This window comes from Sphingopyxis sp. LC81, assembly GCF_000756375.1.
Lineage (GTDB): Bacteria > Pseudomonadota > Alphaproteobacteria > Sphingomonadales > Sphingomonadaceae > Sphingopyxis.
This window is the reverse complement of the sequence record NZ_JNFD01000042.1, coordinates 1-57131: the sequence shown is the minus strand read 5'-3', so window position 1 is coordinate 57131 and position 57131 is coordinate 1. Positions and strand designations below refer to the sequence as shown.

50 protein-coding genes, 1 tRNA gene and 1 other RNA gene (1 of these 52 running past the window's edge) are annotated in these 57131 nt (G+C 66.0%); 18 read left to right on the top strand and 34 right to left on the bottom strand.

Annotated elements, in window-relative coordinates:
• The 6 genes from FG91_RS18635 to FG91_RS18610 all read right to left on the bottom strand — a co-directional run.
• Positions 1-371: the beginning of a hypothetical protein gene (locus FG91_RS18635; protein ID WP_152568179.1), read on the bottom strand. It extends 376 nt beyond the left edge of the window; 371 of the gene's 747 nt are visible here — the first part of the coding sequence; it begins with the start codon at positions 369-371; its stop codon lies beyond the left edge, outside the window.
• 76 nt (positions 372-447) lie between these two features.
• Positions 448-1767 (bottom strand): replication-associated recombination protein A, encoded by a 1320-nt coding sequence (locus tag FG91_RS18630; protein ID WP_037518037.1) that lies wholly within the window; start codon positions 1765-1767, stop codon positions 448-450.
• Between the two features lie 7 nt (positions 1768-1774).
• Positions 1775-2932, bottom strand: a complete 1158-nt coding sequence (locus FG91_RS18625; protein WP_037518036.1) for a glycosyltransferase family 4 protein — start codon at positions 2930-2932, stop codon at positions 1775-1777.
• 41 nt (positions 2933-2973) lie between these two features.
• The gene (locus tag FG91_RS18620; protein WP_037518034.1) at positions 2974-3918 is read right to left on the bottom strand and encodes a hemolysin family protein; all 945 of its coding nucleotides are present in this window, start codon (positions 3916-3918) and stop codon (positions 2974-2976) included.
• 18 nt (positions 3919-3936) lie between these two features.
• Complete coding sequence (ybeY, locus tag FG91_RS18615) at positions 3937-4443, bottom strand: rRNA maturation RNase YbeY (RefSeq protein WP_037518032.1); 507 nt, start codon at positions 4441-4443, stop codon at positions 3937-3939.
• Positions 4444-4608: 165 nt separating this feature from the next.
• Entirely contained in the window at positions 4609-5547 is a 939-nt protein-coding gene (locus tag FG91_RS18610; RefSeq protein WP_037518029.1) for a LysR substrate-binding domain-containing protein, read from the bottom strand.
• Between the two features lie 88 nt (positions 5548-5635).
• On the opposite strand from FG91_RS18610, the gene FG91_RS18605 reads away from it, so the two are divergent.
• From FG91_RS18605 to FG91_RS18595, 3 genes are read left to right on the top strand one after another with little or no spacing between them, the layout of a single operon-like run.
• Positions 5636-6730: a hypothetical protein gene (locus FG91_RS18605; protein WP_037518028.1), complete on the top strand. Its 1095-nt coding sequence runs from the start codon at positions 5636-5638 to the stop codon at positions 6728-6730.
• Position 6731: 1 nt separating this feature from the next.
• Positions 6732-7619 carry a TolB family protein gene (locus FG91_RS18600; protein ID WP_037518025.1) on the top strand — a complete coding sequence of 296 codons (888 nt, stop codon included), beginning with the start codon at positions 6732-6734 and terminating at the stop codon, positions 7617-7619.
• Positions 7609-8100: an anthrone oxygenase family protein gene (locus FG91_RS18595; RefSeq protein WP_037518023.1), complete on the top strand. Its 492-nt coding sequence runs from the start codon at positions 7609-7611 to the stop codon at positions 8098-8100. The genes FG91_RS18600 and FG91_RS18595 overlap by 11 nt, the downstream gene beginning before the upstream one ends.
• A gap of 3 nt (positions 8101-8103) precedes the next feature.
• Here FG91_RS18595 and FG91_RS18590 read toward each other — a convergent pair whose 3' ends face one another.
• Together FG91_RS18590 and FG91_RS18585 are read right to left on the bottom strand one after the other, a co-directional pair.
• Positions 8104-8982: a sigma-70 family RNA polymerase sigma factor gene (locus FG91_RS18590; RefSeq protein WP_052187887.1), complete on the bottom strand. Its 879-nt coding sequence runs from the start codon at positions 8980-8982 to the stop codon at positions 8104-8106.
• On the bottom strand, positions 8982-9440 hold the full coding sequence (locus tag FG91_RS18585; protein WP_037518021.1) for a carboxymuconolactone decarboxylase family protein: 459 nt from the start codon (positions 9438-9440) through the stop codon (positions 8982-8984). The genes FG91_RS18590 and FG91_RS18585 overlap by 1 nt, the downstream gene beginning before the upstream one ends.
• Positions 9441-9579: 139 nt before the next feature.
• Here FG91_RS18585 and FG91_RS18580 point away from each other — a divergent pair, with 139 nt between their 5' ends.
• Positions 9580-9960: a DoxX family protein gene (locus tag FG91_RS18580; RefSeq protein ID WP_037518019.1), complete on the top strand. Its 381-nt coding sequence runs from the start codon at positions 9580-9582 to the stop codon at positions 9958-9960.
• A gap of 18 nt (positions 9961-9978) precedes the next feature.
• Positions 9979-10272 carry a hypothetical protein gene (locus FG91_RS18575; protein WP_037518017.1) on the top strand — a complete coding sequence of 98 codons (294 nt, stop codon included), beginning with the start codon at positions 9979-9981 and terminating at the stop codon, positions 10270-10272.
• A gap of 71 nt (positions 10273-10343) precedes the next feature.
• Here the strand turns inward: FG91_RS18575 and FG91_RS18570 are convergent, their stop codons facing one another.
• The 11 genes from FG91_RS18570 to FG91_RS18520 all read right to left on the bottom strand — a co-directional run bounded on the left by FG91_RS18570 (position 10344) and on the right by FG91_RS18520 (position 20644).
• A complete protein-coding gene (locus tag FG91_RS18570; RefSeq protein ID WP_037518013.1) occupies positions 10344-11321 on the bottom strand; it encodes a DUF6607 family protein in 978 nt (325 codons plus the stop codon).
• 22 nt (positions 11322-11343) lie between these two features.
• Positions 11344-13614 carry a TonB-dependent hemoglobin/transferrin/lactoferrin family receptor gene (locus tag FG91_RS18565; RefSeq protein ID WP_235212097.1) on the bottom strand — a complete coding sequence of 757 codons (2271 nt, stop codon included), beginning with the start codon at positions 13612-13614 and terminating at the stop codon, positions 11344-11346.
• Between the two features lie 379 nt (positions 13615-13993).
• The gene (locus FG91_RS18560; protein WP_037518011.1) at positions 13994-15001 is read right to left on the bottom strand and encodes a PhoH family protein; all 1008 of its coding nucleotides are present in this window, start codon (positions 14999-15001) and stop codon (positions 13994-13996) included.
• 130 nt (positions 15002-15131) lie between these two features.
• Positions 15132-16469, bottom strand: a complete 1338-nt coding sequence (gene miaB / locus FG91_RS18555) for a tRNA (N6-isopentenyl adenosine(37)-C2)-methylthiotransferase MiaB (RefSeq protein WP_052187885.1) — start codon at positions 16467-16469, stop codon at positions 15132-15134.
• A gap of 7 nt (positions 16470-16476) precedes the next feature.
• A complete protein-coding gene (locus FG91_RS18550; protein ID WP_235212096.1) occupies positions 16477-17265 on the bottom strand; it encodes a lysophospholipid acyltransferase family protein in 789 nt (262 codons plus the stop codon).
• Positions 17234-17659: a Fur family transcriptional regulator gene (locus tag FG91_RS18545; protein WP_037518006.1), complete on the bottom strand. Its 426-nt coding sequence runs from the start codon at positions 17657-17659 to the stop codon at positions 17234-17236. Before FG91_RS18545 ends, FG91_RS18550 begins: the two co-directional genes overlap by 32 nt.
• Positions 17660-17794: 135 nt before the next feature.
• On the bottom strand, positions 17795-18229 hold the full coding sequence (locus FG91_RS18540; protein ID WP_037518005.1) for a MucR family transcriptional regulator: 435 nt from the start codon (positions 18227-18229) through the stop codon (positions 17795-17797).
• 108 nt (positions 18230-18337) lie between these two features.
• The gene (locus tag FG91_RS18535) at positions 18338-18820 is read right to left on the bottom strand and encodes a GNAT family N-acetyltransferase (RefSeq protein ID WP_037518002.1); all 483 of its coding nucleotides are present in this window, start codon (positions 18818-18820) and stop codon (positions 18338-18340) included.
• Entirely contained in the window at positions 18817-19434 is a 618-nt protein-coding gene (gene tsaB / locus FG91_RS18530) for a tRNA (adenosine(37)-N6)-threonylcarbamoyltransferase complex dimerization subunit type 1 TsaB (RefSeq protein WP_037517994.1), read from the bottom strand. Before tsaB ends, FG91_RS18535 begins: the two co-directional genes overlap by 4 nt.
• A 15-nt stretch (positions 19435-19449) precedes the next feature.
• On the bottom strand, positions 19450-20043 hold the full coding sequence (locus FG91_RS18525; RefSeq protein ID WP_037517990.1) for a malonic semialdehyde reductase: 594 nt from the start codon (positions 20041-20043) through the stop codon (positions 19450-19452).
• Between the two features lie 25 nt (positions 20044-20068).
• Positions 20069-20644, bottom strand: a complete 576-nt coding sequence (locus FG91_RS18520; RefSeq protein WP_037517987.1) for a NifU family protein — start codon at positions 20642-20644, stop codon at positions 20069-20071.
• 63 nt (positions 20645-20707) lie between these two features.
• Between FG91_RS18520 and FG91_RS18515 the strand changes: the two genes are divergently transcribed.
• The 3 genes from FG91_RS18515 to FG91_RS18505 all read left to right on the top strand — a co-directional run bounded on the left by FG91_RS18515 (position 20708) and on the right by FG91_RS18505 (position 22219).
• On the top strand, positions 20708-21577 hold the full coding sequence (locus tag FG91_RS18515; RefSeq protein WP_037517986.1) for a hypothetical protein: 870 nt from the start codon (positions 20708-20710) through the stop codon (positions 21575-21577).
• Between the two features lie 77 nt (positions 21578-21654).
• Positions 21655-21730 (top strand) — tRNA-Thr (locus tag FG91_RS18510).
• A gap of 141 nt (positions 21731-21871) precedes the next feature.
• Positions 21872-22219, top strand: coding sequence for a RidA family protein (locus FG91_RS18505; RefSeq protein WP_037517985.1), 348 nt, complete (start codon positions 21872-21874; stop codon positions 22217-22219).
• 75 nt (positions 22220-22294) lie between these two features.
• On the opposite strand, the gene FG91_RS18500 is transcribed toward FG91_RS18505, so the two are convergent.
• Positions 22295-25075: a TonB-dependent receptor plug domain-containing protein gene (locus tag FG91_RS18500; protein ID WP_037517981.1), complete on the bottom strand. Its 2781-nt coding sequence runs from the start codon at positions 25073-25075 to the stop codon at positions 22295-22297.
• A gap of 320 nt (positions 25076-25395) precedes the next feature.
• On the opposite strand from FG91_RS18500, the gene FG91_RS18495 reads away from it, so the two are divergent.
• Genes FG91_RS18495 through FG91_RS18480 form a run of 4 tightly spaced genes read left to right on the top strand, consistent with a single transcriptional unit; the run spans position 25396 to position 31053 of the window.
• Entirely contained in the window at positions 25396-26541 is a 1146-nt protein-coding gene (locus FG91_RS18495; RefSeq protein WP_235212095.1) for a dipeptidase, read from the top strand.
• Positions 26541-27581 (top strand): DUF1611 domain-containing protein, encoded by a 1041-nt coding sequence (locus tag FG91_RS18490; RefSeq protein WP_037518070.1) that lies wholly within the window; start codon positions 26541-26543, stop codon positions 27579-27581. Before FG91_RS18495 ends, FG91_RS18490 begins: the two co-directional genes overlap by 1 nt.
• 25 nt (positions 27582-27606) lie before the next feature.
• Positions 27607-29091 carry a serine hydrolase domain-containing protein gene (locus FG91_RS18485; protein WP_052187884.1) on the top strand — a complete coding sequence of 495 codons (1485 nt, stop codon included), beginning with the start codon at positions 27607-27609 and terminating at the stop codon, positions 29089-29091.
• 12 nt (positions 29092-29103) lie between these two features.
• Positions 29104-31053: a serine hydrolase domain-containing protein gene (locus FG91_RS18480; RefSeq protein ID WP_037517975.1), complete on the top strand. Its 1950-nt coding sequence runs from the start codon at positions 29104-29106 to the stop codon at positions 31051-31053.
• Between the two features lie 26 nt (positions 31054-31079).
• On the opposite strand, the gene FG91_RS18475 is transcribed toward FG91_RS18480, so the two are convergent.
• From FG91_RS18475 to FG91_RS18425, 11 genes are all read right to left on the bottom strand, one after another.
• On the bottom strand, positions 31080-33608 hold the full coding sequence (locus FG91_RS18475) for a beta-glucosidase (RefSeq protein WP_081940673.1): 2529 nt from the start codon (positions 33606-33608) through the stop codon (positions 31080-31082).
• Complete coding sequence (locus FG91_RS18470; RefSeq protein ID WP_037517972.1) at positions 33608-33940, bottom strand: hypothetical protein; 333 nt, start codon at positions 33938-33940, stop codon at positions 33608-33610. Before FG91_RS18470 ends, FG91_RS18475 begins: the two co-directional genes overlap by 1 nt.
• Positions 33937-35613: an AMP-binding protein gene (locus FG91_RS18465; RefSeq protein WP_037517968.1), complete on the bottom strand. Its 1677-nt coding sequence runs from the start codon at positions 35611-35613 to the stop codon at positions 33937-33939. The genes FG91_RS18470 and FG91_RS18465 overlap by 4 nt, the downstream gene beginning before the upstream one ends.
• Entirely contained in the window at positions 35610-37208 is a 1599-nt protein-coding gene (locus FG91_RS18460; protein ID WP_052187882.1) for a tannase/feruloyl esterase family alpha/beta hydrolase, read from the bottom strand. Before FG91_RS18460 ends, FG91_RS18465 begins: the two co-directional genes overlap by 4 nt.
• Positions 37205-38068: an alpha/beta hydrolase gene (locus FG91_RS18455; protein ID WP_052187881.1), complete on the bottom strand. Its 864-nt coding sequence runs from the start codon at positions 38066-38068 to the stop codon at positions 37205-37207. The genes FG91_RS18460 and FG91_RS18455 overlap by 4 nt, the downstream gene beginning before the upstream one ends.
• On the bottom strand, positions 38068-39531 hold the full coding sequence (locus tag FG91_RS18450; protein ID WP_052187880.1) for a carboxylesterase/lipase family protein: 1464 nt from the start codon (positions 39529-39531) through the stop codon (positions 38068-38070). The genes FG91_RS18455 and FG91_RS18450 overlap by 1 nt, the downstream gene beginning before the upstream one ends.
• Positions 39528-42785, bottom strand: coding sequence for an alpha-L-rhamnosidase (locus FG91_RS18445; RefSeq protein ID WP_052187877.1), 3258 nt, complete (start codon positions 42783-42785; stop codon positions 39528-39530). The genes FG91_RS18450 and FG91_RS18445 overlap by 4 nt, the downstream gene beginning before the upstream one ends.
• Positions 42786-42798: 13 nt before the next feature.
• Positions 42799-45444, bottom strand: coding sequence for a TonB-dependent receptor plug domain-containing protein (locus FG91_RS18440; RefSeq protein WP_037517964.1), 2646 nt, complete (start codon positions 45442-45444; stop codon positions 42799-42801).
• Between the two features lie 210 nt (positions 45445-45654).
• A complete protein-coding gene (locus FG91_RS18435; RefSeq protein ID WP_037517962.1) occupies positions 45655-46440 on the bottom strand; it encodes a DeoR/GlpR family DNA-binding transcription regulator in 786 nt (261 codons plus the stop codon).
• Between the two features lie 60 nt (positions 46441-46500).
• A complete protein-coding gene (gene rhaI, locus FG91_RS18430; RefSeq protein WP_037517959.1) occupies positions 46501-47796 on the bottom strand; it encodes an L-rhamnose catabolism isomerase in 1296 nt (431 codons plus the stop codon).
• Positions 47797-47818: 22 nt separating this feature from the next.
• On the bottom strand, positions 47819-49933 hold the full coding sequence (locus tag FG91_RS18425) for a bifunctional rhamnulose-1-phosphate aldolase/short-chain dehydrogenase (protein WP_235212094.1): 2115 nt from the start codon (positions 49931-49933) through the stop codon (positions 47819-47821).
• Positions 49934-50048: 115 nt separating this feature from the next.
• On the opposite strand from FG91_RS18425, the gene FG91_RS18420 reads away from it, so the two are divergent.
• Genes FG91_RS18420 through rhaT form a run of 3 tightly spaced genes read left to right on the top strand, consistent with a single transcriptional unit; the run spans position 50049 to position 53689 of the window.
• Entirely contained in the window at positions 50049-51467 is a 1419-nt protein-coding gene (locus FG91_RS18420) for an FGGY-family carbohydrate kinase (protein WP_037517952.1), read from the top strand.
• On the top strand, positions 51464-52606 hold the full coding sequence (gene lldD, locus FG91_RS18415) for an FMN-dependent L-lactate dehydrogenase LldD (protein WP_037517951.1): 1143 nt from the start codon (positions 51464-51466) through the stop codon (positions 52604-52606). The genes FG91_RS18420 and lldD overlap by 4 nt, the downstream gene beginning before the upstream one ends.
• Before the next feature lie 21 nt (positions 52607-52627).
• Positions 52628-53689 (top strand): L-rhamnose/proton symporter RhaT, encoded by a 1062-nt coding sequence (gene rhaT, locus FG91_RS18410; RefSeq protein WP_037517949.1) that lies wholly within the window; start codon positions 52628-52630, stop codon positions 53687-53689.
• Positions 53690-53695: 6 nt separating this feature from the next.
• Here rhaT and FG91_RS18405 read toward each other — a convergent pair whose 3' ends face one another.
• Positions 53696-54319 (bottom strand): cation transporter, encoded by a 624-nt coding sequence (locus tag FG91_RS18405; protein WP_037517948.1) that lies wholly within the window; start codon positions 54317-54319, stop codon positions 53696-53698.
• A gap of 68 nt (positions 54320-54387) precedes the next feature.
• On the opposite strand from FG91_RS18405, the gene FG91_RS18400 reads away from it, so the two are divergent.
• Positions 54388-54798 carry a MerR family transcriptional regulator gene (locus tag FG91_RS18400; protein ID WP_037517945.1) on the top strand — a complete coding sequence of 137 codons (411 nt, stop codon included), beginning with the start codon at positions 54388-54390 and terminating at the stop codon, positions 54796-54798.
• 57 nt (positions 54799-54855) lie between these two features.
• Here FG91_RS18400 and ssrA read toward each other — a convergent pair.
• Together ssrA and mscL are read right to left on the bottom strand one after the other, a co-directional pair.
• Positions 54856-55212, bottom strand: a transfer-messenger RNA (tmRNA) gene (gene ssrA / locus FG91_RS21550).
• A 25-nt stretch (positions 55213-55237) separates the two neighbouring features.
• On the bottom strand, positions 55238-55651 hold the full coding sequence (mscL, locus tag FG91_RS18395; RefSeq protein WP_037517943.1) for a large conductance mechanosensitive channel protein MscL: 414 nt from the start codon (positions 55649-55651) through the stop codon (positions 55238-55240).
• 142 nt (positions 55652-55793) lie between these two features.
• Between mscL and FG91_RS18390 the strand changes: the two genes are divergently transcribed.
• Positions 55794-56390: a LemA family protein gene (locus tag FG91_RS18390; protein WP_037517941.1), complete on the top strand. Its 597-nt coding sequence runs from the start codon at positions 55794-55796 to the stop codon at positions 56388-56390.
• A gap of 58 nt (positions 56391-56448) precedes the next feature.
• On the top strand, positions 56449-57131 hold a 683-nt coding region (locus FG91_RS18385), incomplete at its 3' end, for a TPM domain-containing protein (protein ID WP_235212093.1).

Sequence of the window (57131 nt, the reverse complement as noted above, 5' to 3'; positions counted from 1 at the left end):
TCGTCCAGCACCAGATCGGGCGTTCCGATCGATCCCGAGCTTTCGGCGAACCCCGCAAGCGCCGCCTTCCCTGCCTTGTCCTGCGACAGCAGCACAAGCATCCGCGCCAGCGGCCCGTCGCGCGGCGCGAGGCGCATTTTCTGCCAGAGCAAGCTGGTGCCGGGATCGCGGCCGTTGATCCGTCCGCTCGCTTCGACGCTGCATTTCCCGCCGAAGTCGTAGAGGCATCGCTGCGCGATATTGGTGACGCGCGCGCGGGTCAGCGCGATCTTCGCCGTCACCTCCGCGGCGGTGCATTTCGTTTCGATAGTGCCGCCTGGACAGGACAGGATCGGTGTCGCTGCAGCGGCAAGGACAAGCGCCAATGCCATGATGACTACCCCAGTTCCGGCGCGACCCGACTTGTCCCAAAACTATACTCATGCGTCCAACGAGGCAAGGCCGGCGTCAGTCCTTCGCGCGGCGCCGTTCGTCCCACCAGGCGAGGCGTTCGGCGATCCGCTTTTCGAAACCGCGGTCGACGGGGCGATAGAAATCGGCCGGCACCATGCCGTCCGGCCAATAATTGTCGCCCGAAAAGCCGTCGGGCGCATCATGGTCGTAGCTGTAGCCCTCGCCATAACCCAAGTCTTTCATCAGCTTGGTCGGGGCGTTCAGGATATTGGCGGGCGGCGCGAGGCTGCCGGTTTCGCGGGCCGCGGCCCATGCCGCTTTCTGTGCTGCATAGGCGGCGTTCGACTTGGGGGCGGTCGCGCAATAGAGGCACGCCTGCACGATCGCGAGCTCGCCTTCGGGCGAGCCGAGGAACTGATAGGCGTCCTTGGCGGCGAGGCACTGCACCAGCGCTTGCGGGTCGGCGAGGCCAATATCTTCGCTCGCGAACCGGACGATTCGGCGCAGGACGTAAAGCGGCTCCTCGCCCGCGACGAGCATGCGCGCGAGCCAGTAGAGCGACGCCTGCGGATCCGATCCGCGCAGCGCCTTATGCAGCGCCGAGATCAGATTATAATGGCCGTCGCGGTCCTTGTCGTAGACCGGCATGCGGCGATGCAGGAACTGCGCGAGTTCGGCGGGATCGAGCGGGGCGTCGATCGCGGTCGCGAACAAGGTTTCGACCTGGTTGAGCAGGAAGCGGCCGTCGCCATCGGCGCTCGAGATCAGCGCCGCCCTGGCGTCGTCGGTGACAGGCAACGCGCGGCCGACTTCGGCCTCCGCGCGCTCGACCAGCGTCGCCAGCGCGTCTTCGCCCAAGCGGTTCAGCACCAGCACCTGCGCCCGCGACAGCAGCGCCGCGTTGAGCGCGAAGCTGGGGTTCTCGGTCGTCGCGCCGACGAGCACGACAGTGCCGCGTTCGACATAGGGCAGGAAGCCGTCCTGCTGGGCGCGATTGAAACGGTGGATCTCGTCGACGAAAAGCAGGGTGCGCTTGCCCGCCGCCGCCATCTTCTCGGCATCGGCGAAGGCTTGCCGGAGGTCGGCGACGCCCGAGAAGACCGCCGACAGCGGTGCGAAGCGCATCCCCACGGCTTCGGCGAGCAGCCGCGCGATCGTCGTCTTACCCGTGCCCGGCGGACCCCAAAGGATGATCGACGACAATTGGCCCGCCGCGACCATACGGCCGATCGCGCCTTCGGGACCGGTCAGATGTTCCTGCCCGACGACATCGGCGAGCGTGCGGGGGCGCAGTCGCTCAGCGAGCGGGACAGGCCCGGTCGCACCGCCCTGCTTCGCCTCGGGCACATCTTCGCCGAACAGGTCCCCGGCCATCGGCCGCTCAGCCCCGGCGCCGCTGTTTCTGGCGGATCAGGCGGATATAGGTGTCGGCGACCGCCTGGTTGATCGCATCCCATTGATAGGCGCCGCTTTCGAGCACCGCCGCCGCACCATGTTCGGCGCGCAGCTGGATATCGCGGCAATAGCGCTGGAGATGGTCGGCAAAGCCGGTGATCGAACCCGGGGCGACGAGATAGCCGGTCTGGCCATGCTTGACGATGCTCGCGCTCCCCGTCGCGCGCGCCGCGACGACGGGCAGGCCGCACGCCATCGCCTCCAGGGTCACATTGCCGAAGGTCTCGGTCACCGACGGATTGAAGAAAATGTCGCACGAGGCGAGCGCATGCGCGAGATCCGCGCCGCCCTGGAAGCCGACGAAATTGGCGTTGGGCAGGCGCGATTCGAACCATTCGCCCGCGGGGCCCTCGCCGATCACGACGACCTTGTGCGGCACCCCGCGCCGCTGGAGCACGTCGATCGCATCGGCAAAGACGTCGAGCCCCTTTTCCATCACCAGTCGCCCAAGAAAGGCGATCGCGGGCACATCGTCCTCGATCCCGAGCGAGCGGCGCCATGCCATGTCGCGGCGACCGGGATTGAAAACCGACTGCTCGACGCCGCGGGTCCAGATGCCGATGTCGTAGTTCATCCGCTGTTCGCGCAGCACCTGCGCAAAGCTTTCGGACGGCGCGATCAGCGCATCGCACTTGCGGTAAAGCTTGCGCAGCCAGGCGACCATCACGGGTTCGAGGAACGACAGATTATAATAGCGGACGTAGGTTTCGAAGCGCGTGTGCACCGAACAGGCGACCGGGAGCCGCCGGCGCCGCGCCCACGCCGCCGCCTGCCGCGCCACGCGGTCGGGGCTGGAGATATGGACGATATTGGGCGCGAAAGCGGTGATATCTTCGCGGACCCGCGACGAGAAGGACACTGGAATGCGATATTCGCTGCGCCCCGGAATCGCGACCGAAGGCACGCTGACCAGATCGCCCGTCGGCTCAAAAGCCGGATGGGCGACGGTCGGCGAATAGACGCGAACCGCGGCGCCATGCGCCAGAAGATAGCCGACCAAGCGGTTCAGCGCCTTGTTCGCGCCGTCGGTGGTCATGTTGTAATTGCCGCTGAACAGGGCGATGCGAAGGTCGGAGACGTCCATCGCGCCTGCGCTAGTCGTTCAGGCGGCCAAAGGCAATTGCGTCAGAACTCGTCGGACCGGTCCGACGGCGCCTCAAGATCGACGATCACCGGCGGGTGGAGCCGCAGGCGGTGGACGCGGCGTTCGTCGGCCTCGGTCACCTCGATGCGCCAGCCGCTCGGGTGGACGAGGATTTCCCCGACCTCGGGGACATGGCCCGCAAGCACGGCGGCGAGGCCGCCCAGCGTGTCGACATCCTCCTCGATCTCGGCGAGCCGCGGGTCGATCGCCTCGCCGACATCGTCGAGCTCGGCGCGCGCGTCGGCTTCCCAGCATCCGCCCTCGCCGGGCGCGAACAGCGCGGTCGGCTCGTCGTCATGCTCGTCCTCGATCTCGCCGACGATCTCCTCGACCAGATCCTCGATCGTCAGCAGCCCCTCGGTGCCCGAATATTCGTCGATGACGATCGCAAGGTGGGTGCGTTTCGCGCGCATCTCGGCGAGCAGGTCGAGCACGCCCATCGATTGCGGGACGTAAAGCGGCTGGCGAATGAGGTCGAGCAAGGGCGGCGGCGTGCGCCCCTCGGCAAGCACGGCGAACACGTCCTTGACGTGGATCATGCCGACGACCTCGTCGAGATTCTCGCGATAGACCGGCAGGCGGCTGTGCCCGGCTTCGGCGAACAAGGCGACGATTTCGGCAAAGCTCGCGCTTTCGGGGATGGCGATGATGTCGGCACGCGGCACCGCGACATCGTCGACGGTCTGCTCGCCGAAGTGGAGGAGGTTGCGCAGCATCTTGCGCTCGGTCTGCGACAGGTCGCCGACGACGCTGCTACCGCGCCGTTCCTGCCCCTCTTCCTCAGCCTCGTCGATGACCTCTTCGATCTGCTCGCGCAGCGACGGTTCCTTGTCGCCGCCGAACAAAAGATTCTTCAGCCCGGACAATAGTCCGGGTCTACTACTGTCCTCTTCCGATCGGCTCGAAGATCCCTGGTCGTCGGGCATGTGCGTGTCGTTTCCCTGCTAGTCGAGTTCCGCATATGGATTGGCGATGCCCAGCGATGCAAGCGCTTTCACCTCGAGCGCCTCCATCGCGGCGGCCGAGTGATCGTCCATATGGTCGTAACCGACGAGATGCAGCGTACCGTGGACGATCAGATGCGTCGCATGATCGGCGATCGAAATCCCCTTCTCCTCCGCCTCGCGCGCGCAGGTTTCGCGCGCGAGCACGATATCGCCGAGCAGGATTTCGCCATCATCGCTGTTCGCGAGGCTTTCGAGCAAATCCTCCTGCACCTGCGGAAAGGAAAGGACGTTGGTCGGCTTGTCACGCCCACGAAAATCGCGGTTGAGCGTGTGCACCTCGGCATCGTCGGTCAGCCGCACCGAGACTTCGACGAGCGGCGCGGCATCGGCAAGCTCGGCATAGGGCGTCAGTGCGAGCGCCGCGGCGACCGCCTCCCCTGCCCGCACCTCCCAGTCGAGCGGATCGGGCCACGGCGTCGCGGCGTGGGTTTCGACGCTCAGCATCGCGCACCGCGGAAGGTCTCAAAAGTCACACTCCCCTCCGGTATAATGATACCCGTCGGCTGTTTGAGCGCATCGGGAAGGCGGCGTGGCGAGGGGAACGAAGCGATAGTCATCCTTACCCCGTTATCGTGGCAGTGTTATGTAGGACAGCGATATTTGGCCGGATCATGGGTCGAGAATGACCGCGCGCCCGGCAAGGTCCCGCGCGTGCGACAGTTCAGCGGCGGCGGCCTCGCTCAGCCAGTCGCGAAAGCGGGCGATCTTCGCGCTTTGCAGCCGCGCGACGGGATAGACGAACCAGAAGGCGCGGCCGTCACCCGCAACGAGGTCGTGCGCGGGGACGAGGCGTCCGGCGGCGATTTCGTCGCGGAACAGGATCGGCGAACCGATCGCGATCCCGTGCCCCGCGATCGCGGCGGCGATATCCATATGCTCGGCGGCGAGGCTGGTGCCGAAGCGGTCAGGTGGCGGCCCCGGGGCGACGCCGAGCGCGCGATACCACAGTCCCCACCAGTCGGGCCGGCCGAGCAGCGGGACATCGAGCGCTTTGCCGGGATCCTCCAGCCCGGCGGCCGCGGCCTTCAGCGCGGGCGCGCAAAGCGGCATGAACAGGACCGGGAACAGCCGGACGCTGCGGAGGCCGCGCCAGTCGCCAAGACCGTGACGGATCGCGGCATCGAAACGGCCATCGCCCAGCGCCTGTGGCTCCGCCGATAATTCGAGCTCGATCGCGATGTCGGGGTGGCGCGCGCGGAACAGCCCGAGCCGCGGGGTGAGCCAGCTCGTCCCGAAGGTCGGAAGCGTCGTCAGCGACAGCCGTGCCTCGTCGCGGTCCTGCGCCTTTACGAAGCTGGCGTGCAGCGCCGCGAAGGCGGCCGTCGCCTCACGCGCGATCGCGGCACCGGCGGCGGTCAGCACGACCTTGTGCGGATGGCGGACGAACAGATGCAGCCCGGTCTGCTGTTCGAGCTGGCGGACATGGTAGCTGACCGACGCGGCGGTGGTGCCGAGCTCCTGCGCGGCGCGGGCAAAGCTCTCCAGCCGCGCCGCCGCTTCAAAGGCGCGGATCGAGGGCAAGGGCGGAAGCTTGTCGGAGCGGACCATAAATATGACTTAGCCTCTCTTTCCATTCTTCGCATCCTCAAAGCGTCGCGCGCAGGGCAAACCAAGCCACCCATTCGCCGGAGGCCCGATGACCCATCTTCCCACTTCGCTCGACCGCCGCCGCCTGATCGAAACGATGATCTTCGCCGGTGGCGCGGCCGCTTTTGGTGTGCCTGCATGGGGCCAGACCCTGACCGCCGGGAGCGGCGACGCGCATCGCCGCGACTGGCAATGGCTGGTCGGCAATTGGGAGGTCTGGCACCGGCGGCTGAAGGAGCGGCTCGCGGGCAGCGACGACTGGGCAGAGTTCGGCGGCAGGAGCGCATGCTGGCTGACGCTCGGCGGGCTCGGGACTATCGACGATAATATCCTCGACCTGCCGGGCGGCGAGTATCGCGGATTCGGCATTCGCGCCTTCGATCCCGCGACGCAGCGCTGGGCGATCTGGTGGGTCGACGGGCGCAACCCGGTGCATATCGAGCCGCCGGTGATCGGACGCTTCGACGGCGGTGAGGGCGTCTTTACCGGACGCGATACATATAAGGGTCAGGATATCGCGGTCCGCTTTCGCTGGCACGAAATCCACGGCCCGCGGCCGCATTGGGACCAGGGGTTTTCGACCGATGGCGGCAAGACGTGGGAGATCAACTGGCGCAATTATTTCACGCGCACTCGCGCCACGCCGGCGCCGCTGCCCTTGCTTGCCGAAGAGGCACCGAACGCCCGCGACTTCGCCTTTCTGGTCGGCAGTTGGAAGGTGCGGCACCGCAAGCTCAAGACGCGGCTCGCGGGAAGCCGCGACTGGGTCGATTTCGACGGGACGCTGGTGAACTGGCCGGTGCTCGGCGGGCGCGGCAATGTCGGCGACAATGTGATGAGCTTTCCCGGCGCCCCGTTCCGCGGGGTCGGCATCCGCGCGCTCGATCCGGCGACGGGCGAATGGCTGAGCTGGTGGCTCGACGGGCGCAGTCCGACAGCGATCGCACCGCCCGTCCGCGGCGGGTTCAAGGACGGGATCGGCACCTTCATCGGCGACGACAGTTTCGAGGGGCGGCCGATCAAGACGCGCGTTCTGTGGTCGCGCATCACCGCGACCTCGGCGCGCTGGGAGCAGGCATCGTCGGCGGACGGCGGGCAAAGCTGGGAGACCAACTGGATCAGCGATTTCGAACGGACCGCCTGAGATGACGGTCTTTGCCTTCGCGCTTTCGCTGCTTGCCGTGGCGCCCGCGGTCGAGATCGTTGGCGAGGCCGAGTTATTTGGGCCGGGGATCGCCTCGACCGATCATTCGGAGATTCGCCTGACGATCAGCGCCGATGGCCGAACCGCCTTGTGGTTCAGCCGCGACCGGCCGGGCGGGCCCGGCGGCTATGACATCTGGATATCGCGGCGCGTCGGGGCAAGCTGGGCGGCGGCGACGCCGGTTTCGTTCAATTCGCCGGGGCGCGATTTCGACCCCGCTTTTTCGCGCGACGGACGCTTCGTCTATTTCTGTTCGGACCGGCCCGGCGGGATGGGCAAGGACGATCTTTATCGCGTCGCGGTGACCGCGGCGGGGTTCGGGACGCCCGAGAATCTGGGGCCCAAGGTCAACAGCGCGGCCAGCGAATATGCGCCGATGCTGTCGCCCGATGGCCGGCAATTGCTGTTTTCGAGCGACCGGCCGGGTGGCGCCGGGCGCCACGACCTTTACACCGCGCGGTCGAAAGGCCGCGGCTTTGCGGCCGCCGTGCCGCTGCCCGGAGCGATCAACACCCCCGCCGACGAATTCGACGCGAGCTTTCTGGCCGACAACCGGACCTTGGTCTTCGCGCGCGCGCCGAGCATGAAGGACGATCGCATCGACCTGTTCGCCGCGACATCGCATGGTGGCCGCTACGATGCGGGAATGATATTGCCCCTCGCGGTGAACGATCGGGTCAGGGACAGCTATGGTCCGATGCTCGACTGGTCGGCGCCGGATCGGCTGACCTTTTCGGGCCAGCGGGGAGGAGCGCAATCGATGGAATTGTACCGCATCAGCTATCGCCTTGTATCGGGCGGGATTTCGGGAGGGCAGCATGGCCGATAATCTTTTGACCGGCCTCAGCTTTGCCGCCGCGGGCGGCGCGGCGCTGGTCGGCGGGGTCTTCTTCGGTTTTTCGAACTTCGTCATGGCCGGGCTCGGACGGCTCGCGCCCGAACAGGGCGCGACCGCGATGAATTCGATCAACGTCACGGTGATCAATCCCGCCTTTATGACCGCGCTGTTCGGCACCGGGCTGCTGTGCTTGGTCGCGGCGGCGATGGCATTGGGGTCGCTCGGCACGCTCGACGGCAAGCTGATCCTCGCCGCGGCGCTGCTCTATGTGATCGGCTGCGACGGGGTCACGATGGCGCTGAATGTCCCGCTCAACAATGCGCTCGCCGCCACACCGGTCGGCACGCCCGAGGGCGCGGCACTGTGGACGCGCTATCTCAAGGACTGGACCTTCTGGAACTCGGTGCGCACGGCGGCGGGCTTTGCCGCGGCGATCCTGTTCGTCGCCGCGGGGGTATGCCGCGCCGCCTGACCGTCAATGCATGTGCCTCAGCTTGTCGGGATTGCGCATGACATAGATGGCGGTGACCTTGCCGTCCGCTATCTCGAGCGCGGTGGTCTGAAGCTCGCCGTCGGCTTCGCGCGTGACGAAGCCCGGCAGCCCGTTGATCATCCCGGTATGGACGAGCGTCGAGCCATATTTGCCGAACAGCACCGCGAGGCTGCGGTGCAGTTTCAGCACGGTGTCATAGCCAAGCACCGGCCCCATCGCGGCGGGACGCTTGCCACCGCCGTCGGCCCACATGCCAACATCGGCGGCGAGCAGCGCGCCGAGCGCGCCCATATCGCCGCTGCGCGAGGCCGCGAAAAAGGCGTTGGCGATCTGAAGCCCCTGCTCCTTCTCGAGCTTGTAGCGCGGTCGCGCGTCGCGGACGTGCGTGCGCGCCCGCGCGGCGAGCTGGCGCGTCGCGGCGGGATCGCGGTCGATCGTCTTCGCGACCTCGTCAAATTCGACGCCGAAGACGTCGTGCAGAAGAAATGCGGCGCGCTCGAGCGGCGAGAGGCGTTCGAGCGCGAGCATCAGCGGCAGCGTCACATCATCCTCTTCCTCCTCCTCGACCAGCGGGTCGGGGAGCCAGGGGCCGACATAGGTCTCGCGCCGGTTTCGCGCCGACTTGATCTGGTCGAGGCAGAGCCGCGTCACGGTGCGGCGGAGGAACGCCGCGGGCTCGCGCACCGCATCGCGGTCGGCGGCGAGCCAGCGGATGAAGGCATCCTGCACCACATCCTCGGCATCGGCGACCGAGCCGAGCATGCGGTACGCGACGCGGGTGAGGAGCGGACGCAGCGGGTCGAAACTCGCCGCCGCGTCCGCCGCCGCACCGGTGTCGCCGTGGATGCCTTCGGGGGTCATCAGGCGGCCTTCGCGGGCGCGCCGCCTTCGTACCAGAGGTCGAAGCCGACCGCGATGCGGTTCCAGCCATTGATGACGTTGATCATCACGGTCAGGTTCATCTGTTCCTCCGCAGTGAAGTGCGCATCGAGCGCTTCGCGAGCTTCCTTCTGCGCGTGCCCTTGCGAAAGGCGGGTCAAGGCGTCGGTCCAGGCGAGCGCGGCGCGCTCGCGCGGCGTATAGACCGGGGCGTCGGTCCACGCCGCGAGCAGGTAGATGCGCTGCTCGGTCTCGCCCTTCGCGCGGGCTTCGGCAGTGTGCATGTTGATGCAGTTGGCGCAGCCGTTGAGGATCGACGAGCGGATCTTCACCAGCTCGATCAGGCTCGCCTCAAGGCTTTTTTCGGCCGCGAGGCTGACCGCCATCCACTGCTTCATGAGCTGCGGCGAGGCGGCGAAGGGGTCGGTTACCTTGGTCATGTCGTATCTCCTTTGGGCGGGTTGTACCGACTTGACGAGACAGGATCGGCGCGTGTGACATGAAACGCGAAAAAAATTCGCGTTGGCCAGAAAATCGGTTAGCCTCCCCGCCTCGACAATCGGAATGAGGGGGAAAATCATGAAGTTTCTCGATGGTTTCGGCGAACAGGCCTATGCATTGCTGCGCATCGTCGCGGGCCTGTTGTTCATGGCGCATGGCGTACAGAAATTCTTCAACTTCCCGGTCAAGTTCCCGATGGAACTGAACCCGATGCTGCAAGCCGCGGGGGTGATCGAACTGGTCGCGGGCGGCCTGATCGTCATCGGCCTGTTCACCCGCCCCGCGGCCTTCATCGCCAGCGGCATGGCGGCGGTCGGCTACTGGGTCGCGCACGGCAGCCAGGGCGCCTTCCCGATCGCCAATGGCGGCGAGACGATCGCGCTCTACTGCTTCATCTTCCTGTTCATCGCGACGCGGGGCGCGGGCATCTGGAGCGTCGATGGCGCGATGAAGAAATAGGGAACGGGAACGCCGCCCGTGGAAACCGTTCCTGTCGTGATCACCGTGACGATGATCATCGCATTTTTCCTGTTTCCTAAACGGCCGACTCCAAAGCCGCTGATAATTGCAGGTTGCCTGTTGTCGGTTGCCGGCTGGGGCGGCATTTTTCTGGGCCTCGCGCTTGGCGATACCACGCTGATGCAATCCGAACTTGTCGCGAGCCTGTGGATGGGTGTTTTCGGCACATTTGCCGGCCTGCTGGCCCCCGTGGCTCTGGTGACCGGCATTTTTGCGTTGTTGAGGAATCGCAAGACGAAGCGTACGCCCTAACGCTTAGCAAAAAACGGGGCAGTGCTTTGTGGCACTGCCCCGTAGTTTCGGGCTTCACATGGTGAAGGTCGTCAAAACCTGCGTGTGTTCGTTTCGATCAGCTTCTTCGCCTCGGCGATCGCCTTGGCGGTGGTCAGCTTCTTTTCCTGGATGTCGTCGGCCATTTCGAGCAGGCGGCCGCTGATCACAGTGCCGGTATCGGCCTTTTCCTCGATCGCGATGCCGCCCTTGGCCGCCGCGACGCGGTCCCATTCGGCGCGGACCGCCGCCCAATAATCCTTGGTCGCGGCCCAATAATCGTCGGCCGCCTTCACGTCATATTGGTCATATTTGATATAGGTGTTGAGGACATATTCCTGGACGATCGGCACCAGCTTGCCGTCCTTCGTCCCCATTTTCGTATTGTCCTGCCAGTGGACCCAGCCGTCGGGCGAAGGCTGGTGACGGTTGATCGAGAGGTAGCGGTCGTAGACTGGGCTCCGCACGGCGTCGCGCCGCGCGAGCGGGCGCCAGGTCCAGTTCGAGCGCCAACGGCGGACGCCGCCCTGCGTTTCGAACTGGCCCCAGCCGCCGTAGCGCGGGCTGTCGTCGACCTGATAGACCGTCTGCGACCAGCGGCCCGTGCGCATCTTTTCGGGCACATCTTCCCACGTCCAGGCGTTGCGGTCCGAATAGACGAGCACCTTCGCGGGCTCATATTCCCAGTCCTGGCGCCAATGCTTGATGATCATGCTCTTGTCGTCGTCGCCGGTGATGACGAGCATGTGCTGCAGGCTGATCTTTCGGCCCGTATCCTCGATCACGCGCACGACCTCGTTGCCGCCCGAGCGCTTGGGTTCGAGCACCTCATACGCCGGATCCCAGCGCGTCGATTCCTGCATGTTGAAGCTGACGCGGTAATTGCCCGCCATCGCGAGGATGTCGGCGCGGTCCTGCTCGAAATTGGCGGCGGCGGCATCGGTGGCGATCGGCGGATGGGCCGACGCGGCGACGGGAAGCGCGGCGGTGAGCAGCAGCAGTCCGGCGGCGATCTTGCGATAGGATTTCATCGGTGCAGTCCTTCTTTCTGTTTTAAAAGCGGAAGCTCAGCGACACGCTCGCGTTGCGGCCGGGCTGGGTATAGGCGTCGGCGCTCGCCGGGACCGTCGGCGCCGTTGCCGTTCCGCCCATCGCGAGGCCGCGCACATCGCTCCACCAGCTGTATTTCTTGTCGAGGATGTTGAAGACACCGGCGCGCAGCGTGAGCGCATCCATCACGCGCACGAACGCCGTCGCGTCGAGGATCGTGAAGGCGTCGGGGCGGAAGCATGTGGGGGTGCAGAGCCCCGTCGTGCGCGACGCTTCCTTGCGGCCCGCGTGCGTCATGATGATCTGGCCGCCGAAGCGCCCCGACGATTGCCGATAGCCGATGCCGGCGACGAGCTTGAGCGGATCGATCGACGATAGCGGCGAACGCACGCCATCGGGGTCGATGATGTCACCCTTCGCATAGGATAGGGCGAGCGTCGTATACAGGCCGGACGACGCTCGCCCCTCGAACCGCGCCTCGGCCCCTTTGACCCGGACGCGATCGAGATTCACGAATTGATAGAGGATGGGATTGGCGATCGTGCCGACGCCGCCGACCTGCTCCTGGCTGATGAAATCCTTGTAGCGCGCCGAAAAGCCGGTGACGTCGAGGCTGATCGCGTCGCTGGAGAAGCGCACGCCGCCCTCGAAGCTTTCGCTGCGCTCGGGCCCGAGATCGGGGTTCGGGAGCGTGCGGTACGAGAAGAAGGGCGAGGTCAGATTTTCGAAGAACTGGTTGACCTGCCCCGGCTCGGGTGCCTTGAAACCGGTCGCATAATTGGCGAACAGCCGGACCTCGTCGGTGACCTTCCACACCGCGCCGAATTTCGGCGAGACGCGCGAACCGTCCTGCTTGGCGCCGCGGAATGTCGGCAGCAGCGGGTCGTTGTCGGGCGACAGGTCGTACCAGTCGAAGCGCAGCGCCGGGTAGAGCAGAAGCCGGCCATCGGCGATCGCGATCTCGTCGCCTACAAAAAGTCCGGCGCGGGTAAAGTCGGTGCTGGGGAAGGCGCGCGTCGGGTAGGTTTCGCCCGCCGGAGGCACGGTTCCGCCGCGCAAGCCTTGCTGGCGCGTCTTGCTGATGTCGCCGCCGAAGACGAGGCGATGGGTGATCGCGCCCGTCGCGAAATCGGCGCGGGCGTCGGCCGAGGCGCCGAAGACGCGGTTCTCGAAGGTGTTGAGGCGCGTGCGGTCGGCCGACGGCGTGCGGTCTTCCTCGGTATATTGCCGATCCTCGCCATCCTGCCAGTAGAGCGCGACACGCGCGAAATCGATCGCCCCCTCGCCTTCCCAGCTCCAGTCGAGCGAGACGCGCTTGCGTTCCCCCGTGTCGAAGCCTTCGAGGCGGTCGACGGTCGCGCCGAGCCCGTTCGGGCCGAGGCCGCTGAGGCCGTTGGTATAGAGGCGCGTGTCGAGATATTCGCCGGTCAGCCGCAGCTTGTGGCCGTTCGCGGGGTCGTAGACGATGCGCGCGAGCGCGGCGTCCGAGCGGCCGTCCTGCGGGTTGGCGCGCGTGCGCGACGGACCGATGCCGTTCGCGGTGCCGAGGCTGCCCTGGTTCTCCAGCTCCTTGTAATCGCGGCGCGTATAGGCCGCCATGACCGACCAGTCGCCGCTGCGCCCCGCGAGGATCGCGGTTTCGCTGAACTCCTCGTCGGCGCTGCTGTAACCGGCGCGAAGCAGGCCGCCGACATTCTTGCCCTCTTCGAGGAAATCGGCGGGATCGGAGGTGATGAAACTGACCGCGCCCGCAAGCCCGTCGCTGCCGTAGAGCGCCGAAGATGGACCGCGCAGGATCTCGACCGATTTGACGAGGCCCAAGTCGACATAATCGCCGCGCCCCGACGCCTGCGCGCCGAAGCTGAAGCCGTCGGGGACGCGCACGCCGTCGACCTGGATCAGCACGCGGTTGCCGCCGATGCCGCGGATGTTGAAGCTGTCGTTACCCGCGCGGCCGGTCGCGCCGAGCGCGGCGCCGAAGCGTGCGGGCTGGCGCTGGACGCTGACGCCGGGTTCGAAGCGGACGAGGTCGCGGATGTCGGTGACGAGTTCGTCGGCGATCTGCTCGTCGCTCTTCACCGTGACGGTGATGGGAATATCCTCGGCCTTCACCGCGGTGCGCGTCGCGGTGACGACGATCCGATTCTTGAGCGATACCCAATATTCGCCGTCATTGTCCTGCGCAAAGGCCGGTGAAGCGGTCGCGGCGAGCGCGAGGCCCAGCGCGCTGCCTGCGGCGAGGCGGGATACGGACGGCAGACGTTGGATGTTCAATTATCTTCCCCTAATTGATGCGACTGACTCGCAATAGCGGCCCTCTAGGCGAACAAAATCAGGGGGTCAATATGCTATTGAGAATCGTTCTCGAAAATTAGCGGCGGGTGGCAGCGCGCGACGATCCGGCCGCAAGCGCCGTGAACGCGGAAACAAGCTCGGAATTATAAAAGACGGGTAGCGACCGGTTGCGGACGTTAATCTCCCCTCCCGCTTGCGGGAGGGGTCGGGGGTGGGCCAGCACCGTTGCGATCAGCCCACCCCGCTGCGGCCAACGAACAAGATCGCAAGCCTCGCTGCCCCTCCCGCAGGCGGGAGGGGGTATTCGCGTGCTACTCGAACGACCGCTTCCCACCCCAAAGCCGACGCTGTCCGCGCGCTAAGCCCCCGGCCCTTCATAGGCATCGACGATGCGCCCGACGATCGGGTGGCGGACGACGTCGGCGCTGGTGAAGTAGCTGACGTTGATGCCCTCCAGCCCTTCGAGCCGGCCGACGGCGTCGGCGAGGCCCGAGGTTGCGGGGATCGGCAAGTCGACCTGCTTGGGGTCGCCGCAGACCACCATGCGGCTGTTCATGCCGAAGCGCGTCAGGAACATCTTCATCTGCGGGATCGTCGTGTTCTGCGCCTCGTCGAGGATGATGAAGGCATCGGCGAGCGTGCGCCCGCGCATGAAGGCGAGCGGCGCGATCTCGATCTCTCCGCTCGCAATCCGGCGCTCGACCTGCTCGGCGGGCAGGCAGTCGTGGAGCGCGTCGTAAAGCGGGCGGAGGTAGGGATCGACCTTTTCCTTCATGTCGCCGGGGAGGAAGCCGAGCTTTTCGCCCGCCTCGACCGCCGGACGCGAGAGGATCAGACGCTGGACGCTGCCGGTGATCAGCTGCGCAACCGCCTGCGCGACGGCAAGATAGGTCTTGCCGGTGCCCGCCGGGCCGAGCGCAAAAATCACGTCGTCGCGCGCGAGCGCCTGCATATAGGGGACCTGCGACGGCGCGCGCGGGACGATCATCTTTTTGCGCGTGCGGATCATGATCGGCGGCGCTTCGTCCTTGTCGTGGCGGATGATGCCCGCGAGCGTCGGCTGCGCCGACATCGCGATCACGCCGTCGACGAGGCCGGTGTCGACCTCCTGCCCCTGTTCGATCCGGTTATAAAGTTCGGTGAGCACGTCGCGCGCGCGCGCCGCGGCTTCGGCCTCGCCCTCGATCTGCACGCGGTTGCCGCGCGCCGAGATATAGACGCCGAGGCGGTTTTCGATCGCAACGAGATTGCGGTCGAACTCGCCGAAAAGAATGCCCAAAAGCTGCGTTCGCTCAAATTCCGCTGTCAGTCGGACGCGGTCGCCGGGTTCGGCGGGGGTGGAGGCGGTCAGCGGGCGTTTGGACATATAAGCAAGGCTCCTTCGATCGACGACATGACTGTACTCCCGCCAAGATGGGAGTCCATGACTTGCGGGCTGCGAATGCGACGGAAGGAGGCGGAGTGTGTCTTCGGGGAGACAGGTTCCGCCAAGCGCACTAGGCGACCTCTTCCGTCAGCGCTTCGGCGCCGACGCTGTTGGCGCCGGCCGAGGTGATGCGTACATCTATCATGTCGCCGATCTTGAGCCCCGGCGCGATGACGTGCACCGACTGGAGCCAGGGCGACTTGCCGATCAACTGGCCTTCGAGCTTGCCCTTGCGTTCGAGAAGCAGACGCGTCGTGCGGCCAACGGTCGCCTCGTTGAACGCCTGCTGCTGTTCGTTGAGCAAAGCCTGCAGCCGCTGGAGGCGGTCGTTGAGCACCGCTTCGTCGATCTGGCCGTCCATCGTCGCGGCGGGGGTGCCGGGGCGGCGCGAATATTTGAAGCTGTATGCCATCGCATAATTGGTCGCGCGGACGATATCGAGCGTCGCCTCGAAATCGGCGTCACTTTCACCCGGGAAGCCGACGATGAAGTCGCCCGAAATCGCGATGTCGGGGCGCACGGCACGGACGCGTTCGATGATTTTCAGATAGCTTTCGACCGAATGGCTGCGGTTCATTGCCGCGAGAATGCGGTCGCTGCCCGCCTGCACCGGCAGATGGAGGAAGGGCATCAGCTTGTCGATTTCGCCATGCGCGGCGATCAACCCGTCGGTCATGTCGTTGGGGTGGCTGGTGGTATAGCGGATGCGCTCCAGCCCATCCTCGCGCGCGAGTTCGCGGATCAGCCCGTCGAGGCCGATCGCCCGGCCCTTGTCGTCCTCGCCGTCCCACGCGTTGACGTTCTGGCCGAGCAAGGTGATTTCGCGCACCCCGCCCGCGACGAGCGCGCGCGCCTCGGCGATCAGGTCGGCGAACGGGCGGCTGATCTCGGCGCCGCGCGTGTAGGGCACGACGCAGTAAGTGCAGAATTTGTCGCAGCCTTCCTGCACGGTCAGGAAGGCGGTCGGGCGCTGGCCGCCCGCGCGTTTGGGCAGCGCGCCGAACTTGCTCTCGAGCGGCATGTCGAGGTCGACGGCTTTCTCGCCGCGCGCGGCGCGGGCGATCAGGTCGGGGAGGCGGTGGTACGCCTGCGGGCCGACGACGACATCGACGGTCGGCGCGCGGCGCGCGATTTCGGCGCCCTCGGCTTGCGCGACGCAGCCCGCGACGGCGATCGTCGGACGGCTGCCGTCGGCGCGCTTCAGCCGGCCGATGTCCGAATAGACCTTCTCGGCCGCTTTCTCGCGGATGTGGCACGTGTTGAGCACGACGAGGTCGGCGTCGGCGCCGTCGGCGGCGGCCACATAGCCCTCGGCGCCCAGCATCTCGGCCATGCGCTCGCCGTCATAGACGTTCATCTGGCAGCCGAAGGATTTGACGTGAAAAGTCTTGGGGGAGTCGGATTTCATCGGCGCGCTATAGGCGATGCGGCGCGCCGGCGGAAGACCGTGCGATTTCGGCCGCGATCGAGGCGCGCGCGGCCTCGGCGAGCAGCTTGCGGTCGCCCTCGACGATATCGGGCAAGGGATCGAGATAGTGGATTGTCAGGTGGACCGGGCGCTTGCGCGCGAGCAGCCGCTTGAAATTATCGAGCCCCGATTCGGGATCGAGCCAGGCGATGTCGTTCGCCTCGTGCCCGTAATCGAGAAATACCGGCTGCACGCGCAGGTTCGGCGGCGTCGGGATCACCGCCTGGAACAGCGAGGCGCGGAAGGGCAGCAGGCCGTCACCGGGCCCCGTCGTGCCTTCGGGAAAGAGCGTCACCGGACGGCCGCGCGCGAGCGCACCCCGCAGCTCGTTCGCCTGATTGTGAATCTCGCGCCGCGCCTCGCGCTGGACATAGATGGTGTGGTTCTGGTCGGCGAGCCAGCCGACGAGCGGCGTTTCACCGACCTCGGCCTTCGACACGAACGCCGAGCGCGCGGCGCCGCCCAATGCGAGAATGTCGAGCCAGCTGACATGGTTCGACACGAACAGGACGTTGCGCCTGAGCCGCGTCCCCGTCGTGCGGATGCGCAGCCCGGCGATCCAGCCCACGGCATTCAGGAAGGCCATCACCATCGGCGACGGGCGACGGGCAGCGCGGTAGAGGAGGTGCGGGACGATCAGAAACAGCAGCGTCAGCACCATCAAGGCGAGACGGGCGACCGTCCGCCAGGTGATCGAGGCGCGATCAGTCGCGCTTGCGATCGATGGCGACACCATAAAGCTCCATGCGATGGTCGACGAGGCGGTAGCCCAGTCGTTCGGCGATCACCTTTTGCAACGCCTCGAGCTCGGGATCGACGAATTCGATCACCTTGCCCGTTTCGACGTCGATCAGATGATCGTGATGCGCCTCGGGCGCGGCTTCGTAGCGCGAGCGGCCGTCGCCGAAATCGTGGCGGTCGAGAATGCCCGCCTCTTCGAACAGGCGGACGGTGCGGTAGACGGTGGCGATCGAGATGCCGCTGTCGACCTTTGACGCGCGTTCATACAGCGTCTCGACGTCGGGATGATCCTCCGAATCCGAGATGACGCGCGCAATGATGCGACGCTGTTCGGTGATGCGCAGCCCCTTTTCGTGGCACAGGGCTTCGAGATCGATATTGCCGGACATGCTTGCCTTTCCTGCAGATGCAGCCGTGTCTGTCTTTGTTACAAACTGTATAGGCACGCCCCGCGAATAGGACAAGGGCGGCACCCCTACGACGCCGCCCTTCCCTGCTCCGGCTGGAGCGATTTATCGCAAGTATCAGGCCTTGGGCTTGCGCTTGCGCCCGCCGCCGCGGCCCTTGGTGCCGAGGCCGATTTCCTTGGCCAGCGCGCGGCGCTTTTCGGCATAGTTCGGCGCGACCATCGGATAGTCGGCGGGCAGACCCCATTTCGCGCGATAATCGTCAGGGGTCATACCATAATGCGTCATCAGGTGGCGGCGCAGCATCTTGAGCTTTTTGCCGTCCTCGAGACAGACGATATAGTCGGGCTTGACCGAGGTGCGGATCGACACCGCCGGCACCAGCTTTTCCTCGACGACCGGTTCGGTGCCGAGCCCCGACAGCGCCGCGTGCACATTATTTATCAAAATGGAGAGGTCCGAAATGGCGACGCTGTTGTTGCTGACGTGCGCGGCGACGATGTCAGCAGTAAGCGTAACGAGCATCTCGTTGGTATCGGCTTGGTCGGACATGAGACTATTCCTTGTTTATTTTACCCAGAAGACATGCCGGCGAATATTGGATTTGTTCTTCCGCCAGCCAGAATACTGCCACTTTGGATGGAATTCCGCAATGACGGATCAGTCCGCCTTTTCGTCGCGTGCCGACTGGCGCATCGTAATTGCGTCGCGAACCACCCCGTCATTGCCGCGGTAATAGGCCGGCCGCCGGCCGCACTCTGCAAACCCCGCGCTCGCGTAGAGATGAACCGCGTCATTATCGGCGCGCATTTCAAGAAAATAGTCTTCGGCGCCCTGTTCGGCCGCCCATGCGCGCCAGTCGTCGATCAGTAATGCACCGATACCGCGGCCGCGAAACAGCGGGTCGACCGCGAGCAACAATAATTCGCTTTCGGGCCCGGCGATGCGCGCCGCCGAGAAGCCGCACGCATGATCGCCGTCCCACGCGAGGCACACGCGCGCCGAGGGCAGCGCGAACAAGGTCAAAAGCTGCGCGCCGCTCCACGCTTCGCCATAAGCGGGCTCGAACGCGGCCTCCATCACGCGCATCACCGCGGCGAGATCGCCGACGCGCGCGGTGGCGAGGCGGATGGCGCCCGTCATGCCGGCGCCATCGGCTTGGCATCGGGTGCGCGGCCGTAAATCGGGCTGGGCTGATCGATCAGCAAAGCGGGCGGCAGCCGCAGGAAGGCGCGCGCGTCGGGCAGTGCCGCCAGCGCGCGCCCGGCGCCGCGCCGCGCGACAAAGGGCTCGGCGCGATTGCCGACGACCAGCTCGTCGCCGATCAGGACGGCGTCGTCGGGAAGGAGCGAGCGAATCTCGCCGCGCGGCGTCAGGTCGGCCGCGAACGGCTGGACGAACCATTGGCCGTGCCCGCCCTCCATCACCACCAGCGCGCCGCCGGCGGCCGCGATATCATCGGCGGCGCCGGCCGCAACGAGCGCGAGCGTCGAAAAGCCATGCACGGGCACCTGCCAGCCGAGCGCGAGCGCGCGCGCCGCCGCCACGCCGATCCGGACCCCGGCAAAACTGCCCGGGCCGCATCCCGCGACGATGACGTCGGCGCGGCCGCCGTCCGCGAGTTCGGCGATCAGCGGAACCAGCCGTTCGGCATGGCCGCGGCCGATCACCTCGTGGCGATGGTCGACGACCGCTCCGGCCTCCAGCAGCGCCACCGAACAGGCCTCACTCGCCGAATCGATGACCAGATACCGCATAGTGGTGGAACGCGCTCAGGCGATACGGTTGAAGCGGGCGAAATCGGGGCGCGGGCTGCGATCGAAGATCGTCGCGGCATCGCCATAGCCGAGGGTCGAGATGAAATTGCTCTTCACATTCGGCTGGTCGGCAAAGAAGGCCTCGTCGACCCCGGCGTTGTTGAACCCCGACATCGGCCCGGTATCGAGCCCGAGTGCACGCGCGGCGAGGATGAAATAAGCGCCCTGGAGCGTGGCATTGCGGAAAGCCGTCGTCTGCGCCAGCGCCTCATTGCCCACGAACCAGCTGCGCGCGTCGGTATGCGGGAAAAATTCGGGCAGATTTTCGTAAAATTCATTGTCGCTCGCGATGATCGCGGTGACCGGCGCCTTCAGGATCTTTTCCTCGTTCCCCGGTATCGCGAACGCGGCGAGCTTCGCCTTCGCCTCGTCGGTCACGCACCAGACGATCCGCGCCGGCAGGCTGTTGGCGCTGGTCGGGCCGAATTTCACCAGATCCCAGATCGCGTGCAGCTGCGTTTCCGAAACCGGCTTGTCGAGATAGCCATTATAGGTGCGCGCGGTACGAAACAGCTGGTCGAGAGCGCTGTCGGAAAGCGGCTCGCTCATGGGTTATCTCCTGAAATGATTTTGGTCAGACGGCGTGGACTGCCGTTACCTCAGGCACATAATGTTTCAAGAGGGACTCGATGCCATTCTTCAGCGTCGCGGTCGAGGACGGGCATCCCGCGCACGCGCCCTGCATCTTTAGATAGACATTGCCCTTGTCGAAACCGCGATAGACGATGTCGCCGCCGTCGTTGGCGACCGCGGGGCGGACGCGCGTTTCGATCAGCTCCTTGATCTGCTCGATGATGTCGGCGTCGGCCGGATCGTCGGCAAAGCCGGCCTCATCCTCGGCCGGAACCGAAAAGCCCGCGCTTGCGGCGTTGAACAGCGGCACGTCGGCGAGAAAGTGATCCATCACGATACCGAGCACATCGGGCTTCACATCGGCCCATTCGGCGCCGGGCGCGATCGTCACCGACACGAAATCGCGGCCGAAGAAGACGCCCGTCACGTCGCCAAGCGAGAAAAGCGCGCTCGCGAGCGGCGACGCCTCGGCCTCTTCGGGGCTCGCAAAGTCGCGGGTTCCCGCCTCCATCACCGCCCGGCCGGGCAGGAATTTGAGCGTCGCAGGATTGGGCGTCGATTCGGTTTCGATCAGCATGGGGTGCATGTGGGGCCGAGCGAGGCTTTGTGCAAGACGACATGGATGCGCTAAGGCGCGGCGATGCGTCCTTTCACCCATTTTGCCGCGCTCGACTGGTCGGGCGCCCGCGGTCCGCGCCAGCGCGGGATCGCCCTGGCGGTCGCGAGCGGCAGCGCAGCGCCCGCACTGGTGCGGCCGGGGCATATCTGGTCGCGCGCCGAAATCCTCGATTGGCTGGAGGGCGTCGCGGCGGCGGGCGAGAATATGCTGATCGGTTTCGACTTTTCGGCCGCCTTCGCCTTTGCCGACCATGGCGCCTATTTCCCCGGCTGGGCTGAAAGTCCGGCCGACATGCGCGCGCTATGGGCGCTCGTCGAACATCTGGCGGGCGGCGATCCGCATTATGAAGCGGGCGGATTCCTAACGCACTCCGAGGCGCGGCGGCATTTCCGCCAGCGCGGCGAGGCCGGCGATCTGTTCGAAGCCGGCGCGGGGCGGCTGCGCGTCGTCGAGCATCACCAGCGCGCGACGAAGCAGGCGGCGAGCGTCAGCAATTTCAACCTCGTCGGCGCGGCGCAGGTCGGCAAGGCGAGCCTGTCGGGCATGCGCCTGCTCCACCGGCTGGCGCGCCGCATCCCGCTGTGGCCCGGCGATCCGGTGCCCGCGGCGGGGCCGATGCTGGTCGAAATCTACACCAGCCTTGCCGCGCGCGCGGCCGGACTGCCCCCGGGGCGCAGCAAGATCCGCGACGGCGCGGCGCTCGACGCGGCGCTCGCGGCGCTGGGTTCGCCGCCCTGCAGCTTGACGGGGCCGGTCAGCGACCATGCGAGCGACGCGCTGCTGACCGCCACCTGGCTGCGCGCGATCGCTGGCGACGCCGCGCCCTGGTCGCCTTCGCCGCTGACGGACCGCCTTGCGCGAACCGAGGGCTGGACCTTTGGCATCATCTGAGGATTTTATGTTCGGCGCATTTTCCCAACGTCGGATGTTTCCATCCGGCCGAATAATGCTAAGGGGCGATCAGCCGTGCCGGCTTAGCTCAGTTGGTAGAGCACCTGATTTGTAATCAGGGGGCCACGGGTTCGAATCCTGTAGCCGGCACCATCAGCCTATTTCAGTGGTTTCAGAAACGCCTTGCAGGCGCCGCCGGTCCGCGACGCGACGGCACCGCACGCAGGATCAAATTGCCGAAGCGGCCCTGACCTGTCATCCGCCCCTCGACAAACCCCAACAAAGGAGATTCCTATGAGCATCGAACGCCTGCATTCGGGCCCGCGCATGAGCCAGGCCGTGATCCATGGCGGCATCGTCTATCTGGCTGGCCAGGTCGCCGCACCGGGCGAGGACGCGACCGCGCAAACGCGCGCCATTCTCGCGTCGATCGACGAATTGCTCGCCGAGGCCGGCACCGATAAATCGCACCTGCTCACGGCCATGGTCTGGCTGGCCGACATGGCCGATTTCGCCGCGATGAACGTGGTTTGGGAAGAATGGATTGGCGGCGCCAATGCGCCGACGCGGGCGACCGGCGAAGTCCGTCTGGCAACCCCCGACTACCGCGTGGAAATCATCGTCACCGCCGCCCGGCCCTGACGCCCTCCTCGGGGCAGCCGAAGCAAGGCCGGGACTGCGTGACCTTGCTTCGAACTGCCCCGAAAACGGATCCGATTAGAAATCGACCTTCGCGCCGACGGTAACGTAGCGCCCGACGACGTCGTACAGCGTGCTGTTGACGGTGATGAGCGGCGGATCGCGGTCGAACAGATTGTTCACATTGCCGAACAGCATGAAGCGATCGTCGATCTTGAACCGCGCGCCGAGGTCGACATAGGTCCGCGACGCGATCCTGTTGTTGATCAGCGTCGTGCGCGTCCGGTCAAAATTGCCGCCATCGATGTACCGCGCGCGGATGTCGAACCCGACATTGTCATCCTCATAGGTCGCGCTGAGCGTGCCGCGCCATTTGGGCGTCGCGCGCAGCACCGAATCGCCGACATCGCCCGCGGTCTCGACGCGGGTAACGCCGGTATCGAACACCAGCTTGTCGACATAGGTCGCCAGCGCGCGGATACGCAGGCTGCCCGGCAGACCCGCACTGACGTTCGACAGGTTGACGACATAGGATGCCTCCATGTCGAGCCCGCTCGTCTCGAAGCTCGCGATATTCTGCTGGGTTGCAGCCACCTGGGTAACCGTCCCCGTCGCGTCGCGCGTGATGCTGTCGCAGGCGGATGTGACCCCGCGCGAGCACAGGAGCGTGAGGTTCGATCCGTTCAGCGCCGTGACCGCACCGTCGATCTTGATCTTGTAATAATCGACCGAAGCGCTGAAGCCGCGCAGGAAGGACGGCGAATATGTTGCGCCGATCGCCGTCGTGTAGCTCACTTCCGGCACCAGATTGGGGTTGCCGCCGGTGAATGTCGTCACGGTCGACGGCTGCGGATTATATGCGGGGTTGGCCGCGGCTCGCCCGGCCCTGTCCTGATCGTTGAGCGGCCCGATGTTGATCGCGCGGAGTGCGAACAATTCGCCGATGCCCGGCGAGCGGATGTCGCGCGAGCGCGTTGCGCGCAGCAGCAGGTCGCCAAACAGCCGCGCGGTGCCCCCGGCTTTCCACGTCCAGATGCCGCCGCTGGTGCTGTAATCCGAATAGCGCGCGGCGCCGCTCAGGTCGATTTCGACCGCATTTTCGAGTTTGAGCAGCGGGAACAGGACTTCGCCGAACGCCTCCTTGACGTTGAACCCGCCCGACGTGGGCGTCGAAAAGACGAGGATGCCGAAGTTGCTGGCGTTCGCGATCGTGAAATCGTCGCGCGACGAGACCTGTTCCTCCCAGCGTGCCTCGGCGCCGATCGCGACGGTCACCGGGCCGGCCCACAAGGAAAAGAGATCGCCCTGAATTTCGGCGCCCACCGAATCGAGCTTTCGGGTTTCGAACGATTGCTGCGCCCCGGTGACATAGTCGCGCGCCTCGGGCGACGCGTTCAATGCGCCGAAGGGATTGAGCGGCCGGCACGCGGGATCGTTATTCGTCGGGTCCGCGTCGGCATTGATGCCGCAGACGATTTGCCCGCCGCTCGACACCGCATTGATCGCGTTGCTGAACTGCCGGACCAATCGCGAGTTGCCCATCGACTGTTCGCTGTCGACCTCGCCGTGGCTGTACCAGGCCTTGTAGCGGAAGCCCTTGCCGAACGTGCCGTCGACGCCGATCGCGCCTTCCTTGCTGACCCGCTCGCCGCGGAACTGCAGTTGAAGGATGTCGTTGAAATAGCGGCCGAAGGTGAAACTCGTCTCGCCTGCGGCGGCGAGCCGATCGCGGATCGCGGTCGACAGATAGGGGTTGTTCGCCTGGATCGTGAGGTACGGCAGGCCCAGCGCCCCGCCGACCGTATAATCGCCGAAGAAGGGCGCGTCCGACAGCGAACGTGCGTAGCTGCCGTCGACCCAGAAGGTCGCGTCGCCTACCTCATAACTCAGCCGGGCGTAGGTGCTCAGCCGCTCGAAAGGCGAGGAGACGGGAATGGTGTCATAGAGGTTGATGCCGTCCGCGCCGCCGACCATCCGCAGCGGGAAAGCGCCCGCACCGACGCTCGTGCCGCGCGCGAAAGGCCGCAGCGTTCCGTCGGCGTTGAACGTCTGTCCGGCGAGCACGCCGCTGGTGATCAGGCCGCCCAGCGTGACATTGCCGAAGTTCACGTCGCGGACCAGTTCCGACCCCGTGCCCGACGGAATGAAATCGGGGCTGTTGAGGTTCGGGCGCGTGCTGCGGTTGATCACGCCGCGGTCTTTGACATATTCGCCGCCGATGATGAAATGGCCGCGTCCGTCGGCGAAGCCGGTGCCGAATTTCGCATCGAAACCATAGCGGAACCCGTCGCCGCGCGACGAAACGCCGACATTGCCGCCGATCGACAGGCCGTCATAATCCTTGTCGAGAAGGATGTTGACGACGCCCGCGACCGCGCCCGAGCCCCAGGCGGCCGAGGCGCCGCCGGTCACAACCTCGACGCGCTCGACCAGATTCGCCGGGATGAAGTTCAGATTGCCCTCGCCGACGAAGCGGCGGCCGTCGAGCAACACCAGCGTGCGGTTGACACCCAGGCCGCGCATGTCGACGGGCGCGGTGCCGGTGGAGGTGTTGCCGTTCGATACGGTGGGCGTGGTCGTCGGGCGGATTTGCGGCAGGTCGTTCAGCACCTGCTGGATGTTCGGACGCGCGCCGAGGCGCAATTCATCCTCGCCGATCACCGTCGTGGGCGTGGGCTGATCGAAACCGGCGCGCGCGATGCGCGATCCCGTGACGAGGATTTCCTCGTCGGCCGTGGCCTCGGTCTCGGCGACGGTCTGCGCCGCGGCCGGCACGGCGAGCCATAATCCGGCCGCCAACGCCGCAATGCTGCTGCCGCGCGCGAGCCGGTAACCGGGATTGCCTCTATCCTTATGCATCTCATCTACCCCTTTTTGCTGGGCCGCTCGATGGCGGCTTTTTTTGTTCCCCATAAGGAAGCTGCCATAATGTCCTATTTAGGACAATATATTTCTTTTGCGAGAAATTAGGCCCATAATTGCCATGATCTTCAATGAGGCCAGTCGGTCCCCGGTGTCGAATCGGGCCGAAACCCGGGATGATGGCGTCGCTGCTATGGCGCTCACGCCCGCCGCTTGCGCGCAAAGCGAAGAGGTTTTTCAAGATTCGAAAGCGATGGATTGACGAAGTCCTGATGGGACAATATCGTCCTGATCAGAAAATTACAAAGCAGGGGATGATGATGCTATTTTCTCGACGGCAGGCGATTTGCGCCGCGGGCGCGGCGCTCGCTGCCCCCCTCGCCGCGCCTTATGTTGCGCGCGCGCATTTCCAGATCAATCCGGCGACGAACCGCGCCTATTCGAAGCGCGCGATCGAGCTGGTCCAGCGCGCGGTCGTCGTCGACATGCTCGCGCCGATCAAGATCGACTTCGACCCCAGCTATTACACCAAGGCGCTGAGCGAAAAGGAAACCGCCGACTTTCGCGCCAGCGGCATCAACGCCATCCACCATGCGGTCGGCATCGGCGGCCCGACGGCGAAGGAGCAGGCGCTCAGCTTCTTCGCGATCTGGGGCAATTTCATTGCGCGCAACAGCCATGTCTTCACCGGGGTCGACAAATTCGCCGACATCCTGCGCGCCAAAAAGGACGGCAAGGTCGCGGTCATCATGGGGCTGCAGAATGCCGACCATTTCAATCGCGCCGCCGACGTCAAGACCTTTTATGAGATCGGCCAGCGCTGCGCGCAGCTCACTTATAATTCGCAGAACCGCATCGGATCGGGATCGACCGAACGCGTCGACGGCGGCGTGAGCGATTTCGGGGTCGAGATCATCAAGGCGATGAACGAGGTCGGCATGCTCGTCGACGTGTCGCATTGCGGCGACCGCACAACCTTAGATGCAATCGAAATTTCGCCGAAGCCGATCGCGATCACGCACAGCAATTGCCGCGCGCTGATCGATCACCCGCGCGTCAAGACCGACGAGGCGATCAAGGCGCTCGCCGCCAAGGGCGGGGTGATGGGCATCACCGGGGTGCGCAATTTCGTGAGCAAGACCGACCCGACGACGATCGTGAATTATGCCGATCATATCGACCATGTCGTGAAGCTGGTCGGGATCGACCATGTCGGCGTCGGCACCGATTCCGACCTTTATGGCTATGACGACACCTCGCCCGAAATGAACAAGATGCTGCGCGGCGCCTATAAGGACAGCTACGCCTTTCGCGAGAAGATCGACGTCGACGGGTTCGACCATCCGCTCAAGATGTTCGACCTGACCGAGGAACTGCTGCGCCGCAAATATTCCGACGCGAACATCCTCGCGGTGCTCGGCGGCAATTTCCAACGGCTGCTGACCGCGACGTGGGGCGGCTGATGAACGCGCTGACCGAACGCCTCGCCGGTGCGCTTGTGCTGCCGCAGCCCTATGTGCTGTTCCTCGGCGACACGACCATCCCTGGTTTTGCAAAGACCGCCTTCGGGCTGAAGGATTGGGCGCCTGACAAATGCGTCGGCGAGCTGCGGCTGCCGGGCGCCACGGTCACCACCGGGCTGGAGGCGCTCACCGCCGCCGAAGCGCGGGCGCGTGGTGCGCGGGCGCTGGTGATCGGTGTCGCCAACCTCGGCGGCGTGATCCCCGCGAACTGGCGCGCGTCGCTGGTCGGGGCACTGGAGGCGGGGCTCGACCTGATCGCGGGCATGCACATGCGCCTCACCGACATCCCCGAACTCGCCGAAGCGGCGCACCGGCTCGGCCGCCAGCTGATCGACGTGCGCGTGCCGCCGCCGCATATCCCCGTCGGCACCGGTCGCAAGCGCAGCGGCAAGCGGCTGCTGACCGTCGGCACCGACTGCGCGCTCGGCAAGAAATATACCGCGCTGGCGCTGCACCGCGCCCTCAAGGCGCGCGGCATCGACAGTGATTTCCGCGCGAGCGGGCAGACGGGGATTATGATCGCCGGCGGCGGCATCGCGATGGACGCGGTCGTTTCCGATTTCGAGGCCGGCGCCGCCGAGTTGCTCTCGCCCGACGCGCCCGCGGACCATTGGGACGTGATCGAGGGTCAGGGCGCGCTGACGCACCCAGCCTATGCAGCGGTGTCGCTGGGGCTGCTCCACGGCAGCCAGCCCGATGTCTTCGTCGTCTGCCACGAGCCCGGCCGCACCGAGATGCTCGGCACCGCGGGCTATACGCTGACCAGCGTCGAAGAAGTCGTCGAGCTCACGATGCGGCTCGGCCGGCGGACCAACCCCGCGATCCGGTGCGGCGGCTTCGCCTTCAACACCTCGGCGCTCGATGCGGCGTCCGCGGCCGAACTGATGGCGCGCGAGAGCGTGCGGCTCGGCTTGCCGGTCGCCGATCCGATCCGCGGCGGGCCTGCGTTCGACGCGCTCGTCGACAGCTGCCTCGCATGAAGTCCCTGACCTTCGGAGATCTTGCATGACCCGACTCCCGGCCCTGCGCCGTACCGCATTCGCCGCCGCGCTGCTCGGCTCGATCGCCCTGCCATCCAACGCGATGGCGCAAGCGGCCACCGAAACCAGCTACAGCATCCCGCAGGACCGGATCGCCGGGCTCGCCGATTTCGTCGACGGCGTGATGGCGCAGCAGATCGCGACGCGCGAGGTCGCGGGCGCGGTGGTCACCGTCGTCTACCGCGACAAGGTCCTGTTCTCGCGCGGCTACGGCTTTGCCGATATCGACAAGGGCATCGCGGTCGACGGGCAGCAGACTTTGTTCCGGCCGGGGTCGGTGTCGAAGATGTTCACGTGGAGCGCGCTGCTGCAACAGGTCGAGGCGGGCCGCGTCGACCTCGACGCCGATGTGAACAAATATCTCGATTTCCAGATTCCCGCATATGAAGGCCAGCCGATCCGCGTGCGCGACCTTTTGTCGCACACGCCGGGAATGAGCGACGTCGGCGGGCTGACCGCGCCGACGCCCGACAAGATCCAGCCCTATGTCGAATGGATGAAGACGCATATTCCGGCACGGCTTTGGCGGCCCGGGACCGAGACCTCCTATTCGAACTATGGCTCGGTCCTCGCGGGCTATATCGTCGAGCGCGTGTCGGGCGAGGCCTTTCCCGATTATGTCGAAAAGCATATCTTCGCGCCGCTCGGCATGAATGCGACGACCTTTCGCGAACCTTTGCCCGCCGCGCTCGCGCCGCGCATGGCGTTGGGTTATCAGGTCAAGGACGGACGGCTGGTCGCCGAGCCGTTCGAACTGTTCAGCCCTGTGATGCCCGCGGGGTCGGGAACGAGCAGCGGCCCCGACATGGCGCGATTCATGATGGCGATGATGAACGGCGGCGCGCTCGGTAAGGCGCGCATCCTGAAACCCGCCTCGGTCAAACTGCTGATGACCAACTCGGTCGCCAACGCCCCCGGCCTGCCCGGCTTGGCGCACGGCTTCTTCGTCGTTCGCGAAAAAGGCCCGCGCATGGTGGGTCACGGCGGCAACACCGGCGATTTCCATTCGAACATGATTTTGGCGCCCGAGGCGGGGCTGGGCTTCTTCATCTCCGAGACCGGCGGCGAGGGCAGCTATGGCGGGCGCACCGAACTGACCGAGGCGATCATCGGCCGGCTATTCCCCGTCGCCCCCGCCCCGCGTGTCGCCGCGCCCGCGAACGAGACATTGCCGCTCGGCGCCTATCGCGTGAACCGGCGCGACTATGCGAGCGCCCCCGATCCCGAGCGCGACCTGAAGATCGCCGCGGCGGGCCCGAACGCGGTTGTGGTCACCAACGACGGGAAAGCCAGCTATTGGGAGCGCGTCGGCCCGATGCGGTTCGAACGGGCGACCGGTGCCCGCGCCGGCGGCCCTTATGAGCAATTGCTGTTCCACGGCGCCGAGGGACGCTGGCGCCTGTCCTTCACGTCGCAACCGCATGTTCTCTATCATTTTGTCCAGCCCTGAGGAGAAGCCATTATGAAGCTGTTGATCGCACTCGCGCTCTCCTGCGCCCCCGTCGCGGCCCTTGCGCAGACCGTCGCGGCCGATACGCCCGGCAAGCTCGCCAGCGGCGTGCAATATGTCCAGCCCAAGGACTGGACCGCATCGAAGCAAGGCCCCGCGCTCGTCTTCACCTCGCCCGAGAGTGACCTGCGCATCGTCGTCGCCGAGATCGGCGCGGCCGTCGATGCCGCCGATGCCGCCGCCAAGGCCTGGGCGGTCGTCCGCCCGGGCGCCGTACCGACGCAGCGCACCAGCACCGCCGCTCCTCCCGCCGACGGCTGGGATGAGCGCGTGAGCTTCGCCTATGAAACGCTGCCGACCGAGCGCGCCGCGCGCTCGGCGTCGGCGCTGCGCAAGGGCAGCGCCTGGACCGTGCTGATCGTCGATGGTTCGGCGGGCACAGCGGCCAAGCGTTCGGCCGCGATGTCGGTGATCGCGCAGGGGCTGCGTCCCGCCGGCTTCCAGAAGGAAAATTTCGCCGGCAAGACCGCGCACCAGCTGACGCCCGAGCGCGTCAAGCTGCTCACCGACTTTGTCGAGGCGAGCCGGCAGGAGCTTGAGGTCCCCGGCATCGGCTTTGCGCTGATCGATGACGGCAAAGTGCTGTGGCAGGGCGGCTTCGGCGTCCGCGCGCTCGGATCGCCCGAAAAGGTCGACGAGCACACCAAATTCATGATCGCGTCGAACACCAAGGGGATGACCACGCTGCTCCTCTCGACGATCGCCGATGAGGGCAAGCTTCGGTGGGACGAGAAGGTCGTCGACCTCTATCCCGCGTTCCGGCTTGGCAATGACGAGGTCACCAAGTCGGTGCTCGTCAAGCATCTGATCTGCGCCTGTACCGGCCTGCCGCGCAAGGACTTCAGTTTCATCCTCGCCGACAAGGGGCAGCCCGCGGCGGACACTTTCGCGCAGCTTGCCGCGACGATGCCGACCAGCAAGTTCGGCGACCTATTCCAGTATAACAACCAGCTCGCCTCGGCGGCCGGCTATGTCGGCGGGCATATCCTCTACCCGAAGATGGAATTCGGCGCCGCCTATGACCGCGCGATGGAAGAGAAGGTCTTCAAGCCGCTCGGCATGAAGGACAGCAGCTTCGATTATGCCGAGGGCATGGCGGGCAATTGGGCGGCACCGCACGGCCTCGACATCGACGGCAAGGTGACGCTGATGTCGAACGACTTCAACTGGGCGCCCTATCCCTATCGTCCCGCGGGCGCGGCCTTTTCCACCACCGCTGACATGGTCCGCTATGTCCAGCTCGAACTCGGCAAGGGCATGCTCGACGGCAAGCGCGTCGTAAGCGAGACCAACCTCCTCGCGCGGCGCGAAAAGGGCGTCCAGGTCGGACCCGACAGCTGGTACGGCATGGGCCTGTTCCAGCGCGACGCCTCGGGGGTACAGGTCGTCACGCATGGCGGGACGCTGTTGGGCTATCACAGCACCTGGTTTGCGCTTCCCGAGTCCGGCGTCGGCCTCGTGATCCTGACCAACAGCGATCCGGGCGCGTCGATGCTGGCGCCGACACTCCGCCGCCTGCTCGAAATACTCTACGACGGACAGCCCGAGGCGGCGCGCGACATCACCGCCGCGGCCACGCGGATCAAGGCGCAGGCCAGCGCGAAGCGCGAGCGGCTGACCTATCCGGGCGATGCCGCAGTGCTGGCGGGCCTCGCCGGCCACTATAGCGACCCGTCGGTCGGTCAGATCACGGTCAGTGAGAAAAACGGCCAGAAATGGATCAAGGCCGGCTTCGTCGAGGGGCCGATCGCCACGCGCAAGAACGCCGACGGCAGCATGTCGATCGTCTCGGTCGGCCCGGGCAATATCGGCGTCGAGGCACTCGTCGGGACGAAAGACGGCAAGCGCACGCTCAACATCAACGACGGCCAGCAGACCCAATATCTGTACGTCGAGGACTGACAGCATGACCCGATTGCGGTGCCGTATCAGTCGGCCGTCACCTCGATCTCGCGCTGCTGGCGGATATCGGCCGAAGACGATCCGGCCATGATCCGGTAACGGCCGGGGACGACGCGCCACTCGCCGCGTTCGGCGTCGAATTGCGAAAAGGCGCGGGGGTCGAGCGTCACGTTGACCGTCCGGCGCGCGCCGGGCGCGAGGTCGATCTTGGCAAAACCGCGCAGCACGATCGGCGGATCACCCGCCGCGGGAGCGAGCGGCGCGACATAGATCTGCACCACTTCCTTGCCCGCGCGCTTGCCGGTGTTGCGCAGCGTGAGTTTCGCCGAAACCGCCTCGCCGCCCTTGACGCGCGCGGGCGCCGACAGCGCCGAGTAGGCGAAGCTCGTGTAGCTGAGCCCGTGACCGAAGGCGAAGAGCGGCGTTACGCCCTTCGCGACATAGCCGCGATACCCGACGAGCAGCCCTTCCGAATAGGGCGTCTTGGCGCCCTTGAGGTTGATCGTATCGTCTTCCGTCCGTGCCGGAAACGTCACGGGCAGCTTGCCCGACGGGTTGACCTTGCCGGTCAGCACGTTCGCGAGCGCCGCAGCGCCGCCCTCGCCCGGCAGCCACATGTCGACGATCGCGGGCGCCTTGTCGGACCAGGGCATCGTCATCGCGGCGCCCGCGTTGACGACGACCGCGGTCTTCGGATTGGCGGCGAGGATCGCCTCGACGAGCTTGTTCTGCTCGCCCGGCAGGTCGAGCGAGGTGCGGTCATAACCTTCACCCTCGGTCGTCGAGGATGAGCCGACGAACACGACCGCGGCGTCGGCGCCGCGCGCGACGGCGACCGCCTCGTCGAACGAGGGCAGCGGTTCGCGAATGCCGAAACTCAGATATTCGTACGGCGTCTGGCCGTTCACATAATCGAGCCGGATCGGGTAGCTGCGGCCAGCCTCGAGTTCGACCGACACGGTGCGGCGGGGGATCGGGAAGCCGAGCACATCGCGAATGTCGGGCTTCGACGCACTGGCTTTCGACAGCACGGTTTTGCCGTCGAGCGTGATCGTCGCATTGCCGGTTCCGCGGGTGCTGAATTCATAGGTGCCGCTCTTGTCGGGCCAGAACAGCCCTTCCCAGCGAAACGCGGCGTAGCCCGTGACCTGCGGCCCGGCGATGTTGCCGCTGATCCGCTTGAGAAAGCTCGTCGCGGTTTCGCGCTTCACCGGCTCGCCGCTCATGTCGGCATTGGCATAATAGGTCGCCGCGAGGCCGGTGACGCTGCGGTCGGTTCCGGGACTGAACAATTTGGAATTGGCGCCCGGCGGCGTCTCTTCATTGTCGACGCCGCGCGCGTAGTCGATCCGGACCCCCGGCAGCGCCGCCTTGAGCGCGGCGAGCGGCGTGCTTGTCTCGAACGGCACGACCGCCGAGCTGCCGCCGCCCTGGATGCGCACGACATCGGCGTTGGGGCCGATCACCGCGAGTGACTTGATCGACGCAGGAAGCGGCAGCACGCCGCTGTTCTTGAGCAGGACGATCGCTTCTTCGGCTGCACTTTGCGCCAGCGCGGCGTTGCGCGGCATCTGGGCGGCAACCGGACGCGCGACGCCGCGTTCGATCGCGCCGCTGCGGACGATCAGCCGCACCATCCGGCGCGCATTGTCGTCGAGCTGTGCTGTCGTGACCTTGCCTTCCTCGACCGCCTTCTTGAGCTTGGGCCCGAAATGGTTCGGCGGCCCCGGCATCTCGAGGTCCATGCCGGCGTTGACGGTCGTCGCGGTCGAATGGACCGCGCCCCAGTCCGACACGACAAAGCCCTGATAGCCCCATTCACTCTTGAGCAGATCGGTCAGCAGCCAACGGTTCTCGGCCGCGTGGGTGCCGTTGATCTTGTTATACGCCGCCATCACCGACCAGGGATCGCCCTGTTTGATCACCGTTTCGAACGCCGGCAGATAGATTTCGCGCAGCGTGCGCGGATCGACCACCGAGTCGACGATGAAGCGGTTGGTTTCCTGATTGTTCGCGGCGAAATGCTTGAGCGACACCCCGATGCCCGCGCCCTGCGCGCCCTTCACATAACCAAGCCCGATCTGGCCCGCGAGATAGGGGTCTTCGGAATAGGTTTCGAAATTGCGCCCCCAGCGCGGGGTGCGCACGATATTGACCGTCGGCGCGAGCAGCACGTCGGCGCCGTGCGCGAGCGTTTCCTTGCCGATCGCCGCGCCGACCTTGGCGGTGAGGTCGGGGTTCCACGTCGCCGCCATCGCGACGCCGACGGGGAACACCGTCGCGGGCTTGCCCTCGGGCGAGCGCACCCCGGTCGGCCCGTCGGTCATGCGGATCGACGGGATCCCGAGCCGTTCGATCGGGTTCAGCGTCATCGAGCTTTCGCCCGCGAGCAGCAGGATCTTTTCGTCGATCGTCAACCGCCCCATCAGGTCGTCGACGCGCGCCTCGATCGGCGCCGACTTGTCCTTGTAGATCATATCCTGCGCCTGTGCGCCGGACAGCGCCACCATGGAAGACAGCAATGTTGCCGCCAGATAGGCTGTCCGGCTTTTCATCACTTGATCTCCGCCAGATCCTTGGCGGTCGCGGCGAGCATCTCGTCGGTGATCTTGCCGTTCGAATAGGGCTGGAGCTGCGTCAGGCTGATCGCCTTGAACATCTCATATTCGGGCAATGCGATCATGCCGGGAAAATGCTTTTCGATCACCGCCTTGCCCTTTTCGTCGGCGACGATGTCCTGCAGCGGGGTGTCGAGGTTGAATTTCGCATCGCTTGCGGGCGCAGCCGGCGCCGGTGCTGGAGCGGCGGGAGCGGCCGGAACGGCGGTGCCCTGGGCAAAGGCGGGGGCGGCGGCCATCAGCGCCGCAACAAACATGGCAGTTTTCATTGTGCTTCTTCCTTTCCGAGATCGGCGACCATCGCCTCTCTGATCAGATATTTCTGGACTTTTCCCGTCACGGTGGTGGGGAATTCGCCGACGATACGCACGTAGCGCGGGACTTTATAGTGGGCGATCTGGCCGCGGCAGAACTCGCGTATATCGTCCGGACTGACCTCCGCGCCGGGCTTCAGCCGTACCCATGCGCACAGTTCCTCGCCCATGCGCTCGTCGGGAATGCCGACCACCGCGACATCCTCGACCGCGGGGTGGCGATAGAGATAATCCTCGACCTCGCGCGGGTAGATATTCTCGCCGCCGCGGATCACCATGTCCTTCAAACGCCCGACGATATTGCCATAACCCTCGGCGTCGATCGTCGCGAGGTCGCCCGAGTGCATCCAACCGTCGGTGTCGATCGATTCCATCGTGCGCTGCGGCTCGTCCCAATAGCCGATCATCACCGAATAGCCGCGCGTGCAGAGCTCACCGGGTTCGCCCGACGGCACGATATTGCCGTCGGCATCGACGATCTTGCATTCAAGGTGCGGCTGGACGCGGCCGATCGAGCCGACGCGGCGCTCGAACGGATCGTCGGGCGCGGTCTGGAAGCTCACCGGGCTCGTCTCGGTCATCCCGTAAGCGATCGTCACGTCGCGCATGTTCAGCCGCTCGACCACCTGCCGCATCAGCGGCTCAGGACAGATCGCGCCCGCCATGCAGCCGGTGCGCAGCGAAGACACATCGAATTTGTCGAAATCGGGATGCGCGAGCACCGCGATGAACATCGTCGGGACACCGTAGAGAGACGTGCAGCGCTCGGCCTCGACCGCGCGGAGCACCGCCTCGGGGTCGAAGCCTTCGGACGGATAGACCATCGCCGCACCGTGAGTGATGCTCGCAAGGTTGCCCATCACCATGCCGAAGCAATGATAGAGCGGCACCGGGATGCAGATGCGGTCGCCCTCCCCCAGCCCTTGGGTGCGGCCGACGAAATAGCCGTTGTTGAGGATGTTTCGGTGACTGAGCGTCGCGCCCTTGGGGAGGCCGGTGGTGCCGCTGGTGAACTGGATGTTGATCGCGTCGTTGGCGTCGAGCGTCGACCCGATCGCGGCGAGGCGCTGGCGGTCGGCATCACTTCCCTGCCCCATCACGTCGTCGAAGCGCAGCCAGCCGGGACGCGCATCCGCACCGATCAGGATCAGCGAACGCAGCGTCGGCAGGCGCGCCGCGCGAAGCTCGCCCGGCGTGCTCGCGGCCACTTCGGGCGCGAGCTCCTCGATCATCGCGGGATAGTCGCTCGTCTTGAAGCGCGTCGCGGCGACCAGTGCCGACAGCCCGACCTTGTTGATCGTATATTCGACCTCGGACAGGCGATAGGCGGGGTTGATCGTGACGAGGATCAGCCCGGCGCGCGCGGCGGCGAACTGGGTCAGCGTCCACTCGACACAATTCGGCGCCCAGATGCCGATCCGGTCGCCGGGATTGAGGCCGAGCGCGAGCAGCCCGGCGGCGAAGGCGTCGGATCGTTCAATCAGTTCGGCGAAATTCCAGCTTATCCCCTGCCCGACCGAGACGAGCGCATCGCGGTCGCCCCAGCGCTCGGCGGCGAGCGCGAGCGCTTCGCCGATGCTATGTTCGATCAGCGGCGGTTCGGTTGCTCCGTGAACATGGCTCGTCATTTTCCGGGTGCCTCGCAGGTAAAGCTCGCCGCATCGTCGGTCGAACCCTTACTGTCCCATTTCGCGACCTTGGGGAATGCACAGAGCGGCCGCGTCCGCCCGGCCTTTGCGGGGAGGCCGATATAGGCGAACAGGTCGTTGTCATATTTGGTCGCGATGATGCGTTCGGGCGCGGGTCCGCCCTGCCGCCAGCCGTCGAGCGCCGCCAGCGGGTCGAAGTTGTTGGGTCCGGGTCCGGCGAGGCAATGCGACATGCCGGGGACCATGAACAGGCGAACCGAGGTGGATGCAGCCTTTGGGTTCGCCGCGACCAGACGCTCATAATAATCGATGCTGTTCTGCGCCGGAATCCCGGCATCGTTCCAGCCGTGATAGAGGATCAGTTTGCCGCCGCGCTTGTAAAAGGCGCCGAGGTCGGTGCGGTCCGCATCGAGATCGCCGCCAACGCGCGCCTTCGCGAGCGCATAGTCGCGTTCGAGGTTGAAATCCGAAAGCTGCCAGTCGGGATTGGCGTGCACGAAATAGCGGAAGAAGGCGGTGCCGAACTTCACATGCTGCGACGTCTTGCCGGTCAGCCATTGCGACCAGGTTCCCGCCTCGGCCTCGGCGCCGGGCGCGAAGCCGGGGTAGAAGCTTTTGCCGTCGGCGCTCTTCGGACCTTCGTAGAACAGTTTCGCGGTCGCGACCTCACCCGGCGTCAGGCAATCGGCGCCCTCGCCGCCCTTGCACGCGAGCTTCGCGGGATCGAAATGGCAGGCGCGCGGATCGTCGATCACGCCGTCCTGCACGCCGTCGAGCCCGTCGCAATGGCCGAGCGATGCCGACTGGAGCAATTTCAATTTCGCCATCGACAGGTCGCCGCCGGGCTTGTTCGCCGCTACGGCATTGTTCGCAAAGGCACTCGCCATGCGCGTCCACGGCATTGCGGGGGCGCCCGCGATGATCGCGTCATAATCGGCGGGGTAACGCTGTGCGAGGGTCAGTGCCTGCCGCCCGCCGTCCGAACAGCCGTGGAAATAGCTCGCCGCGAGCGGATTTTCATAAAAGGCCGCGATCACCTGTTTCGCGGTTTCCGCGCCGACATGGTTGGCGCGCCAGCCATAGTCGCGGACCTTTTCGGGCGCGTTCAGCGCCCAGCTCGCGTCGACATCGGCTTCGCTGACATGCCCCATGTCGGTGCCGACCGCGGCATAGCCCTTTTGCACCGCGCCGCGCATCAAGAGCGACGGCAGCAGCATGTTCGCACCGAAGCCGCCATTGCCCGCGCCGAGCAGCTTGCCGTTCCAGCCCATACGTTCGGGCAGCCACACCTCGACCTTGATCGACGATCCGGGCACCGGCGACAGCGTCGCCTGTACGCGACAGAACGCCGCGGGCGCAGGCAGGCCCGGCTTGCCCGCTTCGAGATTGACCATCGCGCCGCCCGCGAGCGACGTCGCGGCGTCGACCTTGCCGTCCTTCAGCGCGAGGCCCGTCAGCGCTTCACAGCTACCGATCTTTTGTACGGCGGGTGTCGGCGCCGGGGCGGGTTCGTTCGCGGTGCAGCCCGCGAGCAGCGATCCGCCGGCGAGCAGGAGGAGCGATGGGGCCCTCATTTGCCGACGAGTCCCTGGGTGCGCATCCAGTCGGCCATCGCGTCGGTCCATGCGTCGCTCGGTTTGCCGCTCTTCTTCATGCCGAAACCATGGCCCCCGCTCTCGTAAGTGACGATCGTGCTGCTCACGCCCGCGCTCTTCCACGCCGCGGCAAGGCGGACGCTGTCGTCATACGCCAGCTTGTCGTCCTTCGCCGCCGCGACGAACAGCGGCGGGGCCTTCTTCGGCACCGCGATCGTGTCGGGCAGCAAGCCGGGGTAGATGGCGATCGCGAAGTCGGGGCGGCTCGCGGGCTTGTTCGCCGCCAGCGTCCACACGGTCACCGCACCGCCCGCCGAAAAGCCCATCAGCCCGACGCGGTTGGATTTGATGCCGTAGCGGCCCGCATTCTTGCGCACCCATTTGACCGCATTCTCGCCGTCGGCGGTCGCGAGCGGGCGCAGCGGTTCGACCGCGGTGCGCAAGGAGGGGAGATTGGCGAGGTAACGCATCATCTGGAGCGGAAAATCGGCGCCGGTTTCGAGCAGGCGATATTTGAGCACGAAGGCGGTGACGCCCTGGCTGTTCAGCCATTTGGCGACCGCCTCGCCCTCATTGTCGATCGACAGCATGTGAAAGCCGCCGCCGGGCGCGACGATGACCGCGGTGCCGTTGGGCTTGTCCGCCACATAAGGGGTCAGCGTCGCATCGGACACGTTGCGCACGATCGTCCCGAACGGCCCCGTTTCGCGCACCTCCTTCGACGTCGCGGGCACGGGGTCCGACGACAGGCGGATCACCTCCCACGCGCAGGCGGGGATCGCGACGATGGCGAGCGCGCCCGCTATGACGGCGGAGAGGCGCATGGTCATGACTTTCATTATTTTCCGTCCCGTGCCGCGGCGAGGGCGGTGAGTGCAGGTGTGGTTGCGGGCGCCATCGCGGTTGTCTCGATCCCCATCGACAGCAGCCGCGGCGCCGCGGGGTCGAGCCGCGACCAGGCGGGCAGTCCGCTGCCATTCGGATCGCCGGTCTTCGCGAAATTGGTCCAATAGTCGCCAAGCTGTTTCGCCGCCGCGCGGTCGGCGGCGGTGGCATCGCCGGGCAGATTGCCGAACTGGAACGCAACGTCCGACGCATGCACCGCGCCGACATCGGGCTTGCGCTGGCCCTCAGCAACATAGCCGAAACGATAGAGGAAGGTCGGCGCGCCCGCGCGCGCCTGCAACAGACCAAAGGCGAGCGCCGGTTCGGCAAAAATCGCGTCGCCACCCAGCCGCCGGTTCGCCTCATCTTCGCTCGCATAGGCTGCTTTCACGGTAGCAGCGGCAGAGCCCAACGCCTTTTCGACCGGGCCATTGACCATCGCGCGGAACGGCGCGGGGATGAAGCCGAGCTCATCGTCGTTGCTGCCGATGATATAGGGAATGCGCGCCTGCTTGCCCGCGGCAAAGATCGTCTCGGCGCCCGCGGGAACGATCGTCCCGTCGGTCATCGGCCCCGAATAGCGATCCTCTTCCTTGCTCATCAACGCGAGGCTGCCGAGAACCTTGTCGGCGGGAAGCGCGCGCAACGCTGCAGCGTCGGCAGCGCCTGCGCGCACGCCGAACGCCTGCCCCTTCGCCTGCGCGTCAGCCAGCGTCGGCCAGTCGTCGCGGCCACCGCCCGAGGCGACGATCGCGCGCGCGAATAGACCTTTGGCAGCGGGCGATGCCATCAGGCGCGACACCGACTCCCCGCCGGCGCTCTCGCCGAAGATCGTGACCTTTGCCGGATCGCCACCGAACGCCGCGATGTTGCGCTGGACCCATTTGAGCGCCGCGACCTGATCCATCAGGCCCCAGTTGCCGCCCTCGCCCAGCGCCGGATGCGCGAAGAAGCCGAAGCGGCCGAGGCGATAGTTGAAGCTGACGACCACGACATCGCGCTTTGCGAGCAGACTGCCGTCGGTTTCGGGCAGCGTGCCCGACCCGCCAACAAAGCCGCCGCCGTGGATCCAGACCATCACCGGCAGCTTCGCGCCCTTGACGGGTTTCGGCGTCCAGACGTTGAGCGTCAGGCAATCTTCGCTCATCGGCCGCGATCCGGGTTGGATGCCGGGCAGCGGGTTCTGCATGCAGTCGGGGCCGTAAGCGGTTGCGTCGCGCGGTGCGCTCCACGGTGCGGCGGGCGCAGGCGCGCTCCAGCGCAGGGCACCGACCGGCGGGGCGGCATAGGGAATGCCCTTGAACGCCGCGACGCCTTCGGTGGTCGCGCCGGCAACGGTGCCGCTGTCGATCGCCACCTGCTGCGCGGCGGCGGGGGTCGCCAACATGATAGCCGAAACGAATATGCCGCGGATCATTGTGCGCCTCCGGTGGTGAAGATGAAACGGCCGGGGCCGGTGCGATAGATGGAATAGCCCTTGTCTTCGCGGACCGGGCTGGCGTCCGAGGGCGGGGTCATGGCGCCGAAACGCATTGGCACCCAAATCTCGCCCGTCGTGTTCGCCGGCACTTCGGCCGTCAGCGTCAGCCTGCCCGCATCGACCTTCCAGCCCGAGAAAGCGCGGCCGTGGATGGTGTCCATTGCCGCCTCGGCGCTCGCGAGCCCGTCGGGGATCGCGGGTTTGACGAGCACAATCTTATACCCCGGCGCCCCCGGCCGCAGCCCGGCCAGCCGTTGCCGCATCCAGTCGGCGATCGAGGCGAAATAATGATGGTCGCGCGAGCGGCTGTTCAGGCTCCACGTCTCGAACATCGTCTTATGGCCGTTCTTGATCCACCAGCCCCAGCTCGGCTCGTCGGTGCGCGTCGCGACCCGGTACGCAAGGTTCGCATGGCCATAGTCGCTGAGGATTTCGAGCAGATAGCGCGCGCCATAGACGCCGGTACGCAGCCCCTGTTTGTCGACATCGCGCGCGATGGTGTCGGCGACGCCCTGCTCGCGGCCCGGCGGCACCATACCGAACGCGAGCGGCAGGATATTCTGCACCTGTGTCGGCTGACCCGCGACGCCCTTGGCATCGACGGTGCGATACCAGCCGCTCGTCGCATCCCAATAGCGCGTGTTGTAGGCGGTCCGGATATCCTCGGCGAGCTTCGCGTAACGCGCTGCATCCTCGGCCTTGCCGACGATCGCCGACGACTTCGCGAGCAGGTCCGCCTGATGGAAGAAATAGGCCGTGGTCACCGCATCGATGCCGCCGCCACGCGCGTTGCTGTAATCCATGCCGCCCGCCGACGCCCATTCGGAAAGCCCGGCCGAGCGCTGATAATCGGGCGCCTTGATGAAGGTCGCGGTGTAATCGACCAGCCGGCGCTGCATGTCCTGATTGTCCGCGAGCACACGCGTATCGCCATAGGTCGTGTAAAGCTCCCACGGCAGGATCATCGCCGCCGCGTCCCACGGCGTCGTCGGCCCCCAGATCACGTTCCAGCCGGGGGTGTTCTCATAGCCATAGAAGGGCGTTGTCGGCGCGATCTCGGGCACTTCGCCCTTGTCCGATTGCGCATCGCGGAAATCGGCGAGCCATTTGGTCCAGACGCGCGCGATGTCGAGGCTGCGCGCCGCGGCGCCCGCCGACGCCTGCGCATCGCCGGACCAGCCATTTTTCTCATAGGTCGGCGTGTCGGTCTGGAAGCCGTGGAGATTGTTAAGGATCGACGCGATCGCCGCGTAGTCGATCTGGTTCAGCAGCGGGTCGGCGCTGGCAAAGCTGCCCGTGCGCGCGACCGCCGAATGGACAATGCGGGCGGTGAGCGCGCCTTCGGGCGGCGTGCCCGGAAAACCATCGACCTGCACATAACGAAAGCCGCGATAGCCGAAGCGTGGTTCCCACTGCTCCACGCCCTTGCCCGCGAGCTTATAGCGATCAGTCTGGAGCTGCGCGTCGATCAGGCCCGCGGCGGGGACGACCTTACCGTCGTCGGCGACGCGCTCGCTCGCGACCATCGACACGGTGAGACCGCGCGGACCGCTGACCTTCAGCGCCGGCCAGCCCGCGACGATGCGCCCGAAATCATAGACATAGACGCCTGGGGCGACTTCCTTGACTGCGACGGGCGCGATATTTTCGACCGGCTCGATCGCTTCGGAGGTGGCGGCGACAAGCTGTCCCGCCGGCCCTGCAACTACCGGCGCCGCCTGCCATTTGCGGTCGCGGAAACTCGCACGATCCCAGCCCGCCAGCACCAGCCGCGCGTCATGACGTTCGCCGCGATGCACCGAGTCATTGAGCGTCGGGCCAGAAACGGTGCGCCAGCTGCCGTCGGTCACGACCGTTTCGCGCGTCCCGTCGGCGTAAGCGACTTCGAGCTGCGCCTTGAGCGCGGGTTCGGCGTGCCAGGGCGCCGCGTGGAAATACCATTCGTTGGGATCGGTCAGCCCGTACCAGCCGCGCCCGAGTTCGGCGCCGATCACATTCTCACCGCGACGCAGCAGGCTGGTGACGTCGAGGGCATAACCCAGCACGCGCTTGTCATAGGCGGTGAACCCCGCGCCGAGCGACGAGCCGACGACACTGCCGTTGACCGACAGGCGCGGCATACCCGCGCCCGCATAATAGAGGCGTGCGCTGGCCACCGGCTTGGAGAGACGGAAGGCGCGCCGGACGAGCGGCGCGGGTGCTTCGATCGGGAGCATCAGGTCGACGCCCGGAACGCCGCTGGCGACGACGAGCCCGTCCTTCGCCACGCTGCCGCCGGTGAACGGATTGTCGCCGCCCGCAAAATCGAACGCGACCGCGGGGCTTTGCGTGCCCGATACGCGGACCGAATGAATTGTAGCGGCACTGGCTTCCTTACCTGCAAAGCCGATCGTGCCGTGCTTGTGCGCGTCGTTGTCGACCGTCGCGACGACCGCCCCGTCGATGCGCGTGACGATGCGGCCACCCTCGGCGCGGATCGACAGCGCGATGCGGCGCCCTTTCAGGGGCGCGGCAAGCTTGGCCTGCCCCAGCCGCTCCATCTTGATCGCCGAACTCGTGCCGCCGGGATAGCGGCGGATCGTCTCGATCAGCTCGGGCCCGTTCTTGTCGTCGGCGAGCGTCCAGACATAGGCGTCGCCATAGGTTTTGCCGTTGGGAAGCGCGCGGAACAATATATCGACGCTCTTGCCCGTCAGCGTCAGCTCGGCGTCGAGAGTCAGGTCGCCCCAGTCATGATCGCGCCTTGTGGGTCCCGAAATCCACTTGGCCTGCCAGTCGGATGCCGTGAGCAGTCCCGTTTCCCACCAGGCGGGCGTGCTCCAGCCGGTCACCTTGCCGCCCTCGTCCCAAACCTGCACCTGCCACCAGTAACGCTGGCGCGACGCGAGCGCGGGTCCGGCATAGGCAATCTGGACATTGTCCGCGGATACGACCTTGCCGCTATCCCACAGCGGCGCGCGATCGAGGTCGGCTTCGGAAGTCGCGACGCGGATACGATACGCCGTTTGCCGCGCGACCGGCGAGCGCCACGCCAGCCGCGGCGCCGCCGTGTCGAGACCCAGCGGCGCCGCGGCATATTCGGTCCGCAGCTCCGCCGGGGCCTGATCGGCCGCCGATGCAGGCGAGGTCGCCATGCCGGCGGCCGCGAGCGCACCCCAGAACAGGCCTCGCAAGCTTCCGATCAGCGGCAACCCAACCTCCCCGTCAGAATTTGGTGCGAATACCGAAGGATACCAGCCGGCCGAGCGTGCTGCCATTGGTATAGCCCGATGCACTGTTCAGGAACGGCGGGTCCTCGTCAAAGACATTGTCGACGTTCAGCGTCAGCAGCGTGTTCGCGAGCATGTCGCCCAGATCATAGCTGAAGAAAAGGTCGACGGTGTCGAACGCCGACACCCGCTCCTGCGGCGGCAGCCCGATGATCGGATAGCCGCTGCGATGGTTGAGCGTCGCGCGCGCGGTGAAATCGCCCACCGTCGCGCCAAGCCCCGCGGTGAAGAGGAAACGCCCGGTGCCATTCTTGAGATCGTCGTTGACCGGACCGCCTTGCACCACCTGCGTCTCGCGATTGAGGAGGTAGCTGCCGGTGAAATTCGCGTGGATCGAGCCGAAGCCCGTCGGGCGATTATAGGCGAGGTTGAAGTCGATCCCGTCGACATTCACCGCGCCGAGGTTCGCGCGCTGCGCGAGGAACAGCACATAGGGCGAGCTGATCGCGAACAAGGTCGCGAGGTTCGGCACGCCATCGACGCGGAGGTTTCCTGCCGCTGCCTGCGCCTGTGCGAGCGTTGGATTGAGGATGAAGAAGTCCGCATATGCCGGGGTCGTGAACAGCAAGGGCGACGTGAACGGCGGGACCGCGATCGCATCCTTGAACTTCACGTTGAAATAGGTCGCGCTGGCGACGAAGCCCTCGATCGCCGCGGGCTTGAGGTCGAAACCGAGCGACCAGGTGTCGGCGGTTTCGGGCTTCAGATTGGCGTTGCCGCCGGCGATCGCGATCGTCGGGCGCAGCGCGTCGAACGGCGAGCTGTTCGGCGCGCGGAACGGACTGAACGGCAGCACCTGAACGCGCGCATCGACCGAATTGCCGAGGTCGGCAAGGCTCGGCGCGTGGAACGACGTGCCGTAATTGCCGCGGATCGTCAGCGCCTCGAACGGCCGCCAGGTCACGCCGATCTTGGGATTGGTCGTGCCGCCGACGTCGCTGTAATCGTCGTAGCGGATCGATCCCGACAGCTCGAGGCTGTAGAACCCCGGGGTGCGGTTGTCGGCGCCGAAGATCGGGATCAGCAATTCGCCGAACAGCGACTTGACGTTGCGCGCGGTGTAGGCGTTCGATCCGGTGACGGCAGCCTCGGGGCCGCTGCCGGTGAACGAGCGGATATTCTCATAATGATATTCGCCGCCGACCGCGAGGCGCACGTCGCCGCCAGGCATCGCGAACAGCGGGCCGTCGAGCACGACGCGCCCTTCGGCGAGCTCCTGCGTCGCTTCGCCATAGTTGACGAAATCGTCGATCGCCGCGAGCACCGCGGGCGACGTCGCCGAGAGATTATAGGGGTTGAGCGCGGTTGCGGTGGTTCTGCCCGCAAGCGCGATCGTCGCCGCGGTCGAGTTGAACGACCGCTCGGTCGATTCATTCTCGCTGCGTCCGAAGTTGGCCATTGTGCGCAGCTGCCAGCCGCCGCCGAGCTCGAAATCGAAGCTGGGCGTTATTCCATAGGAGGTGAAGCTGGACGGGCTGTCGTTGCTCGGCCCGAAGACGTCGTCGAATGCGAAGGCGACGCTGTGCGCGAGCTCGGTTCCGATCGGGCGGAAGAAGGGGTTCGCGGCGGTGATCGTCCCGCTCATGCTGCTCTGCGCGCTGCGGTGCAGCGTGTCGCGCTTCGACCAATAGGCCGACAGCTTGAACGCGACCGAATCGCTCAGGTCCTGCGTCAGTCCGGCGAAGACGCTATGGCGTTCCTCGCGCGGATAGATCGCCGCATAATCGGTCTGATCGCAGCGATTGACCCCCGGCGCCCGACCCGGAAGCGCATAGGTCGTCGTGCCGACGGTGATGTTGGCGAGCGCGCAGGCGGTGCTGCGGAAATCGCCGCCGCCGCGGTCGGTCTGGTTCGCGGTCGCATAATCGCGGTCGAGCCCGATCAAATCGTCGTGCCAGGCGTAGGAATAGGAAATATAGGCCGAGCCCGAACCCCAGTCCTTGCCCGCGATGACGCTGGCATCGATCGTCTGGTAATTTTTGGCAAAGCCATAACGCGCGTTGACGCCGATGCCGTCATAGCGGTCGCGCGTGATGAAGTTGATCACGCCGCCGATCGCGTCCGAACCATAGATCGACGAGCCGCCGTCGGGGATAACATCGACGCGCTTGATCACGTCGGGCGGGATGACCGAGGGATCAAAGCTCGTCTGCAGGATGCCGGCGCCGACCATGCGGTGGCCGTCGACGAGCACGAGCGTCGTCGAGCCGCCGCTCGCGCCGAGGTTACGGATATTGGGGCGCACGATCGGGTTGCCGAAATTGCCGAGCCCCGCCGGGATCGTCCCGAAATTACCGACCTGCGGGATCGAGGCGAGCAGGTCGTTCGCCGAGGCGGCGCCCGAAGCGACGACATCGGCCTCGCTGACCGCGACGACATTGGTGCCGACCGGCGCGACGCCGCGCAGCAAGGTGCCGGTGACGACAATGTCCGCGTCGGTCGGGGCTTCGGAATCGGCTTCCTGCGCATAGGCACCGCTCGCTCCGAGCAGCGCGCCCGCGCACGCCAGCGCCGAAATGCCGCGCCGCCGCGCGTTCCGCCGCGCAACCATATCCAGCCCTGCAGTCGTCATCGCCTTCATCGCATCCTCCCTGCGCTCGCCCTCGCGAGCTGTCCCTTTTGACGGAGGCGCCTGTCCGGCCATCTTGTTCCTCCGATGCCACGCTTCGATGAGCGTTTCTGCATCAATGCTCATTATTTGTCTTTATCAATCACGTCAACGATCAAATTCAATCATTCGAACCCGAACGGCACGGCGGGCCGCGGTTTTGGTTCAATGACTTTGGGAAATTCAGGCGATGACGACGCGGATACCGGCGGCTTCCATCATCGCGACATGGTGCGGTTCGATTCCGGCGTCGGTGACGACGACGTCGATCTCGTCGAGCGAGCAAACGACATTGCCCGAGGGACCCGAGAATTTGGAACTGTCGACGAGCACGATGATCTCGTCGGCGCGCTCGATCAGGCGGCGTTCGGCGGCGACAAGGATCACGTCGGCCTGCATCAGCCCGGCGGGGCCCATCGACGCCGCGCCCATGAACAACTTGGGCGCGTGAAAGCGCGGCATGCCGTCGTCTCCCGCCGCCGAAAGGACGATATTCTGTTCGCGAAACACCTGCCCCGACGGCACCAATATGCGCGTCGTCGGCTGCGGCAGCAGCGCACTGACGATATGGAGCGAGTTGGTCAGAACCTGCAGCGCGAGGCCGTCGAGGTGCGGACACATTTGCAGCGTCGTCGAGCCGCCGTCGATCATCACGCCCTCGCCGGGGATGCAGAGCCCCGCCGCGGCGCGCCCGATCGCTTCCTTCGCGGCGCGATTGCGGCCGATATTTTCGTGGAAGGGGATACCCGACAGGCCGTCTTCGGACGCGGTCGACGCACCATCTCCCCCGCCGACGCGCTTCGCCCCGCCGCGCACGCGCGTGATGACGCCGGCTTCTTCGAGCCGGTCGAGATCGCGGCGAATGGTGGCGGGCGACGCGGCGACGCGGCTTTCGAGGTCGCGGAACGAGACGAAACCGCTCTCGCCCAGGCTGTCGAGGATCATTTTTTCGCGTTCGGCTGCGTGCATATGGGTCCCTGTCTGATTGCGCCTATTTGACGGGAGCTGCGCCGAGTTGCAATCGAATGATTAGACGATCCCCGCGGCCGCTCCCGCGGCGCGCCGTTCCTGCGCCTTACGATCACGCCAGCCGCTCGCGCGATAGGCCGCGATCGTGTCGATCGCCCCGCCCGCTTCGGCGCGCGCCGCCGCGAGGATCGGGGTGACATCGGTGCGGTACGCGGCACGCAGCGCCTGGAACGCCATCATCGTGTCATTGGCTTCCTGCGCCGCGAGCAAAGCCTCGCGGTCGACGAGCAGCGCCTTGGCATAGGCCGCGACGATCGCCTCGGCCGACGACAGCATGCTCTCGATCGGGTCGGTCACATTATGCGACTGGTCGATCATGTAAGCGGGGCGGAAATCGCCGCGCGGGTTCAGCTCGGCCTCGATCAATTCGTTGAAGACGAGAAAGAGCTGGTGCGGATTGATCGAGCCGCTGTCGAGATCGTCGTCGCCATATTTGCTGTCGTTGAAGTGGAATCCGCCGAGTTTTCCGAAGCGGTGCAGCCGCGCGACGATCTGTTCGATGTTCACGTTCGGCGCATGATGGCCAAGGTCGACGAGGCACTTCGCCTTGTCGCCAAGTTCCTGCGCGACGAGGATCGAGCTGCCCCAGTCCGAAATCACGGTCGAGTAGAAAGCTGGCTCGAACATCTTGTGCTCGATCAGCATCCGCCAGTCGGCGGGAAGCGCGGCATATACCTGCGACGCCGCATCGAGATAGCGATCGAGCGAACGGCCGAGATCCTGCTGCCCCGGAAAATTGGTGCCGTCGCCGACCCACACCGTCAGGTCGGTGACGCCGAGCTGCTTGCCGATCTCGATACATTCGATGTTATGCGCGACCGCCTGCTCACGCACCTCGGCGCGCGTCGAGGAGAGCGAGCCGGTGGCATAGCTCACCGCCTGCCCCGGTTGGTCCTGGAAGGTGTTGCTGTTCACCGCGTCGAAACCGAGGCCGAGCGCGGCGGCTTCCTCACGCAGCGCGCGATAGTCGCTGACCTTGTCCCACGGGAAATGCGGGCTGACGCGCGGCGTCGCGCGGCCGAGCTGCTGGATGACCGCGCAATCCTCGATCTTTTCGTGAATATTGGTCGGCTCGCCCGCGATCGGAAATTTGGCGAAGCGCGTGCCGCCGCGCCCCGCGCCCCAGCTCGGCACCGCGACCGAGAAGTCCGCCACCTTCGCCTTGACGCCTTCGATGTCGATGCCGCGCCGGCCGAGCTGGCGGCCGAGGCTGCCGTAATCGTCGTCGAGCGCGGCGGTCAGACCGGCGTTCAGCCGCTCGATGTCATCCTGTGCGAGCGGCAGATCGCCAGCCATAAAACTCTCCTGATTCCGTATCTTATCGCGTAAACGCCTGCGCGTTGCCCGCGTCGACGTTGATCATGTTGCCGGTCGACTTTGCCGACATATCGCTGCTGAGGAAATAGACCGCTTCGGCGACGTCCTCGGGCAGCACGTCGCGCTTGAGCATCGAGCGGTTGCGATAATGTTCCTCGAGCTCGCTGCCCGAATCGATCCCGTGCGCGCCCGCGCGCTCGCGGCGCCAGTCGCCGTCCCAGATGCGCGACCCCTTGATCACCGCGTCGGGGTTGACCGTGTTGACGCGAATGCCGAACGGCGCGCCTTCGAGCGCGAGGCAGCGCGCGAGGTGCAGCGCCGCCGCCTTCGCCGAGGCATAGGCCGACGCGTTGGTCGCGGCCGCGATGCCGTTCTTCGATCCGATGAAGACGATCGACCCGCTCCCTTGCGCCTTCATCAGCGGGAAGGCCGCGCGCGCGGTAAGGAAATAGCCCTGCGCGAGCACGTCGTAATTACGCTGCCAGAGCTCGAGCGTCGTATCCTCGATCGGCGCCGACGAGGCGATACCGGCGTTGGCGACGAGAATGTCGAGCCCGCCGAATTCGCGCGCGCACGCCGCGAAGGCCGCGGCAACCTGCGCCTCGTCGGTCACGTCGCACACCGCCGAGCGAATGCGGTCGCGGCCGAAGCGGCCTTCGAGTTCGTGCGCCGCTGTGGTCAGCGCATCGGCGTCGCGGTCGACGAGCAGCACGCACGCATCGTCGGCAGCGAGGCGCTCGGCGGTCGCGGCGCCGATCCCGCCCGCCCCGCCAGTGACGAGCGCGATGCGTCCCGCAAGCGGCTTCGGTTTCGGCATGCGCTGGAGCTTCGCTTCCTCGAGCAGCCAATATTCGATGTCGAACGCTTCCTGTTCGTCGAGCCCGACATAGGCGCCGATCGCCTCGGCGCCGCGCATCACGTTGATCGCGTTCGCGTAGAATTCGCCCGCGAGCCGCGCGGTCGTCTTGTCGCCGGCAAAGGTCATGCGGCCGATGCCGGGGACGAGCACGACCACGGGATTGGGATCGCGCATCGCGGGCGAATTGGGCCGCGCGCACCGCTGGTAATAGGCGGCATAATCGGCGCGATACGTCTCGATCCGCTCGGCGAGATAGGCAGCGTCGTCGATCCGCGCCGGGTCAAGCACGAGCGGCGCGATCTTGGTGCGCAGGAAATGGTCGGGGCACGAGGTGCCGACCGCGGCGAGCTTCGCAAAATCGCGGCTGCAGGTGAATTCGAGCGTTTCGGCATCGTCGGCAAAATGCCCGACGCGGCGCCCGCCCATCAGGCCGCGGAGCAGCGGCACCAGCTTGGCGGCGGCGGATGCACGGCCGGCGGCTGGCAGCGGCGCGATAACCTCGCCACCGAACGCCGGCCCCTCGGCCAGCTTCGCATTCAGATAGTTCGCGGCATCGGTGATCAGCGCGATTGTGTTGTCATAACAGGCGCTGGCGGTGTCGCCCCAGCAGATGATGCCATGCCCCGCCAGCATTACCCCGCGCAGCCCCGGATGCGCGGCGACAAAATCGCGCAGCTTCAGCCCAAGGTCGAAACCCGGACGCTGCCAGGGCAACCAGCCGACTGCCCCGCCCCAGATCGCCTTGGTCGCGGTTTCGCCTTCGCTCGACGCCGCGAGCGCAATGATCGCGTCGGGATGGACATGGTCGACATGCGCGAAGGGCAGATAGGAGTGGAGCGGCGTGTCGATCGACGCCGCGCGCGGGTTGAGCGCGAAGGTGCAGTGCGGCAGATAACCGACCATCTCGTCTTCATGCTCAAGCCCGCGATAGAGTTTTTCGAGGCCGAGCAGCTTGTCCTGATAGAGCGTCGAAAACCCGTCGAGCTTCATCGAACCGATATCGCCGCCCGACCCCTTGACCCACAAAATCTGCACGCTTTCACCGGTGAGCGGATCGCGCGCATCGAGCTTGGCCGAGGTGTTGCCGCCGCCGAAATTGGTCACGGTGAGGTCCGAGCCAAGACGGTTCGAGCGATAGAGGAGCAGATCTTCAGGCGACTTGCCCGCCACCTCTTCGTCCGACCAGCGATTCGCCGGGATAGCGAACAGCAGCGCGGCGGCGTTGGATCGGGGTGTGACGTCCATAAGATCGGGCATGAAGGAAACTCGTTGTTTCGACTATGCGGGGACATGTATCGAAATCGCTGGCGCTCTGCAATCAGTTTCGATAAAGTTCGATCAAATTCGGTCGCAACGAAGCAAAGGGAGAAGGATGAAAGGTCGCGCAACCATAATCCTCGATAGCGGTAAAACCTTGGCAAAGCTGAGCCTTTGGTCCGCCGATGGCGCGATGATCGAACGCCGCGTGCGCGCCAATGCGCGCGTCGAGACGGGCGCCTATCTCGCGCTCGACGCCGCGGGGATCGAAGCCTGGATCGCCGAGGTGCTGCGCGACTTTGCCAAACTGGCCGATGTCGGCGCGATCATCCCCGTGGGGCATGGCGCCGCGGCGGCGATCGTCCGCGGCGACCGCCTCGCCTGCCCGCCCGTCGATTATGAAGACGCGATGCCCGCGAACCTGCGCGCGCGCTATGACGCCGAGCGCGACGCCTTTTCGGATAGCGGATCGCCTTGCCTTCCCGATGGTCTCAACCTCGGCGCGCAGATCTGCCGGCTCGAGGCGCTCGATCCCGATCTTGCGCACGGGACGCAAATCCTGCCGTGGGCGCAATATTGGAGCTGGCTGCTCTGCGGCGTTGCGGCATCCGAAGTGACCAGCCTCGGCTGTCACACCGACCTCTGGAACCCGCTGGCCGGCAAAGCTTCGGCGCTTGCCGAACGGCGCGGCTGGGCCGCAAGGCTCGCGCCGCTGCGCGGAGCCGGCGATGTACTCGGCACTCTGACCTCCGCATGGGTCCGGCGCACCGGCCTGCCCGCCGATACCGAAGTCCATTGCGGGCTGCACGATTCGAACGCGGCGCTGCTCGCGGCCCGCGGCTTTGCAGAGATTGCCGACGAGGAATCGACGGTGCTGTCGACGGGCACCTGGTTCGTCGCGATGCGATCGCCCAAGGACGCCGCCTCGATCGATACGAGCCGCGTCGACGAAGCGCGCGACTGCCTGATCAACGTCGACGCGTTCGGCACGCCGATCCCGTCGGCGCGCTTCATGGGCGGGCGCGAGATCGAGACGCTGATCGGGTTCGACACGCGGCAGATCGATATCGCGGCCGACCAGCCCGCCCTGCTCGCAGCGCTTCCTGACGTGCTCGCAAGCGGCGCGATGGTACTGCCGACCTTCGCGCCGGGCTTCGGCCCCTTTCCGCACGCCCGCGGCCGCTGGATCGCGAGGCCCGACGATCACGCCGCGCGCCGCGCCGCGGTGTCGCTCTATGCCGCGCTGGTTACCGATGCAGCGCTCGGCCTGATAGGCACGCGCGAACGGCTGCTGATCGAAGGGCGCTTTGCAGAGGGCCAGGTCTTCGTCCGCGCGCTGGCGGCGCTGCGCCCCGACCTGCGCGTCTATGTCGGCAAGGCGCATAACGATGTGTCTTATGGCGCGCTGCGCCTGCTCGATGCCGCCTTGCCGCCGACCGAGCCGCTCGAACTGGTGGCGCCGCTCGACGTCGATCTCGCGCCCTATCGCGAGCGCTGGCTGCATGAAGCCGAACGGGTGGAAGAAGCCGCGTGAAACCTGCATCGATCGGCGATTATCGCGAAGCCGCGCGGCGGCGCCTGCCGCATTTCCTCTTCGAATATTTCGACGGCGGTTCCTATGCAGAGCGCACTTTGCGCGCCAACATTGCGGATCTGCAGGATATTTCGCTGCGTCAGCGGGTGTTGAACGATGTGTCGGCGATCGACCTGTCGGTCAGCCTGTTCGGCCAGCATCTCGCGATGCCCGTCGCGCTCGGTCCGATCGGGCTTGCCGGGATGGCCGCACGGCGCGGCGAAGTGCAGGCAGCGCGCGCGGCGGCGGCGAAGGGCGTGCCTTTTACCTTGTCGACCGTATCGGCCTGCTCGCTCGCCGAGGTCGCGCGCGGCTCTCCGGTGCCCTTCTGGTTCCAGCTCTATATGGTGCGTGACCGCGGTTTCATGCGGTCGCTGCTCGAGGAAGCGAGCGCCGCGCGCTGCCCGGCGCTGGTGTTCACGGTCGACATGCCGCTGCCCGGCGCGCGCTATCGCGATGTCCGTTCGGGGCTTTCGGGCGCCGCGAACTGGCGCGGACAGGCGCGGCGTGTGGGTCAGGCCATGGCCCGCCCCGGCTGGGCATGGGACGTCGGGATCCACGGCCGCCCGCACCAGCTCGGCAATGTCGCGCCTTTGCTCGGCCCGAAGTCGGGGCTCGAGGATTTCCTTGGCTGGATGAAGGATAATTTCGATCCGGGCGTGACGTGGGCCGACCTCGATTTCGTGCGCGCGCACTGGAAGGGACCGATCGTGATCAAGGGCATATTGGACGCCGATGACGCGCGCCGCGCTGCGGAGGCCGGCGTCGACGGGATCATCGTGTCGAATCATGGCGGACGCCAGCTCGATGGCGTGCCGTCGGTGGCGCGCGCGCTGCCGAGGATCGTCGATGCGGTCGGCGACCGGCTGACCATCCTTGCCGACGGCGGGGTGCGATCGGGGCTCGACGTCGTGCGCATGCTCGCGCTCGGCGCGCAGGGCGTGCTGCTCGGCCGGGCGTGGGCGTTCGCGCTCGCCGCTGCGGGCGAAGCGGGCGTGCGCCATGTGCTGGATTTGATCGAGGCCGAAATGCGCGTCGCGATGGCGCTTACCGGGGTGACCGGGGTGGACAGGATCGGGCCGGAGACATTAGCCGGCTGACGAGAACGAGGGGAGAAAGATATGGATGCGAACCCGCTGCTTGGCGTGTTCTTTCACTGGCTGGGCGGGTTGTCGTCGGCGAGCTTCTATGTGCCGTACAAGCGCATCCGCGCGTGGTCGTGGGAGATTTTCTGGATCACCGGCGGCATCTTCTCGTGGCTCATCGCGCCGTGGCTGTTCGCGTCGATCCAGACGCACGACCTGATCGGCGTGCTCAGCCGCACGCCCGCCGATATCTGGTTCTGGTGCTGGTTCTGGGGCGCGATGTGGGGGCTTGGCGGGCTGACCTTCGGGCTCACGATGCGCTACCTCGGCCTGTCGCTCGGCATGGCGGTCGCGCTCGGGCTGACGACCGTTATCGGCACGATGGGGCCGCCGATCTTTCGCGGCACCTTGGGCGAGCTCTTCGCGACGAGCAGCGGGAAGACGGTCTTCCTAGGCATCGCGATCACGCTTGTAGGGATCGTCATCGTCGCGCAGGCCGGACGCCGCAAGGAACGCGAGATGGGCGCGACGATCGCCGAGGCCGACAAGTCCGAGTTCAACCTCCGCAAAGGGCTCGCGATCGCGGTCTTCTCCGGCATCATGTCGGGCTGCTTCGCTTGGGGTCTCGACGCCGGCGCGCCGATCCGCGAGCTGACGCTGGCGACCGGGACCGATCCGCTATGGCAGGGACTGCCCGTGCTCTGCGTCGTGCTACTCGGCGGGCTCACGACCAACCTCATCTGGTGCGGCATCCTGATCGCGCGCAACCGCAGCATCCGCCAGTTCGCCGGCGAGGCCGCGCCCGGCGCGACCGAACGCCCGCCGCTCGCGCTGAACTATGGCCTCGCCGCGCTCGGCGGGACGCTGTGGTATTTCCAGTTCTTCTTCTACACGATGGGCGAAAGCCAGATGGGGCGTTTCGGCTTTTCGAGCTGGACGCTGCACATGGCGAGCATCATCCTTTTCTCGACGCTCTGGGGTTTCGCGCTCAAGGAATGGGCGCCCGCGGGCCGGCGCACGCGCGCGCTCGTGTGGCTCGGGATCGCGGTGCTGATGGCCTCGACCGTCGTGATCGGTCTTGGCAACAGCCTGGCGTAAGGTCTTCTAGGCGGGCGTGGCGGCGAGTTCGCCGCGCGCCTGCTTAAACACTTCGATGCTGCCCCAGATCGCAAGCGCCGCCATGATCGCCGCGACCGCAAGGTCGGGCCAGCTGCGCCCCGTGCCGAACACGCCAAGCGCGGCGCCCATCACCGCGATATTGCCGATCGCGTCGTTGCGCGAGCAGATCCACACCGAGCGCATGTTCGCGTCGCCGGTGCGGTAGCGATAGAGCATCAGCGCGACCGCGACATTGGCAGCGAGCGCGAGCGCGCCGATCAGCCCCATCGTCTCGGCATGCGGCGCCGATCCGCTGACGAAGCCCCAGACCGCCGATCCGAACACCCACAGGCCAAAGACGAGCATCGTTCCCGCCTTCAGCAACGCGGCGCGCGCACGCCAGGCGAGCGCCATGCCCGCGACGCCGAGGCTGATCGCATAATTGGCGCTGTCGCCAAGGAAATCGAGCGCGTCGGCCTGCAGCGCGCGCGAATCCGCCGCGACGCCCGCGACAATCTCAACCCCGAACATCGCGGCGTTGATGATGAGCGCGATCCACAGGATACGCCGCCATGTGGGGTCATTGAGTGCGGTCTTGCCGCTTTTGCCGGCACAGCATTGATCGGCCACTGCGAAAGCTCCTGTTATCTTCGAGTCGGCACCCTATATGCACCCTGTAGCAACTACGGGGTCAAGCGATGAAAATCGGCGAACTGTCGCGGGCGACCGGGACCAATATCGAAACCATCCGCTATTATGAGCGCATCGGGCTGCTTCCCGCGCCGGGTCGCACCGCCGCGAATTACCGCAGCTATGGCGATGCGCACCGGGCACGGCTGGCGTTCGTGCGCCATTCGCGCGACCTGGGCTTCACGATCGAGGAAGTCCGCTCGCTGCTCGACCTGTCGGACAATCCGACACGCGAGTGCGACGAGGCCGACCGCATCGCGACGCGGCATCTGGAGCAGGTCGAGGAAAAGATCGCGCAGCTCAGCCTGCTACGCGACGAACTGGCCCGCATCATCGGGCGCTGCCGTGGCGGCATCGCCGCCGATTGCCGGGTGATCGAGGCGCTCAGCGACCATAGCCACTGCGAAAATGCGCATTGATCATCGATTTTAAGGAAAGGTGGGACGATTCTGTTGCCCGGCTCGTCCCCAGCCGCTGGTATCCGATTCTGTTGCCCGGTTCGGTCCGAACCGCGTTCTATTTGTCTAACCTTAGGCCGTGAGGCTTATCGGTTAGGCAGCCAGAGCGAGTGCTTCGTTATCGTTAGCACCTATTGGTTTTGAGCCTTGAACGGGTTACTCAGCCCGGGCAAAAATATCGTCTTTGAACACACGTCGATCCTGGTTCGGCCCCGTCAGAAACCCGCGCGCCCATCAAAGAAACGCGGGTTTGTGGTGGAGCCGCCGGGTACTGCCCCCGGGTCCGCTGTGTCTATTCCACGACACCATTTATCACCATAGCCGGCCGAAACCGGCACGAGTGATATAGGGTGCCCGCGCGCCGATGGAAAGGGCGCGCGTGCAATTCATCGTGGATAGGTCACGCCTTCTTTCTCAGCTCGTCGCGGATTTCGGTAAGGATATCAATCTCGGTCGGGCCTGCTTCGGCCGGCTTGATGAATTTGCTCGCCTGCCGCACCAGCAGGAACACGACGAAGGCGAGCAGGATGAAATTGATCACCGCAGTAACGAAGCTGCCGAGCGCCATCACATTCGCGCCCGTCGCCTTCGCCGCCGCCAGCGTCATGCCCGCGGCCACCTTGTCGCCGCCCGACAGCACCAGATACTGATTGGTGAAATCGACCCCGCCGCCGGTGACGAAGCCGATGAAGGGCATCAGCACATCGTCGGTCAGCGACTTGACGATCGTCCCGAACGCCGCGCCGATGATCACACCGACGGCCAGCCCCATCACATTGCCCTGGTTCAGGAATGCCTTGAAATCCTTGATCATATACCAACCCCTTTGGTCGCTGCGCCTGCCCACCCAGAGTGCATGACACGATTATCCGCGTCAATGATTGCGGGGTGCGAAGCGTCTTACTATATTAAACCAGTTGGCGCGGCGCCCCGCCGCGCGGAGGGAGTGTCCGACCATGACTTTGCGTTCCGCCCGTTGGTTGATTGTGCCCGTTGCCGCGATGTCGCTGTCCGCTTGCGGCATCAACAGCGTTCCCACCAAGGAAGAAGCCGCCAAAGCCAAGTGGGCGAACGTCGAAGCCGCGTACCAGCGCCGCGCCGACCTGATCCCCAACCTCGTCGAAACCGCCAAGGGCGCCTCGCAGATCGAGCAGTCGACGCTCGAAGGCGTGATCCAGGCGCGCGCATCGGCGACGCAGGTCAAGCTCAGCACCGACGACCTCGAAGATCCCGCCAAGGTACAGGCGTTCCAGCAGGCGCAGGGACAGGTCTCGGGCGCGCTCGGCCGCTTGCTTGCCACGGTCGAAGCCTATCCCGACCTCAAGAGCCAGGCGCGCTTTGCCGACCTGATGACCCAGCTCGAGGGCACCGAAAACCGGATCAACGTGTCGGTCCAGGACTATAATGGCGCGGTGCAGGATTATAACACGACGATCCGCACCTTCCCCGACATCATCGGCGCCAAGATCGTCCATGGCGCGCAGCCGATGACCCCCTACAAGGCGATCACGCCCAACGCCAACCAGGCGCCGAAGGTCGATTTCGGCAAATAAGGTGGCCCTGACCGCCCTTTTGCGTCCACTAGCAACAGCGGCCCTTACCGGGTTGTTGTTGCTGGCGGGACCCGCCGCCGCGCAGACCTTTCCGAAGCTCGCGGGCAATCCGGTCGTCGATCAGGCCGACATCATTCCCGCGGCCGAGGAAGCGGCGCTCAACACGCAGCTCCTCGAACTCGAGAAGACGACCGGGCATCAGCTCGTCGTCGCGACGGTCAGCGACCTCGAAGGCAATGATGTTTCGGAATATGGCTACAAGCTGGGCCGCGCGTGGGGGATCGGCGACGAAGCCAGAGACGACGGCGTCGTTTTCCTGATCGCGCCGAACGAACGGCGGATGAACATCGCGGTCGGCCTCGGGCTCGAACCGGTGCTGACCGACGCGCTGTCGGGGCGGATCATCCGCGACGTCGTGACGCCCAAGTTCAAGGCGGGCGACATGCCCGGCGGCATTCAGGACGGCGTCAATGCGATCGCGCAGCAAATCCAGTTGCCGCCCGAAGAGGCCGCGGCGCGGGCGAAAGCGGCAGACGCCGCCGAGCGCGACCGCGCCAACGACGGCAATTTCGGCGGGCTTTTCTTCGTCGGCTTCATCATCCTGATCTTCTTCGTCCTGCCGATGCTCTCGCGCCTCGGGCGGCGGGGGGACGCGGGCGGGTGCGCAACAATCACTAAACGCAGGCGACGTCCAGCGGGGCCCTTGGTTGCGCCACGCCCTGCCAAGCGTCGATGTGAGTG

Excerpts from the sequence above, each read along its gene's own strand:
- FG91_RS18630 (WP_037518037.1), bottom strand. The coding sequence starts at position 1,767 with ATGGCCGGGGACCTGTTCGGCGAAGATGTGCCCGAGGCGAAGCAGGGC.
- FG91_RS18625 (WP_037518036.1), bottom strand. The coding sequence starts at position 2,932 with ATGGACGTCTCCGACCTTCGCATCGCCCTGTTCAGCGGCAATTACAAC.
- FG91_RS18620 (WP_037518034.1), bottom strand. The coding sequence starts at position 3,918 with ATGCCCGACGACCAGGGATCTTCGAGCCGATCGGAAGAGGACAGTAGT.
- ybeY (WP_037518032.1), bottom strand. The coding sequence starts at position 4,443 with ATGCTGAGCGTCGAAACCCACGCCGCGACGCCGTGGCCCGATCCGCTC.
- FG91_RS18610 (WP_037518029.1), bottom strand. The coding sequence starts at position 5,547 with ATGGTCCGCTCCGACAAGCTTCCGCCCTTGCCCTCGATCCGCGCCTTT.
- FG91_RS18605 (WP_037518028.1), top strand. The coding sequence starts at position 5,636 with ATGACCCATCTTCCCACTTCGCTCGACCGCCGCCGCCTGATCGAAACG.
- FG91_RS18600 (WP_037518025.1), top strand. The coding sequence starts at position 6,732 with ATGACGGTCTTTGCCTTCGCGCTTTCGCTGCTTGCCGTGGCGCCCGCG.
- FG91_RS18595 (WP_037518023.1), top strand. The coding sequence starts at position 7,609 with ATGGCCGATAATCTTTTGACCGGCCTCAGCTTTGCCGCCGCGGGCGGC.
- FG91_RS18590 (WP_052187887.1), bottom strand. The coding sequence starts at position 8,982 with ATGACCCCCGAAGGCATCCACGGCGACACCGGTGCGGCGGCGGACGCG.
- FG91_RS18585 (WP_037518021.1), bottom strand. The coding sequence starts at position 9,440 with ATGACCAAGGTAACCGACCCCTTCGCCGCCTCGCCGCAGCTCATGAAG.
- FG91_RS18580 (WP_037518019.1), top strand. The coding sequence starts at position 9,580 with ATGAAGTTTCTCGATGGTTTCGGCGAACAGGCCTATGCATTGCTGCGC.
- FG91_RS18570 (WP_037518013.1), bottom strand. The coding sequence starts at position 11,321 with ATGAAATCCTATCGCAAGATCGCCGCCGGACTGCTGCTGCTCACCGCC.
- FG91_RS18560 (WP_037518011.1), bottom strand. The coding sequence starts at position 15,001 with ATGTCCAAACGCCCGCTGACCGCCTCCACCCCCGCCGAACCCGGCGAC.
- miaB (WP_052187885.1), bottom strand. The coding sequence starts at position 16,469 with ATGAAATCCGACTCCCCCAAGACTTTTCACGTCAAATCCTTCGGCTGC.
- FG91_RS18550 (WP_235212096.1), bottom strand. The coding sequence starts at position 17,265 with ATGGTGTCGCCATCGATCGCAAGCGCGACTGATCGCGCCTCGATCACC.
- FG91_RS18545 (WP_037518006.1), bottom strand. The coding sequence starts at position 17,659 with ATGTCCGGCAATATCGATCTCGAAGCCCTGTGCCACGAAAAGGGGCTG.
- FG91_RS18540 (WP_037518005.1), bottom strand. The coding sequence starts at position 18,229 with ATGTCCGACCAAGCCGATACCAACGAGATGCTCGTTACGCTTACTGCT.
- FG91_RS18535 (WP_037518002.1), bottom strand. The coding sequence starts at position 18,820 with ATGACGGGCGCCATCCGCCTCGCCACCGCGCGCGTCGGCGATCTCGCC.
- tsaB (WP_037517994.1), bottom strand. The coding sequence starts at position 19,434 with ATGCGGTATCTGGTCATCGATTCGGCGAGTGAGGCCTGTTCGGTGGCG.
- FG91_RS18525 (WP_037517990.1), bottom strand. The coding sequence starts at position 20,043 with ATGAGCGAGCCGCTTTCCGACAGCGCTCTCGACCAGCTGTTTCGTACC.
- FG91_RS18520 (WP_037517987.1), bottom strand. The coding sequence starts at position 20,644 with ATGCTGATCGAAACCGAATCGACGCCCAATCCTGCGACGCTCAAATTC.
- FG91_RS18515 (WP_037517986.1), top strand. The coding sequence starts at position 20,708 with ATGCGTCCTTTCACCCATTTTGCCGCGCTCGACTGGTCGGGCGCCCGC.
- FG91_RS18505 (WP_037517985.1), top strand. The coding sequence starts at position 21,872 with ATGAGCATCGAACGCCTGCATTCGGGCCCGCGCATGAGCCAGGCCGTG.
- FG91_RS18500 (WP_037517981.1), bottom strand. The coding sequence starts at position 25,075 with ATGCATAAGGATAGAGGCAATCCCGGTTACCGGCTCGCGCGCGGCAGC.
- FG91_RS18495 (WP_235212095.1), top strand. The coding sequence starts at position 25,396 with ATGATGCTATTTTCTCGACGGCAGGCGATTTGCGCCGCGGGCGCGGCG.
- FG91_RS18490 (WP_037518070.1), top strand. The coding sequence starts at position 26,541 with ATGAACGCGCTGACCGAACGCCTCGCCGGTGCGCTTGTGCTGCCGCAG.
- FG91_RS18485 (WP_052187884.1), top strand. The coding sequence starts at position 27,607 with ATGACCCGACTCCCGGCCCTGCGCCGTACCGCATTCGCCGCCGCGCTG.
- FG91_RS18480 (WP_037517975.1), top strand. The coding sequence starts at position 29,104 with ATGAAGCTGTTGATCGCACTCGCGCTCTCCTGCGCCCCCGTCGCGGCC.
- FG91_RS18475 (WP_081940673.1), bottom strand. The coding sequence starts at position 33,608 with ATGAAAAGCCGGACAGCCTATCTGGCGGCAACATTGCTGTCTTCCATG.
- FG91_RS18470 (WP_037517972.1), bottom strand. The coding sequence starts at position 33,940 with ATGAAAACTGCCATGTTTGTTGCGGCGCTGATGGCCGCCGCCCCCGCC.
- FG91_RS18465 (WP_037517968.1), bottom strand. The coding sequence starts at position 35,613 with ATGACGAGCCATGTTCACGGAGCAACCGAACCGCCGCTGATCGAACAT.
- FG91_RS18460 (WP_052187882.1), bottom strand. The coding sequence starts at position 37,208 with ATGAGGGCCCCATCGCTCCTCCTGCTCGCCGGCGGATCGCTGCTCGCG.
- FG91_RS18455 (WP_052187881.1), bottom strand. The coding sequence starts at position 38,068 with ATGAAAGTCATGACCATGCGCCTCTCCGCCGTCATAGCGGGCGCGCTC.
- FG91_RS18450 (WP_052187880.1), bottom strand. The coding sequence starts at position 39,531 with ATGATCCGCGGCATATTCGTTTCGGCTATCATGTTGGCGACCCCCGCC.
- FG91_RS18440 (WP_037517964.1), bottom strand. The coding sequence starts at position 45,444 with ATGAAGGCGATGACGACTGCAGGGCTGGATATGGTTGCGCGGCGGAAC.
- FG91_RS18435 (WP_037517962.1), bottom strand. The coding sequence starts at position 46,440 with ATGCACGCAGCCGAACGCGAAAAAATGATCCTCGACAGCCTGGGCGAG.
- rhaI (WP_037517959.1), bottom strand. The coding sequence starts at position 47,796 with ATGGCTGGCGATCTGCCGCTCGCACAGGATGACATCGAGCGGCTGAAC.
- FG91_RS18425 (WP_235212094.1), bottom strand. The coding sequence starts at position 49,933 with ATGCCCGATCTTATGGACGTCACACCCCGATCCAACGCCGCCGCGCTG.
- FG91_RS18420 (WP_037517952.1), top strand. The coding sequence starts at position 50,049 with ATGAAAGGTCGCGCAACCATAATCCTCGATAGCGGTAAAACCTTGGCA.
- rhaT (WP_037517949.1), top strand. The coding sequence starts at position 52,628 with ATGGATGCGAACCCGCTGCTTGGCGTGTTCTTTCACTGGCTGGGCGGG.
- FG91_RS18400 (WP_037517945.1), top strand. The coding sequence starts at position 54,388 with ATGAAAATCGGCGAACTGTCGCGGGCGACCGGGACCAATATCGAAACC.
- mscL (WP_037517943.1), bottom strand. The coding sequence starts at position 55,651 with ATGATCAAGGATTTCAAGGCATTCCTGAACCAGGGCAATGTGATGGGG.
- FG91_RS18390 (WP_037517941.1), top strand. The coding sequence starts at position 55,794 with ATGACTTTGCGTTCCGCCCGTTGGTTGATTGTGCCCGTTGCCGCGATG.